Raw genomic sequence first — 56,120 nt, 5'->3', positions numbered from 1 at the left:
TGGAGTAACGCCATGAACATCATGACCTACAACGGATATCACGCTCGCATCGAATTCGACGCTGAGGACGATGTGTTTTTCGGCAGGATTGCAGGTATCTCGGATATAATCGGCTTTCACGGTGACAGTGTCGCTGAACTCAAGAAAGCCTTCCATGAGGCAGTCGATGACTACCTGGAGACCTGTAGGAAAATCGGCAAAGAGCCTCAGCGACCCTATTCTGGGAAGATGATGTTTCGTGTCGCTCCCGAAGTCCATCGCCGAGCAGCTCTTGCTGCTGAGCTTTCGGGAAAGAGTCTAAACCAGTGGGCAGAAGAGGTGCTGGAAGAGGCCGCCGACCATTATGCCGAGGCGCGCCTGCCGGCGTAGTTCCCTTCACCGTACCGCCCATCGGCGTGTCCGATGAATTGGTGTTCCCTTCGATCCATTATGCGATCTTCGCCGCCCAAAGAGTGAAATCATAGCAACAAGGCTTGCAGGCCTCGTGGGAAGCACAGTTCTGTCCGGCCCAGCGCAACCTGCATGCGAAGAAGCGTTGTCATGGGGCCTGCCTTTTCAAGCGGGCCTAACTTTTATCTCTTGAGAATGCCAACCATTCGATTGATAGCGCCCCAATATTCCTGGTGCATGGTTTCGGCTGCTTCCGAGATCGCCAGCTTCCACGCAGGCCCGCGATCCCATGCCTCTTCCAGGGCGTCAACTAGTGAAGGCCCATGGCCCGTGACCGGCAGGGCGTCGAATAGCATTCCTGCCTGTCTGAGGTCTTTATCCCGTTTGGCCCGGCCGCCGGCGTCATTCTGGCGGCGACCGGCAATAATAAGCTTGTGCACCGCGTACCTGCAAGGATCAGGGATGACAACTGAGATACCGGCACCATGTAGCAAGATCGAACGAACGGGATCGCGGATCAAGAAATCCATGAATCTTAGAGGTTCGGCTGACGCACCACCGAGAGCGGGCATGTTGGCGGGTTTGTCCGAATATTCTTCGGCTCCCCTGTTTGTCGTCATGAACTCGACCCTGTAACCGATTTGATTCCGGAAGGCATGAGGTCGAGAGCTGCCGCTGATATGCGGCACGGCGCGGAACGTTGGATCAAGCCCTTTTAGGAGATCGAGGATCGGCGGCAGCGAATCCGCCACCTCGGCGGAGATCGCGAAATCCTGGGCTATGTCTGCATCACCTGTTAGGATCGCTGCCGAGGGCAGACGGATGCCAAGGTATGCCGAGTAGCATTGAAAAGCGACGGTGCCGATGAGAACACCGCGCAACCGGAAGAGACCGGCTTTGGCAAGCGCCTGTACGATATCGCCGGTAAAGCGATCAGCGGCAATCAAACCGGCTTCGCGCGTTAGCGTGGAAACGAACTTGCGACGAGCCTTATAATCTAACTTCTGACCCTTGAAGGTTTCGACCCGTTCCGAAATCAAGGGATCGTCGGCAGGTCCGACATACCGGCGCTTCTGCCCACCCTCACCGTCGGGTTGGTCGAAATACCAATAACGCCGACCATCGACTGCCACCGGCACGAATCTACCCGATGGGGGGAAATCTTCCGCCCAATCATCATCAAATGCCCGTTGCTGGAGTTCCGCGACCATGGTGCGGAACATGAGATCAATCTGCTTAATCACAGTGGCCTCTATATCGTTTTCACAAACCTAGTATAGTCCCAACCCGCATGCAAGCTCGGCGACTTATCCAGTGGACATTGCCCGCCTCCTCTCCTCCAGGCAGTCATCGCCACCTCACTCTGAATATACTAGGTGAACAAATCTAGTATAGCGCCTTTGTCGAGATGCTCGCCTTGAAGGGATCCGAACCGGCGACCTTGCGAAAGCCCGGTGCTCGCAAAAGGCTGAGCCGCAAGTCGACGAATGACGAGAACTCTCGATCTCGATGGGTGTTCCTATCGATCCATTTCCCAAGTCTGAGAAATCTGCCTCTAGGCATTAGCTACGGCCGGCGGCGATCAGCGCGTGCGCCGCATCGCGAAGCAAACCGGTCGCCTCGCCGGGTTCGAAGACCTGCATGCTGACAAAAGCGCCGTTGATCAGCACCGCGAGTTGCCCGGCAAGCCGGTCGGGTGCCGTAACCGCCAGTCTCCCGGCAATCGTCTTCAGGCGCCGCCGCATTTCACGCATGTGGGTTTCGGCAACTTTGCGGGCGGGGTGACCGGCTTCCGGAAACTCGGCCGCCGTGTTGATCTGCGGGCAGCCCCGGTAATTATCCCGCCCGACTCGTTCGCCGATCCACTCGAAATGGGCGTCGAGTTCAGCTCCGGCGTCATCAGCGTGTTGTTCGGCTACCTGGTCCCAGGTGTTCCAGAAGTCCAGATCCTCGCGCTTCAGGAAGGCCGCGATCAAATCGTCCTTTGTGCCGAAGTGGCGGTAAAGGCTGGTTTTGGCGACACCGGATTTTTCAACCACCAGATCGACGCCGACGGCACGCACGCCGCGCCGGTAGAAGAGTTCCGATGCCGTCTCGAGAATTCTGTCCCGGACATCGTTCACGGCCGGCGCAGGTGCGTTCACTGTGCTTTTTGTCATTTGTGTATCTCCAATTCAGTCACCCTAGCAGAAAGTCGGTTGACACGCTACAGACCTGTATGTTTTATTAAGTACAGACAGGTCTGTAGCGATGGAGAGAGCAGTGACCACTCAACAAGCCGACATTATCAGAACATCACCCCACGCCGTGGCGGTCCTTGGCGCAAATGGCCATACCGGCCGTTTCGTCGTCGCCGAACTCTTACGGCGCGGGCTGAAGCCGATCGCGATCGGACGGAGCGCCGAACGATTGGCAGAGGCGGGCTTTGCCGAACGCGGCGTCGAATGCCGCGAAGCAGCGACAGAGGATGACGCGGCGCTGGACAGGGCACTCACTGGTGCGGCAGCGGTCATCAACTGCGCCGGCCCGTTCATGGACACAGCTGACGCAGTCGTGCGTGCCGCGTTGCGGGCGCGCATCCATTATCTCGACGTAACGGCTGAACAGCCAAGCGTACAAGCGACGTTCGACCGGCATGAGGCTGCGGCCCGGAATGCCGGCGTAGCCGTCATCCCGGCCATGGGATTTTACGGCGGGCTGGCAGACCTGCTGGTGGCGGCCCTGATGGACGAATGGCAGCATGCCGACACTGTCGAAATCCGGATTGCACTAGACAGCTGGCTGCCGACGAAAGGCACGCGCGTGACCGGGGAAAAGAATACCGCAAAGCGCCTGGCGGTCAGCGGCGGGCAGCTTGGGCCTGTGCAGCAGCCGCCGGCCGAGAAAATATCCGTTTTGCCGGCGCCGTTCGGCCAGCAGACATTCGTCGAGCTTCCATTTTCGGAAGTGCCGTTGATCGCCCGCCACGTCCGGACCAAGGAATTGCACACCTTTCTCAGCACGATAGCTCTGCGGGATGTTCGGGATCCATCAACGCCCCCGCCTCAGGCCATCGATGAAACCGGACGATCGGCGCAGCGCTTTGCCGTTGAGGTGATCGTCACGCAAGGCGAGCTGCGCCGCCGGAGTCTCGCCCAGGGACAGGATATCTATGCCGTTACCGCGCCGATCATCTGCGAAGCGGTCCAGCGTATCCTGTCCGGTGAGATCCGTGATACCGGGGCAAAGCCACCGGCTGCCATTTTCCACGCCGCGAGCTTCCTGGGCGCACTCGGCCCCAATCTGTCGGTTGAGACATCGGAAACCTCAGATCTTCAGAAGGTCAGTCCATTGATGGCGTGAGGGACCTCCAGTCTCCAGCCTAATCAGGGAGCCTGTTGCTGCACAAATCCCCCGCGAAATCACTCACCCTCGCAAAAGTCGGGCATTTTTTGCGAGGGATCTCTGCGACACTCACATCGGCACGCCGCTCAGAGCGACCCACAGGGCATCAATCTCAATTTAGGCGATTACCGCCTGTTCCAAACAAATGCACCTTCGACAGGTCAGGGGCGATCGAGATTTGTTGTCCCGGTTCCAATTCGACCCGTTCTCGTAGAAGCAGGCTGATATCGACGTTCCCGAGCCTCGCGTTGATGTGGGTTTCTGATCCGGTCGGCTCGACAACGACGATGGTGGCCGGCACGCCGTCCTCGCGGATCGCCATATGCTCGGGGCGGATGCCATAAGTGACGGCGTCGGCGTTTTGCCGGCCGGGCGGCAGAGGCAGGCTGGTCCCGTCCAAAACGAAGCTGCCGCCGCTGACCTTGCCTTCGAACAGGTTCATGGCGGGCGAACCGATGAAAGAGGCGACGAAGGTGTTTGCCGGCCGGTCGAAGAGTTCGAGCGGCTTGCCGATCTGTTCGACGCGGCCGCTGCGCATCACGACGATTTTGTCGGCCATGGTCATGGCTTCGATCTGATCATGGGTGACATAGACGGTAGTGGTCTTCAGCCGCTGGTGAAGCTCCTTGATTTCGGCCCGCATCGTCACACGCAGCTTGGCGTCGAGGTTGGAGAGCGGCTCGTCGAAGAGAAAGACCTGCGGATGGCGGACGATCGCCCGGCCCATGGCGACGCGCTGGCGCTGGCCGCCCGACAATTGCTTGGGCAATCTGTCGAGGAGAGGTCCGAGCGCCAAGATGTCGGCAGCCTCCCTCACCTGCTTTTCGATCGTCGACTTGTTCCGCCCCTGGAGCTTCAGAGCGAAGCCCATATTCTCCGCGACGGTCATGTGCGGATAGAGCGCGTAGCTCTGGAACACCATGGCGATATCCCGCTCCTTCGGCGCCACGTCGTTGACCACCCGGCCGCCGATGCGGATTTCGCCGTCGCTGATCTCCTCGAGCCCTGCGAGCATTCTGAGCAGCGTAGACTTGCCGCAGCCCGAGGGGCCGACGAGCGTGACGAATTCGCCGTCCTCGATATCGATGGAGACGCCGTGGATCACCGGCACGGCACCATAATGCTTGCGGGCTTCATCTATCGTCACCGACGCCATGTCGTTTATCCTCCAGAAATTAAAGACCGAGCTGCCAGATTTCGGCGGCGAGCATATTGCCCTCGGGCGCGGTCAGGCGTACCGCGCGTACACCCTTGAAGCCGGGCAGCCGTTTGGTTCCCGTCCATCGGCCATCGTCGGCGAAGACCTCGAGCGAGCCCGCATCGAGGAATATCCGGATAGTCGACGGGCGTGCGCCCGCAGCGATATAGCGGGGCGATGTCTTGGCATTCGCCACCGAAAAGGGAATGCTCAGCCCATCATCGTTCAGCTGAACAACAACCGTTGCTTCGGAATGTTCGAATTCCAAACGGAACGCGTTGCCGGCTTCCTTCAGCGTCAGCAGGATTTCGATGGAGCCGTTGGCGAGATCGACGGCCTGGCCTTCCAAAAGACCTCCGACATCCAGTCGGTGCCGCCGCAGGCTTTCCGCACCTGACACCGGTGGTGTGATCAGCGCCCCGTTTCGCAATGCCAGCCGGCGCGGCAGGGTCATCGCCGTCGGCATGTCGATCTCTCTGGAAATATCCGTCCAGTTCGCAAGCCACGCAATGCCGACCGGGCCGTCCTCGTCGACGAAGGCCTGAAAGGCATAGGCATCGGTGCCGAAATCCAATTCCTGTTCAAATTCCATGGAGAACTGTTGGCCATCGAAGCGGCCGACGGTCGCAGTCGTCATGTTGCGCCGGCCCGTTGCCGGGTCGCGGCTTGTGAGAAGACCGAAGATCAATGCCCAGCGCGTCGACGGGTCGCCTGCCGGACCGTCGAGCGGCACCATGCAGGGGCACTCCGCCGCCGTCATCCCGAAGCGGTTTTCGCGGTGAAGCATGCCGAGGAACGTCCAACCCGTCGCCGCAGCCGGATCATCTGTTTCGTAGAGCAGGATGACGCCGCCCTCGCGGTCCCGCGTGCCCAGCAACATCTTCCATTTGCCGTCGGGGCCTGAAAAGACGTAAGGGTCGCGGAAGTCAGTGGTCAGGCCGAGCCCGGTGGGACGCGCCGGCAGGATCAGGCTTGCCGGCTCGACATTGACAAGATCGCGGCTGGTGGCCGTGAACTGAACCTGTTCCTCCGGTTCCCGATCCTTCATATGCTCGGTGAAAAAGATGCGAATTCCGCTGCCATCAAGCGCGATCGCCGAGCCGGAAAATGCCCCGCCCCGCCCATCGGCCTGCGCGGCGAGTTCATCCGAAGGCGGAAGAAAGATCGGGAGATGCGTCCAGCGAAGATAGTCGTCCGAGACCGCATGACCCCAATGCATGTTGTTCCAGCGAAGGCTGTGGGGATAGTGCTGGTAGAAGAGGTGCAGCTTGCCGCCGAACCTTCCGAACCCGTTGGGATCGTTCATCCAGCCGAAAGGCGGGCGGAAGTGATAGCCGCCCGGTACGTCGGGGGTAGCATTGGAAGGGCGGACGTGCAGTAGCCGGATGCCTTCTTCGAGAACGCGGGACTGACGGAAGGCATAGAGCACCGAGACCTCGGTCGTCGTGGGATCATAGGAAAAGACCGTCTCTCCGCCTCTTTCCAGCGTCAGTAACCGGAACTCGAATTCATGCGGATTTGAAGTTTCGACAGTACCGGCCGCATTTCCTTCGGCGTGTGCCGTCAGCCTTCCCGGGGCGGCGCCGTGCGACGCCTTGATCCAGGCATGGATCGTGGCCCCCTCGGGCAGGATGGCGCTGATCGTCTCCAGTTCCCTTTCATCGGATGGAGAAATCGCTTGGCTTGTCATCAATTCAACCTTTCACGGCAGAGCCGATAAAGGAACTCACGAACCAGCGCTGGAATGCGAGGTAGAGCCCCAGGATCGGGATCATCATCAAAACGGAGGCTGCCATCGCACGATCCCAGTAGATGCTGTCCTGCCCGAAGAAGGTGGCGATGGCCACCGCGATCGGCCGGGCATAGTCGGTCTGCGTTACGAGGATTGGCCAAAGATACTGGTTCCACGTCTCGATACCCATGAGGATCGACACGGTGGCGAGTGCGGGCAGGCTGAGCGGCAGGAAGATCGAGTGATAGACCCGGAAAAAGGATGCGCCATCGATCTCGGCGGCCTCCAGCAATTCCTTCGGCAGCTGCGCGAAGAACTGGTAGAACAGGAAGATGTAGAGGGGGCTGGCGACCCAGGGCACGATCTGCACCGCGAAGGTATCGGACATTCCCGCCCGGGAAACCATGATCACCAGCGGCATGATGATGCTTTCCTGCGGGATCACGTAGAGCGCGATCACGATCGACAGGATGACGGCGCGACCCTTGAACGATCCCCAGGCCAGGACAAACGCGGCCATCGAATTCACAATCAGGCCGGAACAGACCGTCGTGACCAGGATGATCAGCGAGTTGATGAGGTAGCGTCCGAAGGCGAGTTCGCCCGAGAGGTGGCCGACCTCTGCATAGTTGGAAAGCGTCGGGTTCGACACCCAGAAGGCCCGGAAGCTGCCCATATCGGCCAGAATCTGGAACCGGTCATCCTTGAGGCTTGCCACGACCAGCAGCAGCAATGGGGAGACGATCACCAGGGCGATGATGAAGATGCAGATCGTCTGGATGATGCGAAGCACCGCTGCGGCGGAACGGGGCCGTGCTGTGCGGGCCTGCGGGATCGAGAGAGCGATATCAGACATCGAAGCGCCTCAGGAGCTGGCGCTGGATCAGCGCGATGATGAGAACGATCACGAACAGGATGACGGAGACGGCCGAGGCATAGCCCATCTTCTGTTCTTCGAAACCGGCCCGGACCATGTAATGGACCACCGTTTCGGTGCTGCTTTTCGGTCCGCCCTGCGTGAGAATGGCGACCTGGGTATAGAGCTTGAACGCTTGGATGGTCGTTATCACCAGGACGAAGACATGGGTCGGCCGCAGGCCGGGCATGGTCACATGCCAGAAGCGCCGGAAGGCGTTCGCACCGTCGATCTTGGCGGCATCGTAGAGTTCGTCCGGAATGCCCTGAAGGCCGGCGAGGTAGACGATCATCTGAAAGCCGTAGGCCTGCCAGGCCGAGAGCAGGACGAGCGAGAACATCGCCCACTCGGGATCGCCGAGCCAATCGATCGGCTGGATCGCTCCCCCTGAGACAAAGCTGAGGATCTGGTTGAAGGGACCCGTCGGATACTGGAACAGGGTGCCCCAGATGACGCAGACCACGACCATCGAGGTGATCGCCGGCAGGAAGAACATGCCGCGCAGCAGATTGCGGAACGGCAGCTTCTGATGCAGCAGCAGCGCCGTTGCGAAAGCCAGGCCGCACTGCGCTGGAATGATCCAGAAAGTGAAGCGTGAGACGTTCCAAAGGGCGGTCCAGAAAAGATCGTCCTGGAAGATGCGAATGAAATTGTTGAACCAGACGAACCGGACGGGCGTTGGCCGCGGCACCAGAGGCTGGTTGGTCATCGCCGTCCAGAAGGACAAGAGGAACGGCAGGATAAGAAAGAGGGTCAACAGGATCACGGCCGGCGCGAGCATGGCGGCTTCCTGCATCAGCCGTCCCTTGTCATGCCGGCGCGCCGGAGCCTTTCGGACGGATGTCGAAGATGTCGATTGTTGCATGACCATGCAGTTCGTCCTTTCCAAGCCTAAAGCATGCCGCGCAAAAGTGGGCAGCGGCTTTGCCAGGCAAAGCGCTGAGCGCTTTTGCGGCAATGACATGCGCAAAAACAAAGAGCCAAAGCGCGCGAGGAGCGGATCTGAAAGATCTCGACGCGCTTTCGATGCCGGTCCCGCCCTGCGATGTCTGACGGAGACATCGCAGGGGTCGACCTTCCGGCAGCGATGCGCTTATTGCGCGTCGCCGAACGGCGGATATCCGTCATTGTCCGCGATATCCTCATCGATCTTCTTGGCGGCTGACGTCAGCGCCTCCTTCGGATCGCCACCATTGAACACCTCGTCGGCGGCTTGCATGAAGGCCGAGGTGATTGTGGGATAGGCGGGATGCGGCGGGCGCGAGACGGCCGTCTTCGACGCCTGTTCGAAGGCGATCGCCATCGGGCCGCCATTTGCATAGAGCGGAGATTCGGCCGCGAAACTCTTCAGGCCGGGATAACCCGACTGGCTCGCGACGTAGGCTCGATATTCCTTGTCCTTCAGCAGGAAGCTGATGAACTTGGCCGCTATATCGGGATGTTTCGACGTCTTGGTGATCGCCCAGATCCAGGTGCCATTGGGGCTCGCGCCCTTTGTGCCGAACTTCGGAAGCGGCAGCACGACAATATTGTCCTTCATGGTCGCTGCGGCCTCCGCATAGACCCAGTGTCCGCCGAGCGCCAGCGCGGCCGGATTTCCTTCGGCGAAGAACTGATTGGTGCCGGCCGATTGCGGCACGACCCAGCCGTTCTTGACCCATTTCTGCATCATGGCGAGAGCATCGACGCAGGCGTCGCTGTCGAGCGTGCCCTCTGATTTCCAGGCCTTGCGGTCGATCAGGTCGCAGCCGGCCGATTGCAGGATCGGGCCATAGGCATAGGTGATCCACTCGGTCTTGATGCCGTAGCCGCGGAAGGTGTCGATCGGCCACTTCACCCCATCGAGCTTGGAGAGCTTCTCGAGATAGGTTTCGAATTCCTCTCGGGTCCAGGCATCGTCGACGGATTTCGGGATGCGGGCGCCGATCGCTTCGAGATATTTCTTGTTGCCGTAAAGAACCACTGACGAGTCGGTCAGGCCGATCGCATAGAGGTCCTTGTCGATCGGGTATGTGCCTTGAGCGATGTTGGACTCCGTCATGTCGTCGAGGAGGTCCTTGTCGATCAGCGGCTTGATCGGCTGAAGATAGCCCGACCAGACGTAATTGGCGAGGAACGGTGCATCGAGCTCCATGACATCGGGCAGCTGCTTGGCCATGACGGCGGCGCTGAACTTCTCGTTATAGGCGTCGTGCGGCGCATAGATGAACTGCACGTCGACATCGGGATTGGCCGCCTCGAACCGTTCGGCGACCTTGCCATAGGCGGCGACAAAACCGGGATCGCCCTGATGCATGATCTGGATCGCGGTCTTTTCGGCGGCAGCAGCCCACGGGGCAAAGAGCGCCGATGTCAGGACCAGAGACCAAAGTAAACGATTACCCATTAGAATTCCTCCTCAATTGAATGGGTCGAGTTCAAATTATACGGATGCCCGCTCCACCAGTTGGAACGGCAGTTTCTGCACTCCGACCGGGGGCCGGTCATCGGCAAGCAGGATGTGCGCGGCTTGGCGGCCCATGGCACGGTGCGGCAGCGCCATGGTCGTCAGCGGCGGATCGAGACGCGAGGCGATCTCGACCTGGTTGTCGAAACTCGCGACCGCGACATCATCGGGGATACTTGCGCCGCATCGGCGCAACGCGGCATAGACCTCCATCGCCACGCGATCGTTGCCGCACAGGATGGCATCGGGGCGGCGGGGACCCGTCATGAGATCATGCACATGCGTCGGCACGAGGCTGTGGGCCCGGTCGCTATAGATCGCCTTGCTGACGGCGGGCAAGACGATGGCCCCTGGCCCGTCGATGGCGGCGTGATCGAGCGCTTGGCGGAAGCCGAGTTCGCGCAGTTCACCGGCGAGCAGTCCTGGCAGATTGATGAAAGCGATATTGCGACGGCCCGCCTCGATGAGATAGGTCGTAATCTCGATCGCCGCTCCCGCTTCATCTGGCACCAGAGACGTCACGCGGTCGTTGGCATCCCGGCAATTGATCATGACGCCCACGGTGTCGGCAAACTCGGGCGGCAGGTCGACGCTTTTATGATACATAGCGGCATAGGCAATCGCTCGCGGGCGAAATTGCCGCATTTCATCGAGGATCGACGCTACGCTGCGATGGCCGCCGAGCGTCATCGCGAACACGGCCATGTCGGCCCCACGCACGGCGCCGTCGAGCCCCCTGATGATCTCGGTTGCGAAAGGTGAGGTGATCAGGTCATCGGCAACGAGGCCCACGAGCGGCATCCAGCCCTGGCGCATGCTGCGGGCGGCGAAATTGGTGACATAGCCAATCTCCTCGGCTATCTCCTTGATCCGCTGGCGGGTTTCCTCCGACATGCGCGCCGAGCCGCCATGCAGTGCACCTGACACCGTCTTGACGGAAACACCGGCGCGGGCGGCTATGTCGTTGAGTGAGGCAGTCATGGGTTCTCATGGGTTATCGATTACCCAAGGTGATATCAGTCGCGTTCCATCGAGTCAAGAATGTCAATCCTCGACGCTGACCGATGAAAAAAACCCGCCGAAGCGGGTTTTTTTGGGCGAAGAGGCCACTCAGTTGTTGTGGGCTGCGCAGGCCTCGTCCATTGGCGTGGCGTTGCTGGTGCCGCCCTGCGTCTGAAGATTGGCGGAGTTGTTGACCGGGTTGGGGCACTTGGTCTTGTCCATCTTCATCGTGCCGCCGGTCGTGGAGCCCGTCGTGGTGCTATCCATCGCCATCGGTTTCTTGGCCTTCGTGTCGGTCGTGGCACCGCCGCCCTGATCGGCCTGGTTCTTGTCGATCGTGGCGCCGGCCGGAGCCGGATTGGACTGGGCGAAAGCCGACGTGGCCATGCCGAGGGCGAAAAGCGAAGCTGCTACGAGTTTCATACGCATCTGATGTCCTCCTTGGGATCTTTGCGTGCTTGGCCTATCCACAACCTCGCCGCCACATCATTGTTCCGCTGATGCTGATAAATGCGGACATGCAGAGTTGAGCTTATTTTGCGTAAAGCGCCCGTGATCGTTCGAGGTGTTTGAGCAGCGCCATTTCGGAGCCGTCGACATCGTTGGCTTCGAGGCGGTCGACGATTTCGTCGTGTTCGGCCAGCGTAAACTTTTCCTTGCCGGTCCAGATTAGCATCTCGGTATGATATTCCTTCAGCCAGGCGAGCATCGCTTCGCTGACGGCGACGTAAATCGGATTGCCGGAGATCTGGGCGATGCGGGTGTGGAATTCCATATCGGCGTCGATGAATTCTTCGGCCTGCCCGAGCGACAGGCGCTGGCGCTCGATGATGGCTCTGAGGTCGCTGATATCGTTTGCCGAGGCGCGTTGGGCGGCCTCGCGGGCCATGCCGCGTTCGAAGAAGATGCGCGCGCTTTTCAGGTGCTCCAGTGAATCGGCCGATTGTGACAGCATGATCTTGGCGGTGAGGTCGACCTGGCGGAAAATCGACTTTGCCGTCAGCCTCAGCACCTTGGCCCGTTCGCCGTGCGAAATGCTGACGAGGCCCTTGTTGGCGAGCGACTGCATGGCCTCGCGGATCGCCGGGCGGCCGACGCCGAAGCGCTCCATCAGCACCCGCTCGGAGGGCATTTCGTCACTAGGCAAAAGCTCGCCCGAGGTTATCATTCGCTCAAGTGAAACAGCGGTGAAGCTTTCCTTTCGAAACATCGAAAGTCCATTTCTTCGGCCAGCGGACCCAGCAGCGTTTGCACGCCTGAGACTCGTCGCGCGCAGGCCCCAAACGCGACATCGGGATTGATGCTGTCAGGCGCGCTTGACGATGCCTCATCTTGGCAGAAGAAATGCGACGTGTAATCTAATCTCCGAAGATCGCCGATAGGTTGTCGGCTGACGATGAGGGAGCCAAGACATGCACGTTCGAAAAGCCGTCTCCTCGGACGCCGGGGAGTTGAGCGCACTGCTGAACGAGATCATCCGCGTCGGCGGAACGACAGCACTCGAGACCCGGCTTTCGGCCGCCGAGTTCGCCGATTGGTTCATCGACGGCGAGTTTCCTGTTGTCTGCCATGTTGCAGAACACGGTCAGTGGCTGATGGGCTTTCAATCGCTGAGCCTATACGGCGACCCGCCAAAAGGCGTTGCCGACATTGCGACCTTTGCCCGTGTGAACCCGAAGACCGCAGGCGTCGGCAGCGCGCTTTTTCCCGCGACCCGCGCGGCTGCGAAAGAACTCGGGCTCGAATTCATCAATGCGACCATCCGCGCCGACAATGTCAGCGGACTTGGCTATTATGCGAAGATGGGCTTTGAGACCTATGACAGGCTGCTCCAGGTTCCACTTCAGGATGGGACGCCTGTCGACAGGATCAAGAAGCGTTTCCGCCTAGACGCCCGGCATCACGCGACGCCTGACGCCTAAGGAGCCGAAGGCGTTATCGGAAGACGTTGACGCGGCAGGCCGGTGCGACCTGCTCGCATCTCATCGATGTGCGGCGAGTACGTGGGGCAGTATCGGTGGAAGCGTTTCAGTGAACGAGCATAGAAGCGTGCATAAGGTAGTTCACCAACGCTGCCGAGCACATGTCGCTCGTCGCGAAACGGAAGGCGACGCTGGGACGGCGGAAGCCCCCTTCCGACAGCCGGATTGATGATGCGGAACGAACTGGCAGCGGATCGAACATCCGCTGCCAGAGATGGTTCAACGAGTGGACTGCTTATTTCGCCGGGGCCTTGTAGGCAGATGCGATTTTGCCCGCCTTTTCTTGGGCGGCCTTGAATTCCGCACCCGTGTATGCGCGCACGGTTTTGATATTCGATACTGCGCCTGATGCGCCTACGACAAGAAGTGCGGGGATCAGGTCAACACCGTCAGGAAATTCAGCGATTACCATCCAGTCAGTTTCACCGGTCGTGACGTAGAAAGAACGCTGTTTCCCACCTGCTGCTTCCATGATGGCACGGGCCGCCGCTTCCCGGTCCGATGGATCGGCGATCATTCCCTTCGCTGCCGTGGCTGAATAGCACCCTGTGATTATGAACAGTGGCATAGGACATCCTCCCTCAACAAGCGGGCAGATCGGGGTGATCTGCCGCATATTCAATATCTCACATCCACGCGGTCGCCGCGATTAGATAAACCGGATTAAAAGCCGGCGTAGGTCGCCGTGTCGTCAAGAAGCCCAGCGCCACCTCTCCTCCGTCGAAACATCGACGGACGAAGATGCCGCAGCTCCCGGCGACCATTCTCGCTCGGGCTTGAACGCTGGAACCGGTAAAGCTCACCGGCACGTAGCGCCTTTGCCTACCAAACCGGCAACGCCACCGAATGTGCCCCACTTACTGCGGCGACGGTTCGGGTTTGGTAGCCCAGCTACTGTAAGTCTATGACGTGACAGCGTAGTTTTCTACAATGGAAGCAAAAATGCATTTTACTTCCGCCATTGGTGTCGGCTATTGTAAGACGCTGTCGCGTCCAACGATCCCTGATCAAGCATCGATGGACGGATGTGGAGACGCAAAGCCGCGGGAAACGGAACAGACGAAGACATATCCGGAGAATGCCCATGCCTGATGCCATGTTCACCGCCGAGGAACTTGCTTTGATCCGCCGGGCTTACGCCCATCAGGTGGCGGCAACTGCGGCAACGACCAACCCACGGATCGAGGCTGCCTTTGCCGTCGTCCCTCGCGAAGAGTTCCTCGGGGCGCCGCCATGGCAGATTGCCGGTCTGGGCGGAGGATATCGCCCCCTGGGCTCCTCTGATCTGGTTCTTGCCTATCAGGATGTGCTGTTTGCCCTGCAGCCCGACAGGGGCGTTAACAATGGCAGTCCGTCGCTGCATGCCCGCCTCCTGGCGGAACTGGACGTCCGGATCGGTGATCGCGTCGCCCATATCGGTGCCGGCACCGGCTATTATAGCGCCATTCTCGCGGAGCTGGTCGGCACCACCGGTCATGTCTATGCGGTCGAAATGGATTCCGGTCTGGCCGGCCACGCGCAAGCAGCGCTTGCCGATCGGACCAATGTCACCGTCATCACCGCCGACGGCAATCAATGGCCGCAACAAGATGTGGATGCGATCTACGTGAATTTCGCCGTCGGGCGGCCGGCGGCGCCGTGGATCGAAAGGCTGCGACCTGGAGGGCGCCTGGTGTTGCCACTCGGCGTACCGCGCCAGGGCCGACCATCGAATGGCGGTCGTCATGCCTCCCATGGTGCCGCACTTCGTATTGAGCGCGGCGCGACCGGATTTGCCGCGCGTTGGATCGGCAATGCCTATTTCGTCTGCGCCGAAGGCGGATTGGCGATCGACGAGAACGAGGTGGAGAAGCTCACGGCCGCCTTCAAGCGCGGCGGCATCGAATTCATTAAAAGCCTTCTCTGGAAGATCGAACCGCGGGTGGGACGCTGCTGGTATATCGGCGACCAATGGGCGCTTTGCTACGACGACGCCTGAGACATTTATCGCGCAAGGGGCGGGCGCTCCGTCTCATGGGGAATGGAGGGCGACGCAGCCCACCTCCGATGTCGATGTCTCCGCCCTTCGGCCGGTTTGGTCAGTTGAGGACAATCGAGACCGCGACGGCGCTAGACATCCAGTGCAGACGGCACGGGCGACAAGACGCTCAAGTCGATCTCGCTCCGATTATCTTGAGGGAAGATATTTCTAGTTTCGCGATGAGGGTGCCTGGCCAGAATAGCGAGAGCCCGGCGCGGGAGAGGTGCGCCGGGCTTCGATAGTGACCGACAGCCTGGGAGGAGGACGCTGTCCGTCGGATCGAAGCGGCTCGGAGGGGGGGAGCGCTTCGGTCCGCCATGAGGTAGTGCTGCGCCGCGGCAAATTCAAGCCTCGTAGGCGACCTCATCCCGGTGATGATGGACGAAGGGCGGGCGAGGCGCTTCACCGTGATTGCCTGCGGCTGGATTGGTATGGCGTTGTCCGCGGACAACTTGCGCTGCGCCGTTGATCGTTTCTGAAGCGCCGGCCGCGCCTCGTAATACTCCGGTTCCCTCCCGCCCTTCTGGCCCTGTGCGGAGCGCGCGCCTGATGACCCCCTGGATGGGCGGACATCGACCTCCGTAGCCGAGCTGAACCCGGAGTGCGATGCATCGGAGTTCTGATACTTGGCGCTCCTACCGAGGGCCGCCAGTGTTCCTTGTTGAGCGCGTCATCCTCGAGCCTCCATCTTGTTGGGACGCGTGAGCCGTCGTGCTCCAAGTTGCGCCCCTGTTTCATTTGGCGTCGCTGCGGCCACCCCGTCCCTCGAGGCTCATGCGGAGCGCCTGAAGTCGGGTCTCTTTGGGGGGGGCGGCCAGTTGTCCGCGGACAACTGGCCGGTGACCTTCTGCGCGACCCAATCCTTCGAGATCTTTGGCGGGGTCCCTCGTCCTGGGGATGCGGTCGGAGGTCTGGGCCGGGGAGCGCGCACCAACCCTGCGTCTGGGTCATTCGGCGCCGGCATTCCGCGTTGACGATTGAGTGCTACAAGGTGCTGAGGAGGCCATCTTGGGCCGGGACACGGCCTTCGTCAGCGCCTATACTCGAGGTGCGGTATCCCAATGCCCGCTGCTGAGCGGCAGGGTCCTCCGAAGTTCCATGTCGAAGGCGCCATCCTTCGGCACTCATCTTTCGGAGTTGCGCGCCCAAAAGCGGGAGCTGGAAGGGCTCACTCCAAGGTCTTCCGTTGCAGTCCATTTGGCGCGGTGCGGCCCTCTCGCCCTTAGGCTCCCAGCGAGGCGCTCAGGATAAGATGTGGCGTGACCCAAAGAGTCGTGCGCGGTTGTCAGGCGACAATCGGCATCAACTTCCGGCGTGCTAGGTGCGTCTCGATGTTGTCGGTGGCGCCTCTCAGGGGGAGGCTCGTAGACCGGCGCGGCTTCCTCATCGTCCGCAACAGAATCCCAACGCCTTCTGTCGCGGCCGGCATCCTCCGGCGCCTACATTCAGAGGCGTGCAGGTCACGCCGGAGCCCCGACGGGCGCGCGCCAACGCTGTCTGCATTCATTTGGCGTAGGCGCGTCTCAGGGCGAAGGCACTGTTTGTGGGCGCCGGCCTCCGCTTCCATGTCGAGCCAAACCTGCGGCGCGGCGCATCGAGACCCAGATCGCTGTTGTGCCAGTGAAACGGCGGAATCGTCCGCATTTCCTATTGAGGCGGCATCGCCAACGTTTCTCGTCCTGGGGGTGTAGTCGCAGGTGGCGGCCAAAGGACCTGCTCCATCGTTGCGCCTTGCATTCGTGCGGTGTCGTCACCCCGCCGCACCTTGGGAACCCCTCCGGGACCCACGATTGGTTGGCCGCGGACAAAGCCGCATCGCCAACATCACTAGCCGTGGTGCGCAGAAGATGGTGCGGGGCCCCGAAGGACTCGGCCCAAGCGGCTTCTCGTATCTGGCCGCGGCGGGGCGGCCGCTTGGTCCTTCTGCGCGCGGTACCGTCCAATGTTCCCCTTCCTGAGGTGAGTGAAGCTCTCGCCTCGTCCTTCAAGGCATCTACGGGGCATCTAAGGATCGGGGTCCTCTTGGAGGTAATCCTCTGTGCCAGTTGTTGGATAAGAGGCGGGTTGTCCGCGGACAACGGGATGTCGTTCGGGGCTCTCCTTCTTCCCGTTCTCCCGGCCGCTGCCGTCTTCCAAGTCGTTCACGCCGGGCGATCAGTGGCATCGTCGAGGTTGGGCGCAGGACTGTTCCAGGCTTTGGAAGGAGCCGCCGGTTCGCCGAGGTGGGCGCGCTGTTCGGTCGCGGATAAGGGGATCTGGCGCTGCTAAGCGTTGCCGCCATCACTGTTGTTGAGGCCGAGTGCTGGTTGGTTGCTGTTGTCCGTTCAACGGCTGCTCGGATGTCAGGCGCCAGTGTTGAGCGGGCGAAAAAGCCGGATCGACTGGCGGCATCTTGGGCCCCGGGAAGTCGCGCGATAGGCGATTTCCGACCGTCTGGAGCTGCAATTCGCGGCGCCGCCCCCCGTGAGGTGGAGAATTACACGTGCGGTAGTAACAAAAGTAAACTCCACGTTTGGTTCCGTGACGAGAAGAAAAATGATTAATATCAGATGGTTGTGATCTGAGGCGTATCCGGGATCCACGGGCCGTTTATGGCGCTGACGGCCCCATTGCCCTCCCCTGCGTCAGAAGGCAGATGAGAAAGCACGGCTTGCATCCTTTTGCGGTACCCCGCGTTATCCACCCAGAAAATCAGACGATGGCAAATCAGGGGGCAGGGTAATGGCAGATGCGCTTCCACTCAAGAGGTTCACCATCGCCGCTGCGATGACGGCCGCGGCCGTCGGCGCATTCATGTTGATGCAGGCAAGGCAGGGCGGTCCGCTGGGCCCGCCCACAGAACCCCACCGCGCGATTGACGATCATGGTCGTAGCGCCACCGTGCCCGAGGCTATTCCGCTCAGCGGTCTTCGGGATGTGTTCTGGCGGGTTTACCATGAAGTCCTGAACGACCGGGTGACGCTCATTGCCGCGGGTGTGACCTTCTATCTGCTGCTGGCGCTGTTTCCCGCCATGGCCGCTTTGGTCTCTCTCTATGGGCTGGTTGCCGATCCGATCACCATATCCGAGCATCTTCGCGAACTGGCCGGTCTGTTGCCGCCGGGGGCCTTCGACCTCCTGGCCGATCAGATCAAGCAACTCGTCAGCAAGCGCGACAGCGCGCTCGGCATCACCTTCTTCGTCGGTCTCGGCATTGCGCTGTGGAGCACGCATAGCGGCACGCTGGCGATCTTCGATGCGATGAACGTGGCCTATGAGGAGGACGAAAAGCGCGGTCTTATCCGGCTGAACCTCGTCGGCCTCTGCTTCACCTTCAGCGCCATGCTTCTGATGGTGGTCATGGTGGCGCTTGTCGGCGTCATGCCGGTCGTCCTCTCCTATCTCTGGCTCGATCACTTCAAGGAACACATGGCCCTTCTGCTACGGTGGCCGCTGTTGCTGCTGGTCGTTGCGGTGGCGGTGACCTCAGTCTACCGCTTCGGCCCGAGCCGGGAGCCTGCCAAGCTCCGGTGGATGACGTGGGGTGCTGCTCTAACGACCCTCGCCTGGGCGGCCATGTCGCTTGCCTTCTCCTTCTATCTCGATCATTTCGCCAATTATAACGCCACCTACGGCACGCTCGGTGCGCTGATCGGCTTCCTCATCTGGATCTGGCTTTCAGTCGTCATTCTCGTCATCGGCGCAGAGCTCAACGCCGAACTGGAACATCAGACCGCCAGGGATACGACGACGGGCACACCACTGCCGATGGGTACACGCGGCGCCTATGTCGCAGACACTTTGGGCGAGGCCGTCAACTGATCATTGAGGAGCATCATCGATGACTGCTCCTCAGACGTGGTTTTGATGTATTTTGTCCCTGGGCAATCCCGACAGAGGAGACGATCATGACGGCCCCGCATCCTTCCAAAACCCATATCGGCAACCATGCACTGCATCCCGAAACGCAGATGCTGAATTACGGCTACGATCCCGAACTCTCGGAAGGGGCGGTCAAGCCGCCGGTATTCCTCACCTCCACCTTCGTTTTCAATTCGGCCGAAGATGGCCGCGACTTCTTCGACTACGTCTCGGGCCGCCGCGAGCCGCCGGCCGGGAAGGGCGCCGGTCTCGTCTATTCGCGCTTCAACCATCCCAATAGCGAGATCGTCGAGGACAGGCTTGCCGTCTACGAACGGACGGAAAGCGGCGCACTGTTTTCCTCCGGCATGGCGGCGATCGCCACCACCCTGCTGGCTTTCGTGCGGCCGGGCGATGCGGTCCTGCATTCGCAGCCGCTCTACGGCGGAACGGAGACATTGCTGGCCAAGACGTTCCTCAACCTCGGCGTCGCCGCCATCGGGTTTGCCGATGGCGTCAGCGAAAGCTCGGTGCAGAAGGCGGCGGACGAGGCGATGGCCAAGGGCCGGGTCTCCGTCATCCTGATCGAGACGCCGGCCAATCCGACCAACAGCCTGGTCGATGTCGCGATGATCCGGCGCGTGGCCGACGCGGTCGGCGCAAAGCAGGGGCATACGCCGATCATCGTCTGCGACAACACCCTGCTCGGCCCGGTCTTCCAGCGGCCGATCGAACACGGCGCCGATATCTCGCTTTATTCGCTGACCAAATATGTCGGCGGCCATTCCGACCTGATTGCCGGCGCCGTTCTCGGCCGCAAGGCCGTCATCAAGCAGGTCAAAGCGTTGCGCGGCGCGATCGGCACGCAGCTCGATCCGCATTCCTGCTGGATGCTCGGCCGCTCGCTGGAAACGCTGCAACTGCGCATGGAGCGGGCAAACAGCAATGCGCGGGCCGTCGCCGATTTTCTGCGCGAACATCCGAAAGTCGAGAAGGTTCACTACCTGCCCTATCACGATCCGGATTCGCCGGCCGGCCGGACCTTCGCCGCGCAATGCACCGGCGCTGGCTCCACCTTCTCCTTCGACATTCGCGGGGGTCAGGCCGCCTCGTTCAAATTCCTGAATGGGCTGCAGGTCTTCAAACTGGCGGTCAGTCTCGGGGGCACGGAATCGCTGGCGAGCCACCCGGCCGCGATGACGCATTCCGGCGTGCCGGCCGATGTCCGCCAGCGCATCGGGGTGCTGGAATCGACGATCCGGCTGTCGATCGGCATCGAGCATCCGGACGATCTGATCGCAGACCTGGAGATGGCGCTGCAGGCGGCCTGAGGCGGTTTCTGTCGTGTCAATGCCCGGCGGCGCCGGGCATTGACACGACGACATTACTTGTCGTCGGTCGTCAGTTCTTTCTCGTCGGTATCCAGCACGAAGACGGCAAGCAGCCGTGCCGGCTTGGTCTTGCTGCCGTTTTTGCTGACGCTGTGATGATCGCCGGGAAATTCGGAAAAACTCTCACCGGCCTTATAGGTCTTCTCCGGCCCGTCATTCACCTTACTAGTGATCGACCCTTCGAGAACGGTGGCATAGATGAAGGCCGACTTGGGATGAGTATGGCCGGGCGAGGTACCGCCAGGCGCATATTCAACGAGCACGCCTTTCATGCTTTTGCCGGGAACATTGGGAAGCTTCTGGTCATAGACGACGGTGACCTTCGCTTTGCCGCCCGATGCAGCGTAAGCCTGCGCACCGGCTGCGAGGGCAACGGCAAACGCGGCCGTCGAAACAATCTGTCTAAACATGTGGGTCTCCTGCATTGATGGGAATAGTCGCGACAGTCGGCCGCCTCGCCTCAAGCGCTCTTTTTCTGCGGCGGTTGTCGGCTGAGCCAGTCGTCGAAGCGGATCCGGCCGAGCCGCGCCTTGGGTCCGGTTACCAGCGAATTGTCTTCGAGCTCGACGCCAAAATAGCGGGCATGCGGATCAGCCATCACCTGGCGCGGATCGTTCGTCGCTTTCAGCAGGCGCGTGACGATGTCGGTGAGGCGGATTTTCTCCGGTCCACCGATCTCGATCGTGCCATTGACAGGCGCGGCCAGCGCCACCTCGGCCATGACGTCGGCGACATCGTCCGAGGCGATCGGCTGCACGTAGGCGGGCGACAGATGCACCATCTGCCCGACCGTGCCGGACTGGGCGATGCCGGCCATGAATTCGTGGAACTGCGTGGAATGGACGATGGTGTAGGGGATGCCGGAGCCCTTGATCAGCTCTTCCTGTGCCATCTTGGCGCGCATATAGCCGCTGCCCTGCAATCGCTCCATACCGACGATCGACAGCGCGATGTGGTGCTTCACGCCGGCGGCAGCCCCTGCCTTGAGCAGATTGCGGCCCGACGTCTGGAAGAATTCCAAGACGGCCTTGTCCTCGAAGGAGGGCGAGTTGGCAAGATCGAGCACCACCTGCGCTCCGACAAGCGCTTCCGCCAGGCCTTTGCCGGTGATCGTGTCGACGCCTGAATTCGGCGACGCCGCCAACACCTCGTGTCCCTTGCTGCGCAATCTTTCCACGGTCTTCGAGCCGATGAGCCCGGTACCGCCGATAATGACGATCTTCATGGGTTAGTCTCCTTGTCGTTGCGAGGTTTTCCTCTGTTGACTTGCCTTTGCTGAAGGAAGGCGGGCAGGAACTGCTCTGCGTGCCGAAACCGCGTGCCACGAGGCAAGCGGCTTCATCGGACGGAACCGATCGCCAGGAGAATGCGCCGGATCGTGGGCCTGAACTATTCTCTCTCGGTCGCTGTCGACCTATGCCAAGGCAGTAGGAAGGCTAGTCCTGCGGTCGAAGGTTCGTGCGGAAACGGAGAAGACCTGCGTCATCCGGCGTCACCGGGGGATGGGGCGGAAGGAGATGCTGCGGCCTCTCGATGCCCTTCGGATACTCGGGGACAAGAAGATATGTTGCGCGGATCTCCGATCCCGGCTCTCGCCTCTTCAGGAGAGCCTGACTGCCTCGAACAGCGCCGTCAGCCCGATGCCACCGCCGATCCCGATCATGGCAAGGCCGGTCGCGGCTGGCGACCAACCATCCCCGCGGATCAGTTGACTATATAGCCGGGTAACGAGAATCGCTCCTGATGCCCCGAACGGATGGCCGAGCGCCAGGGCGCCCCCATTGCCGTTGACCGCGTCGGCGGCGATGCCGAGTTGATCCAGCGATGCCAGAACCTGAGCCGCGAAGGCTTCGTTGAACTCGAAGGCGTCGATTTCGGAAAGCGAGAGGCCGGGCTGGCGCTGCATGAGCTTTTTAGTCGAAGCGACCGGCCCGATGCCGAGCAGGTTGGGGTCAACGCCGGCGGCGGCGCTGTCGATGAAGGCGAGGCCTTTTTCGATGCCGAGGCTTTTTGCCATGGCGCGGCTCATGACGAGCACCAGGCAGGCGCCGTCATTGAGCGGGCAGGCATTGCCTGCCGTCACCGAGCCATCGGCCAGGAAGACGGGCCGGAGGTTTGCGAGCGCCTGAAGTGACGTGCCCGGGCGCGGGCACTCGTCGCATTCGATCAGCCCGTCGCGGGTGGAGATATCGACGATTTCGGGACGAAAGAGGCCCGCCTCGGCCGCCGCAACAGCGAGCCGGTGGCTGCGCAGGGCGAATTCATCCTGCCTCTGGCGCGAGATGCCGAAGGCACGCGCGACGTTTTCGGCGGCAACGCCCATCTCAGGGTCGCCGACCGCTTCGGGAGAAAACCGGGCGCGGCCGTAAAAGCGCGGCACTGCGCCATTGGCTTTCGGCCGTTCGACGCGCCATGGCGCGGTGCTGACGCTCTCGACGCCGCCGGCAAGAAAACACGCGCCGGCTTTCGCCTGGATCAGCCGGGCGGCGAGGATGATCGCTTCCAGGCCCGAGCCGCATTGCCGGTCGATAGCCACACCGGGCACCGCCATCGGCAGGTCTGCATGGAGGGCCGCGAGCCGGCCGATATTGCCGCCACCGCCCGCGGCGTTGCCGACGAGCACGTCGTCTATGTCATTCGGCGCAATGCCTGTTTCGGCAATGATCCGGCGGATGATCGGCGCAAGCAGGTCTTCGGCGGCGACTGTCGCAAGCGATCCGAAGGCCCGGCCGATCGGCGTGCGGTAAGCGGCAACCACGACCGGCTGCCAATCCTCGTCAGGCTGATAGGCGTAGGACAAGACCGTCTCCCGAAATGACCGATGCCTCTACCTCACCCCTCGCGATCTTGCCGCTGCTCGTCATCGGCCAAGAGGCGATATGGTAGAATTGCCTGGGGATCTTGAACCTCGCAAGCTTGGTCGCGCAATGCTCCGCCAGAATTTTCGGGTTCGTGGCCTCCCCCGAGACGACCGCGACGATCCGCTGGCCGTAATAGACATCCGGCAGCCCGAAGACGACGGCCTCCTCGAGCCCCGGGCAGGTTTTGAGCGCACTCTCGACTTCGGCGGGATAGACGTTGTTGCCGCCTGAAATCATCATGCCGCCTGCCCGGCCGATCACCCGCAGCATTCCCTTGGCATCGATCTCGCCGAGATCGCCGACCGTCGCGCCTGCCGGGGTGACCCGAAACGCCTGGCCGTCGTCGCCCCAGAGATAACCGTCGGCGATCAGATCGCTTCTGACGAAGATGGTGCCCGGCACGTCGGTGCCGACATCCTTTTCATCAGGACCCCGAATGGAAATCTCGACGCCGGGATAGGCCTGCCCCACCCGCTCGATCGGAAAATCGAGCGCGCCGCCGACAAGGGTGGAGACGGTCATGAAACCGATTTCGGATGCGCCGTAATATTCGCGGATGCGCGCATTCGGAAAAAGGCGGCGCATGGAGTCGACGCCGTTCACGTCAAGCTTGGCGCCGGCAGTCAGGACATCACGCAATGAGGTCAGAGCAGGTTCGGCGGCGCAGGCTCGGGCAATGCCCGCAATGTGGGTCGGCACGGCGACCAGCCGTTCGATCTTTTCGGCGGAGAGAATGTGCGCGACGGCGGCGGCATCCCATTTCCTGACCGAATGGAAGGTGCCGCCGGCATCCAAAGCTTCGACCATGGCGTAAAGGGCCAGACCATGCGCCAGGGCGCCCGGGCACATGGTCGATGGGGCGTCTTCGAGCTCGAAAACCACGCGGCCGCGATCGAGACTGCGGCGCCACTGTTGGCGCGAGCGATAATAGGCCTTCGGCTCTGCCGTTGTGCCCGAGGTAAAGCCGATCAGGAAGATGCCCTCGGCATCATCAGGCAGATCGCCTTCCGTCTCCGTGAGATCGAAGGGCTCGGCCCCGGCGACGACGACAGCAATGCCGAGCCTGCGGCCGATTTCGGCGCTTGGGCTTGCATCGTCGTCGACGACAAGCACGTCAGGCGCCAGCCGCTCGACGATGCGCTCGATCCTTTCCGGCGGCATCATCGGGTCGATCACCGCGCAGGCATTCGGCAAGGCAGTGGCGGCAACGAAATATTCGGCGAAGCCGATATGGTTGCCGAGGCTGAGGGCGACAAGTTTCTCGACGCCGGGCAGATCGAGCGTGCGGCGGGTGGAGTGCGGCAATTCCTGGAAAAAGCGGTAGATCGCCTTGGCGCGCAGACAGAGTTCGCCATGGCTCAGGCAGCGGCCGTCGATCACCAGGGCCGGCTTGTCCGGCCTTTCCGTTGCATGTCGAAGAAGCTGCGCATGGATCGGCATGGACACCCGCTGGTTTGAAGATCGGCCGTCAGCCTAAGGCGGCTCTGGTGACGTCGGGAATGGGCGTCGGGCGGCTGTCGGAAAGGCCGACACAGACCCAGACGAGCCCCGCCGAGGCGCAATGGGCGCCGTCACGCTGGCGAAAGAGTTCGATCCCAAAGGAGAGGCTCGTGCGCCCGATTTTTTCGACCGTCACCTTGGCTTCGACGATATCGTCGATGTCGATCGGGTTGTGAAAGGTGAGCTCCGCCTTCTTCACGTGATAGGCAACACCCGACGAGGTGTGGCGGAATTGGCTCAGAATTTCCCGGTGCCGCAGGAACTCGACGACGGCATCCTCGCAATAGTCGAGGTAAACCGAGTTATGGACATGACCATAGATGTCGATGTCTCGCATCGAGACCCGGAAGGATGCTAAAGGCCTGTCGTCAACACTCATGCGGTCACCGAAAATTGGTGGGCTGTTCTAACCGCTGTTGTCTGGGGGATGCAATGCAATATCAGGCGGTCGTGCGAAAATTCGGGCCAGCCGAGGAGGTCGTCGAGATCGAGCGGGCTGCGCTGCCGGTGCTGCGCCGCGACCAGGTGCGGGTGCGTCTCTTGGCTCGGTCGATCAATCCATCCGATATCATCACCATATCGGGCGCCTATAGCGGACGCACGACCCTGCCCTTCATTCCGGGGTTCGAAGCCTTCGGCGTGGTCGAGGCGTGCGGTGAAGAGGTTCATGGACTTTCCCCTGGCACGCGCGTGCTGCCGGTGCGTAGCGCCGGCGGATGGCAGGAATTCAAGGATGCCGATGCCAGCTGGTGCCTTCGTGTTCCCGACACACTCTCCGACTTCGAAGCGGCGACCAGCTATGTCAACCCGATGACCGCCTGGCTGATGCTGCATAAGAAGATCGGCCTCAAACCGGGCATGCGCATCGCCATCAATGCGGCCGCCTCTTCGATCGGATCGATATTGACCGGCATGGCGAACGCGGTTGGCGTGGAGCCGGTGGCGATCGTCCGCAGTGAGGAATCCCTCCAGCGCCTGCGCGGCCGGCTCGAGACCATAATCGTCGACAAAGCGGACGGCGATCTCGCAGCGGGACTTGTCGGCAGGTCCGGGCTCGACGCAGTGCTCGACTGCGTCGGCGGCGCGCGCGCCTCGATCCTCGCAGATGCGCTCAAACCCGGCGGGCATTTCCTGCATTACGGCCTGCTTTCAGGAGAAAGCATCCCGCCGTCATTCTGGGCCGCCCATTCCGACATTGCCTTTTCCTATTGTCACCTCAGGGAATGGGTTCATGCCGAAGCGATGGGCGACGTGCAGCACGCCTATTCCCAGGTCGCCGCGCAGATCGCCTCGAAGGTCATCGCGACCGAAGTGCGGGAGGTCTTTCCGCTGGAAGAGATCGGCGAGGCGCTGCGCACCGCCCTTCCCTTCCGGGCGGGTGGCAAGGTGCTGCTCGCCTGATCGGGCAAGCACCAGCGGCGGTCGAATACCGAACGAGCAGCCAGGCGCCCGCCTCGTCCTTCGAAGGCCGCCTATAGCTGCGATCCGACAGGAAGATCCGTGTCCACCCCACACGGGATCTTTTCGTCGTATAAGGAAAGGACACGCCGTGTGGCACGCCCCTCTGCCTGCGGGGCCTGGGCTCGCGCCATGTCGACCCGTCCTTCGGACCCCCACAGGTGGGGAGATCGCTGGGGACCGGTTTGCCCAACCAACTCACCTCCCAATCACTTTGAGACGGTAGAGAGAGCGATGGTACGACCACTTGCGGATCTCCCCTTGTAAGGGAGATGCCCGCAGGGCAAAGGGGGTCGCACGCGGCAAAATGCCATTGCACTCGATCGCCAAGTTTTCTGTGGTTCCTGCCGCTTACGCAAGAGCTGAATATTTCTCTATATTGCCGGTCAGCAACTCTATGAAAAGATCCCTGGCAGGTTCGCGAACTGCTTTCATCCAGGCGACAGCGAGAGGCAATTTATGCATTGGTGCGTCGTGTTCGCGCGATAGCGGCAGATATTTCACGCCGCTTGCCGCAAGCTTTGAGGTCCATTTCGGAACGATCGCCGACCCTATTCCAGCAGCAACGAGATTGATAATCGTCTGCTTTTCATCAGCGATCTGAGCAATCCTGGGACGCAATCCAATTTCGGAGAAGAGCTCCATCGTCAGATCATAGCTATGGGGACGAGATCGTCGCTCAGGCACGATCATCGGCTCGTCTTGCAATTCCCGGACCGAAACCTCGCATTGGCTGGCGAGTGCGCTACGCTCAGGAACTGCCACCACCGCAGTTTCATAAAACAATGGTTTCACCACGAGCGAAGCGCTCATTCCCTCTCTCGGCCGGATCAAGATCAGATCCAGCCGCCCCGCCAGCAGCTTGGGGATCAATCGGATCGACTTGTCTTCGACCAATTGCGTCGTCGTTTGAGGCGCTATTTCGCGAAAATCATGCAAAAGCATCGGAACGAGACCGGCTGCGGCGCTATCGATTGCACCGATACGCAGTATCGGCCCCGCAGAGTGCTTTCTCGATCTGATTTGGTCCGCGACCTCATCGAGGCGAGCAAGGACTGGCCTCACCTCTTTCAGTAACGCTACGCCGTCTTCTGTCAGGGTTACGCTTCTGGTCGTCCGGGTCAGCAGGCTCGTTCCTAACGATTCCTCAAGCAATCGCACATGGCGACCCAACGAGGCGGGCAGCAATCCAACGCTCTGGGCGGCTCGCCCGAAGTGTAGTTGTTCGGCGACGGCCGCAAAGCATCGCAGCTGCTCAAGTTCCATTCCAGCATCCAGATTATATCAGATAATTATATAATTATACGGTTGTTAAACTAACGGCAAGCCGCTTCTATAGTGTTTTCGGCGCGCTGAGGACGCGTCAATCGTTCCGCTGGGAGGAGTTTTCATATGTTCGAAACGCGCGTAATGCGCAAAGTTACCTGGCGCATCGTGCCATTCATTATGGTCTTGTATTTGATCGCGTTCGTTGATCGCGTCAACATTGGTTTCGCCTCTCTGACGATGAACGCAGGCGTCGAAACGACCAACTCGATTGGCAATGTCGCGCCCTCGATGATCGGCTGGATCAAGGACACAACCGGACGCTTCGAGGGAGATCTTTAGTTCGTTGCTGAGCTGTTGGTGGTCTCTGCTGCCGTCACACTGATCCTTTCGCGCACCGGACGCCGAGGTGCACATGCCAAGACATCGGCCCAACACTAAAATACCGAATGGAAAATGACGATGCGTGAATACAAGATTGCGGCCGTCCCCGCCGACGGTATTGGCCCGGAAGTGATAGCCGCCGGCCTGCAGGTTCTCGAAGCGCTCGAAAAGCGCAGCGGCGACTTCAAGATCCGTGCCGAGACCTTCGACTGGGGGTCGGACTATTACAAAAGGCACGGCGTGATGATGCCGGCCGACGGCCTTGAGACCCTGAAAAAGTTTGATGCGATCTATTTTGGGGCGGTCGGCGCACCTGACGTGCCGGACCATATCACGCTCTGGGGGCTGCGCCTGCCGATCTGCCAGGGTTTCGACCAGTATGCCAACGTACGGCCGACCAAAATCCTGCCTGGCATTACACCGCCGCTGCGCAACTGCGGTCCCGGTGATCTCGACTGGGTTATCGTCCGCGAAAACTCTGAAGGCGAATATTCCGGCCACGGCGGCCGCGCCCATAAGGGATTGCCGGAGGAAGTCGGCACGGAAGTAGCGATCTTCACCCGCGTCGGCGTTACGCGCATCATGCGCTATGCCTTCAAGCTGGCCCAATCCCGGCCGCGCAAGCTGCTCACCGTTGTGACCAAATCGAACGCGCAGCGCCACGGTATGGTGATGTGGGACGAGATCGCCGCCGAAGTGTCCAAGGAGTTTGCCGATGTTGCCTGGGACAAGATGCTGGTCGATGCAATGACCGTGCGCATGACCCTGAAACCGGAAAGCCTCGATACGATCGTCGCAACAAATCTCCATGCGGATATCCTCTCCGATCTGGCTGGTGCTCTGGCCGGTTCGCTCGGCGTTGCGCCGACTGCCAACATTGATCCGGAACGACGCTTTCCGTCCATGTTCGAGCCGATCCATGGATCAGCGTTCGACATTACCGGAAAGGGGATTGCCAATCCGATTGCCACCTTCTGGACTGCAGCGCAGATGCTGGAGCATCTGGGGGAGAAGGACGCGGCCGCGCGCCTCATGGCTGCTGTCGAACGGGTCACCGAGGCTGGCATCCTAACGCCGGATGTGGGTGGCAAGGCCACTACCCAGCAGGTCACCGACGCCGTCTGCGAAGCAATCGCCGGCTCCAACATTCTCGTGGCGGCCCAATGACGTGAAATGACGCGTCCGCCCGGGATGTGCTCGCCGGATATTCGATGTAGCGGTTGCGAGCGCCGACCCTGCGAACGTTGTCACGCAGCATTTTCCGATCGCCCTAAGGGCAGATGCATCGTCGTCGGCGCGGGAAAAGGCGTCTGCCGCCATGGCCGCAGCGCTCGATGCGGTATGGAGCGACGTCGATCTCACCAGTGTCGGATAAAAAACCCGGGCGCAGCCGTAGCTGCGCCCGGGCAAAAATGCGGCCGATCAGACGAGGTCGAAGCGGTCGGCGTTCATGACCTTGTTCCAGGCGGCGACGAAGTCCTTGACGAACTTCTGCTTGGCGTCAGCCTGGCCGTAGACTTCGGCGAAGGCACGAAGCTGCGAATGCGAGCCGAAGATCAGATCGACGCGGGTGCCGGTCCATTTGGCAGCACCCGTCTTGCGGTCGCGGCCTTCATAGACGCCGTCCTTGCCGGCGGCCGGAACCCACTGCGTGGCCATGTCGAGCAGGTTGACGAAGAAGTCGTTCGTCAGCGTCTCGGGGCGCGAGGTGAAGACGCCGTGCTCCGGGTTGCCTGCCTTCAGCACGCGCAGGCCGCCGACGAGGACAGTCATTTCGGGACCGGTCAGCGTCAGGAGCTGCGCGCGGTCGACGAGTGCTTCTTCCGGCTTCATGAACTGATGGCGCTTGCCGTTCACATAGTTGCGGAAGCCATCGATACGCGGCTCGAGTGCTGCGAAGGAATGCGCGTCAGTCTGGGCTTCGGAAGCATCCGCACGGCCCGGCGTGAAAGGCACGCTGATGGCGTTGCCGCCGGCAGCTGCCGCCTTTTCGACGCCGGCAGCGCCGGCAAGCACGATCAGGTCGGCAAGCGAGATCCTTTTGCCGCCAGTCTGGGCGGCGTTGAAGTCCTTCTGGAGGCCTTCGAGAACACCGAGAACCTTAGCGAGCTGGGCTGGCTGGTTGGCGTCCCAATCCTTCTGCGGAGCGAGGCGAATGCGCGCGCCGTTGGCGCCACCGCGCTTGTCGGAACCGCGGAAGGTCGAGGCCGACGCCCAGGCGGTCGAAACCAGTTCCTGGACGCTGAGGCCCGTCGCCAGAACCTTTGCCTTCAGCTCGGCAATGTCTTTGTCGTCGATCAGCGGATGGTCGACGGCCGGGATCACGTCCTGCCAGATCAGGTCTTCGGCCGGAACCTCGGGGCCGAGGTAGCGCACCTTCGGGCCCATGTCGCGGTGGGTCAGCTTGAACCAGGCGCGGGCGAAAGCGTCGGCGAACTCGCCGGGATTTTCAAGGAAGCGGCGCGAGATCTTCTCGTAGATCGGATCGAAACGCAGCGCCAGATCGCTGGTCAGCATGGTCGGCAGATGTTTCTTGCCGGCGTCAAAGGCATCCGGAATGGAGGCTTCGGCGTTCTTGGCCTGCCACTGCTTGGCTCCGGCCGGGCTCGTCGTCAGCTCCCATTCGAAGGCGAAGAGGTTTTCGAAGAAGTGGTTGCTCCACTTGGTTGGCGTCTGCGACCAGGTGACTTCGAGGCCAGCGGTAATGGCATCCTTGCCGACGCCGGTGCCGAAGGAGCTTTTCCAGCCAAGGCCCTGGTCCTCGATCGCGCCGCCTTCCGGCTCGGCGCCGATCAGGGACGGATCGCCGGCCCCATGCGTCTTGCCGAAGGTGTGGCCGCCGGCGATCAGCGCCACGGTCTCTTCGTCGTTCATCGCCATGCGGGCGAAGGTTTCGCGGATGTCGCGGGCCGAAGAGAGCGGATCGGAATTGCCGTTCGGGCCCTCGGGGTTGACGTAGATGAGCCCCATCTGCACGGCGCCGAGCGGTTCCGCCAGCTGGCGTTCGCCGCTGTAGCGCTCGTCGCCGAGCCAGGTGCCTTCAGGACCCCAGTAGAGTTCTTCCGGCTCCCAGACGTCGGCGCGGCCGCCGGCGAAACCAAAGGTCTTGAAGCCCATGGATTCGAGCGCGACGTTGCCGGTGAGGATCAGGAGGTCGGCCCAGGAGATGCGGTTGCCGTATTTCTGCTTGATTGGCCAGAGCAGGCGACGGGCCTTGTCGAGGTTGGCATTGTCAGGCCAGCTGTTCAGCGGCGCAAACCGCTGCTGACCCTGACCGGCGCCGCCGCGCCCGTCGGTGATGCGGTAGGTTCCGGCGCTGTGCCAGGCCATGCGGATGAACAGACCGCCGTAATGACCGAAGTCGGCCGGCCACCAATCCTGCGAATCCGTCATCAGCGCGTGAAGATCCTGCTTCAGCGCATCGAGATCGAGCTTCTTGAACTCTTCGGGATAGTCGAAGGCCTGGCCGAGCGGATCTGCGCGGCCGGAATTGTGATGAAGAATCTGCACGTTCAGCTGGTTCGGCCACCAATCGCGGTTCGTCCGCGCGGTCGGAGCCTTGTGATGGGCAACAGGACATTTGCCTGCGCTGTCAGTGGGATTGTCCATGATCGTCTCCTTCATTGCTTGATCTGTCTGCCGTTTAAAAAGATGAGCCGGGCCGGCGCCCTACTCTCTCCCCTGAAGTCTTCATATCGGAAGCGTTCAATAATTTTAAGTTGGATTTACTGATTGCTGCGATAAGCTGAGCTTATGAAGAATCTTACCCTGAAACAGCTACGCTATTTTGAAGCCCTGGCAAGGGACGGCCGCTTCCGCCGCGCCGCCGATGCCTGCGCCATCTCCCAGCCGGCGCTCTCCATGCAGATCAAGGAACTCGAGCAGGAGTTGGGCAGCGAGCTCTTCGAGCGCAGCGCACGCCAGGTGAAGCTCACCCCGTTCGGCCAGACCTTTGCGCTCAGGGTCCGCGACATCCTGCGAGCGGTGGACGAATTGGGAGAATTTGCCCGTGCCTCGCGCGATTCCTTCCTCATGCGGCTGCGCATCGGCATCATCCCGACGATCGCGCCCTATCTGCTGCCGGCGATTATAAACGATCTCAACAAAAGCTTCGCCGGAATTCAGATCGATGTGCGCGAGACGCAGACGGGCAAGCTGGTTCACGAACTGGCGCAGGGCCAGCTCGACATGGCGATCGTCGCGCTGCCGGTGTCGGAACCCTCGCTGACCGAACTCGAGCTTTTCCGGGAAGAATTCGTGCTGGTGAGGCGGCAGGAGGATGGAGACAAACCGGTGCCCGAGCGCGAGGCGCTGCGCGAAATGCGGCTGCTGCTGCTCGAAGAGGGCCACTGCTTCCGCGACCAGGCACTGTCCTTCTGCAAGGTCGGGCCCGCCCGTCCTCGGGAGATCATGGAAGGCAGCTCGCTCTCCACCCTCGTCCAGATGGTCGGCGCCGGCATCGGCGTCACGTTGATCCCGGAAATGGCCGTTCCCGTCGAAACGCGCTCGGCCCAGGTTTCGATCTCCCGCTTCCCGTCGCCGCAGCCGTCGCGAACGATCGGAATGGTCTGGCGCAATTCAACGCCGATGGCCAAACAGCTGCAGGAGGTGGCCGAGGCGGTGCGCCGCTCGGCCGAAGCGATGCGGGAACAGTATGCGGGTGCGTGACGTACGATAGTACGGTTGGCGCCTAAGACCTCTCTCACAAAGCGAGGGCTGGCCGCATCGCTTCACACGATCGCCATCGTATCAATCCGTCGACGGTACAGCCCCCAGACTGTACCTTTGACAACAAGGACCAAAGCGTTGGAACGCATCTGAAAGATGCGACCGCTTCAGGAGCGGCGCTTGAACGTATGCTCCGCAGCCGGAAATTTTCGCGACCTGACTTCGTCGGCATAGGCGGAGGCGGCTGCGGCGATCCTCTTGCCGAGTTCGTCGTAGCGCTTGACGAAACGGGGGGTGAAATCGTTGAACAGCCCCAGAATGTCGTCTGACACCAGAACCTGGCCGTCGCAGGCGGAGGACGCGCCGATACCGATGGACGGTATGTGGATGGCCGAAGTCACCTCCCGGGCGAGCGGTTCCACCGTGCCTTCGACGACGACGGCAAAGGCGCCCGAGCCGCCGATCGCGTGCGCGTCACGCCTGATCTTCGACGTCTCGTGTTCGGTATGGCCGACGGAGCGATAGCCGCCTGCAGTTTGCACCTGCTGCGGCATCAGGCCGATATGCCCCATGACCGGGATGCCCCGCTTCGTCAGAAAGGCGATCGTCTCGGCCATCTCCTCGCCGCCTTCCAGTTTGACCGCATCGCAGCCGGTTTCCTGCAGGATGCGGACGGCATTGCGGAAGGCTGCCTCTTTCGATTCCTGATAGGTTCCGAACGGCATGTCGACGACGACGCAGGCCTTGGCGACGCCGCGCATCACCGCCTTGCCATGGGCGATCATCATCTCGAGCGTGACGCCGATGGTGGTCTCCATGCCGTAGAGCACCATGCCGAGCGAATCCCCGACCAGCAGAAGGTCGCAATGCTCATCCAGCAACCGCGCCATCGGCGTCGTATAGGCGGTCAGGCAAACGATCGGTTTGCTGCCCTTCATGGCTGAGATGCGGGTCGGCGTCAGACGCTTTTGAGATCCGGTGGCGCTCATTTCGTCGCTCCCCTTCCCGGCTGGCCCCTTCCCTGCAGGCCCTTCCCGCCGGTAATCCCGGCAATTCGGTTGTTGCGGACGACCCGGTTGTCGAGGAGCCGCGTCGAGCCGAACCGGACGAAGAGCGCCACGACGACAGGCTCGTCGATCGAGCTGACCTGCTCAAGCGTCGAAGCGTCCCTGACGGCGACGACTTCAGGCTTTGCCAGCGGCTCGCGGCCGAGAAATTCCGTGAGCTTCACTTCCAATCCCTTGGCATCCGTCAGGCCATTGGCAACCAGGCGCTCGGCCTCGTCGAGGGTCTGCGGGACGATCACCGCGGCGCGCCGCTCCTCCGGGCTGAGATAGACGTTGCGCGACGACAGGGCGAGGCCGTCGCCGTCCCTGACGGTCGGCACCGATATCACCCGCACCGGCACCGCAAGATCTTCCACCATGCGTTTGATGATGACGACCTGCTGATAGTCCTTCTGGCCGAAATAGGCGGTCTGGGGTTGCACGATGTTGAGGAGCTTGCAGACGACGGTGGCCACACCGGCAAAATGCCCGGGCCTGACCGCGCCCTCGAGCTCGCGGCCGAGATCGGGAACATCGACGACGGTCTGCATCGGACGCGGATACATGTCTTCGACATCGGGCGCGAAAAGGAAATTGACCCCGGCCTGCTTGAGCATGCCTGAATCGCGTTCGAGATCGCGCGGATATTTGCTGAGGTCTTCGGCTGGGCCGAACTGCAGCGGATTGACGAAGATCGACACAACGACGAGGTCGTTCTCGGCCCGGGCGCGCGATACGAGCTCCATATGGCCGGGATGGAGGTAGCCCATCGTCGGCACCAGGCCGACGGTACGCCCCTGGCGCTTCAGCGCATCGAGCGTGTGGCGCAGCTCGTCGATACTCGAGAAAACCCGCATATATCCTCCCCGCGGCCGGTCACTCATCTTGGGCGCGGATAAGAAGTGTAATCGATGCTTGAGGTCAATGCACATTCGGCGATAAAAACGATTAGATGGAATGGCAGGCCGATCAGACCAGCCTATATCTGCGCGAAAATGGCGGCTTGCGGCAGGACCGGCAATGTGCGAACTGCGCCGATATTGGCCCTGTCCGTCAATTTACCATCACAGTCGGTCGCTATGGAGGATGCATGGACAAACCCTGGAAGATCAGCCGCGGGCCGATTGCGGCAGCCGAGCTCGACGTGGAGAAGGCAAACGCGATCAACATGCTGTTGATCCGGCCAGTCGGCGTACTTCCCGCCAAGCCGGGAGACCCTGTCCTCCCCTTTGCCGTCGGCCTCTTCAACGAGCTGCGCCCGCTGCTGAAACCCGACGCCGGCGTGACGACGCTGAGGCGCGCGACGGCTGCCTATGTCCATTGCCGGCGCTATTATTTCGCCAGCGCCCAGTCCGATTCCATGCGTCATGACCTGGACGGCAAGCCGGTCGAACCACTGTCGCCAGACGATCGGCTGGTCGCGCAAAAACGCTTTCTGAACCTTAAGCGGAATGCGGGCACGGCCGAGGCGCCCGAGGACACGGCTCCGGCTCCCTCTCCCCTGTTGAGCAAGAACGAACAGATTCGCGCAGTCCTCCTCAGCAGGAAGAACTCGTCAGTCCAAGCGGAATGAGATTGGGTTTGCCATATCCCCTTTCTCGTTTATGCATTTTTCGGCAAGACTGAGAGATTTGGTTCGCCATAAATGTTTGGTGGGTTCGGGCTTGGCTCTTGCATCCTCAGCAATGTCGATCGGCTAGGTCATCTTCAAAATCGCGGCGAGGAGAAACGCAGCATGACGAAAACCACCTTGACGATTGCCGACCTGAATGGGCGGGTCGAAGCCATCTTCCGCAAGGCCGGCCTCAATGCCGTGCAGGCCGGGGCGCTTGCCCGCGTCATCGTCGCCGGTGAGCGCGACGCCTGCAAATCGCATGGCATTTACCGCATCGAGGGCGCGCTGCGCACCGTCAAATCAGGCAAGGTGAAGCCGGACGCGGTGCCCGAACTGGACCTCAACGAAGGGTCCGCCATCGTCAAGGTCAATGCCAAGGGGGGCTTTGCCAATGCGGCCTTCGAACTCGGCGTGCCGGCGCTGGCCGAACGCACACGCAAGCTCGGCATTGCCGCCCTCGTCATCAATGATTGCAGCCATTTCTCCGCGCTCTGGCCGGAAGTCGAGGCAGTGACCAACGAGGGTCTTGCCGGTCTCGTCATGTGCCCCAGTTATGCGACCGTCGCGCCAGCCGGTGGCACCAAACCGCTGCTCGGCACAAACCCTTTCGCCTTCGGTTGGCCGCGCAAGGACATGTCGCCCTACGTATTCGACTTTGCGACCTCGGTTGCCGCCCGCGGAGAAATCGAGTTGCACCGCCGCGCCGGAAAGCAGCTTCCCGAGGGCTGGGCGATCGATGCCAACGGCAATCCGACGACCGATCCGGAAGCCGCCCTTGCCGGCGCCATGCTGCCCTTCGGCGGGCACAAGGGATCGGCGATCGGCACGATGATCGAGCTCCTCGCCGGCATCATGATCGGTGATCTCACCAGCCCGGAGGTGCTCGACTATCTCGGCACGACGACACTTGCCCCCTTCCATGGCGAACTCATCATCGCCATGTCGCCGCAAGCCTTCGCCGCCGGCCGGCCCGGCGATCCCTTCGCCCGCGCCGAGCTGCTCTTCGAGGCGATCGTCGGAAGCGGCGCCCGCCTGCCTTCGCAGCGCCGCTTCGCCGCCCGCCAGAAATCCGAGACGGAAGGCGTCGCGCTGACGGCCGCCGAGTTGGAGCTGCTTGACCGTCTTTTCGAAAAAGGTCTCGAAGCGGTCTCCTGAGGGCCTCTTCCTTATACTGGTGACAAAAGAGAAGGCCCCCTCCGCGAGGAGGGCCTTCTGCTTGAGGGGGATCGTGAAATTATCCCTTGTATTTCTGCACGGCGCCCGGCAGCTTGCTCCACTCGGCGTACCACGTATCAAACAGCTTCAGCTGGGCTTCGACATAGCCGCGCTGGCTTTCGGAGAGCACGTCCGTCTCGTTGAAGTGCAGCGTGTATTCCGTGTCGCCCTTCAGCACCATCATATGCTTGAAGTAGAGAACGAGGTCCGGGCCTTCGTCGAAGGAGGAGAGCACGGCCAGCGCCGATTCCAGTTCCAGCGCGCGCTGGCGGGCATCCGGATCGCCGGCGGCCGCGGCCTGGGCGAGGTTGCACATGTGGATGACTTCCTTCGGCAGCACGCAGCCAATGCCGGTGATCGCGCCGACGGCGCCGCAATTGACGAAGCCATGGAAGACGCAGGTGTCGACGCCGATCATCAGCGAGACGTCATCGTCGCGGCTGGTGATGTTTTCGGCCGCATAGCGCATATCGGCCGCACCGCCGAATTCCTTGAAACCGACGAGGTTCTTGTGGTCCTGGCGCAGCGCGAAGAACAGCTCGGCGCGGGTGGCAAAGCCGTAATAGGGGCTGTTGTAGATGACGGCCGGCAGGTTCGGGGCGGCCGAAAGGATCGCCTTGAAATGGTTCTTCTGGGCGGCGACGACCGTGCCGCGCGACAGGACGCGCGGGATCACCATCAGGCCCTGGGCGCCGACCTTCTGGGCGTGCGCAGCATGCGCAACAGCCGAAGCGGTATTGACGGCGCCCGTGCCGACGATCACCGGAATGCCGGCCTTCACCAGACGCTCAACGCCCTGCATGCGCTGTTCGTCCGTCAGTAGCGGCCAGTCACCCATTGAGCCACAATAGACGACGGCGGACATGCCTTTTTCGATCAGCTCCTTGCCCTTGCGCACCAGTGCGTCGAAATCCGGCGTGCGGTCGTCCTTGCAGGGCGTCATCAAAGCGGGAATGACGCCGGAAAAAATTGTAGCCTTCATGTCGATTTCCTCCGCGGCTTGGTGGGAAGGTCGGCCGCTAAGGTCGCCGACCCGTTCGACGGTGGGATAGCATCTTGTGTTCTATTTGTCGACAAGAAAAATACAAGACCTATAGCGCTATGTCGAGCTTGCCGTTGCGACTGAAAAGTTTCTGCACCTGGGCGACAATCTGTTCGGCGTGCACCTTGCCCAGTCGATCGGCCTCGTCGACATTCCGCGCTTCGATCGCGGCAATCATCTCGGCATGTTCGTCGACGAACTGCTGGGGAAAATGTTCGTCGTAGGACTGGTAGTAAAGGCGGAGAATGCGACGGCCTTCATCAAGCAGCCGGCGAAAAAGCCCGGTGAAATACGGATTGCGCCCGGCTTCGGCAATGGCGGCGTGGAAAGCGGCGTTGGTCGCGATCATCGCCAGCGTGTCGCGTGCTTCGATTGCCGCCGCGTAGTCCTCATGGAAGCGGCGGATAGAGGGCAGGTCCTCGAGACGATGGTTCTGCGCCGCCAACCGCGTCGTTACCCGATACATGAGAACAAGGGCGTCGAAGAACGTACTGAGATTGAGAAAATCGATATTCGACACCATGGTCGAGCGGTTCGGCAGCGTTTCGATCAGCCCGTCACCGGCCAGGCGGACCAGCGCTTCGCGGATCGGTGTCCGCGACATCTTGAACCGCTCCGCCAACTGCACTTCGTCGATCGGGCTGCCGGGGCCGAGTTTCAGGTCGAGTATCTCATCGCGCAGCAGGTCGTAGACCATTTTCACGCCGGAGCCGCGCTTGCGTTCGGGAAGAGAACCGGGGTCGATGTCGGGCATAAAAACTCCTCTTGTCGACACGACAAATACAATGAGTTTCAAGCTGCATCAAACCTTCAAATGCGTTTACATCCCCGGAGCATCGCCACCCGCGATTATGCCGCATATTCTCAGCCTCGGCGCTCTTTCGTAGGGCTCGAGAAGTACTAAGCGATGTGCCCGCGTATAAGCGAATCTGGCGTAACGCATGTTGTGGAAACATAAAATATATATTTATTATAAGTGGTTAGGTTACGTTGTGCCCCGGCAGCAGCAAAAGCCGACCCAGTCGATAGGATTGCGACATCGTCCGGTTCGACCGGTCCTGCAGAGCGTGCTATCTGAAGTCACCGATGACCAACGGCATCGATCGAGGATACGACCGTCCTTAGCTATCGAGCAGTCGCCCCATCATGTGCCGGATGTGATTTTGAGCGCCGAAAAAGATGGCGGCAACGATGAGTGTCTTGCGGTCCACCACCGGCAGAAACCAAATTGCCGCCTTGTCGCGCCGCACAAACCGGATGCCCGCATAAATATCGGATCGTAAAGTTCCGATGAAGGGTGTTTCGGAAAGCCGTTGTATGGACGAGCGCAATTCGCGAACGCGGCCCGCCGCACGCTCCAAGGCCTCGTCCTCACTATCGCCGAGATCGCTGTAAGCGGCGAAGAGATGGTCGAATATAAGTTCAAAATCCTGTTCCGCTTCGCGGGAATATTTAAGGCTCCACACGAAGAGCTCGCCGTTTCCGCTCGATCATGTCGTCGACGGCGGCCCCCATTGCATCGTCCGATAGCATAGGTCCGTTCAACCGCCGTTGGATCAGTTCCCGAAGGGCTTCCGTTTCCGCCATTTCAGTCTCGGTTTTTTGCCTGAGAAGCTCCAAACCTTGCTGTAAAACCGAACTCAGACTTGAGTACCGCCCATTCTCGACAAGCGATCGGGCAAACGCATCCTGCTGCTCGGTCAGCGAGATCGATGATTTCACGCTCATGATGATCTCCTTTGCTTCAAAGATTGCTACTCAGTCGCATATGTCAAGAGGTTTTGTGATCTGCGGCTATCGATAGAAAGCCATCTCACTTGTTTTCCACGCAGATCGCCAATGAGATGCCACTTGGAGCCACCGCGAGCCCATCGGCCCCGGCATTGCGGCTGACTGGAATTTCGAGTGATGCTGCCGATATTGGCATTGCAGACAATCTCTGATCTAGTCTCGGCCTCTAGGCCCGGCAGTTCAGCCGCAGGCCTCATGGCATTCGAAACGAGCGAGAGCCGTATCTCATGACCACGCACCGCTTCATTCCAACGATCTTTCACAATGTCATTGGCTCGCTCCCGCCGGCCCTGCGCATCGCCGACGGCGATACCGTTGTCACTGAGACGCTCGATGCTGCCGGCCATGACAAGAACGGCGTCAAGCAGACATCCGGGCCCAATCCGATGAACGGCCCGATCTTTGTGGAAGGCGCCGAGCCCGGGGATGCGCTGAAAGTCGAGATCGTCAGCATGATCCCGACCAGGGACACGGGGTTTACCCGCAGCGTCATCGCCGCCAATGTTGTCGATCCCGAAGTTGTCCGCGAACTGCCGCCGCGTGATATCGCCATCTGGACGATCGATCGTGAGGCATTGACCGCCAGGCTTTCCGAGCCGGTTGCCGGTCTTGAAAATCTCATTCTGCCTCTCGCCCCGATGATCGGCTGCTTCGGCGTGGCGCCCAGCCTCGGCCAGGCGATCTCGACTGCGACCAGCGGCGAATATGGCGGCAACATGGATTATCGCCGGTTCGGTCCCGGCACCACGGTTCGTTTTCCGGTATCGGCTGCCGGCGCCTTGTTTTTTCTCGGCGACTGCCATGCCGTGCAGGGGGATGGCGAGATTGTCGGGACCGGCATCGAGACCACCTTCGAAGTCACCGTGCGGCTGACGGTGGAAAAGAAGGCCGGGCTGGTCTGGCCGCGCGGAGAAACCGCCGAAGACATCTTCACCATCGGCAACGCCCGGCCGCTTGATCAGGCACTTCAGCATGCCACCAGCGAAATGTTGACCTGGCTGGCGTCGGATTATGGCCTGGACAGGACGGCGGCCAGCCACCTGCTCGGCCAGGTCGTGCGTTACGACGTCGGCAACGTCTTTGATCCGGCCTATACCATGGCCTGCCGCGTTGCCAAGAAATGGCTGGTTCGCCGATAGGCGATCGCTAGCGCGCGGTTCTCAATCGTGCCGTGACAGGAAAGTGGAAACAGTCGCCAGACAAAGCTGCTTTTCCTCGACATGCGGCATATGGCTGGAATTTTCGAACAGCACCCATTCGCAGCCGGGAACACGTTCGAGGTAGGGCCTGACTACCAGCGGGGTCGCCTCGTCGTATTTTCCCGAGATCAGCAGTGTCGGGGCTTCGATGCGATCGAGCCTGTTCTCGATCGTCCAGTCCTTCATCGTGCCGATGACGTGAAATTCGGTGGGGCCGTTCATGTTGCGGTATACGGTGTTGTCCTCGTCCATGATCGCGAAGGTCCGCGACACTTCGGGCGGCCACGGCACGACACGGCAGACATGGCGGTCATAAAAGACGCGCGAGGCGGCGATATAGTCCGGGTCGGACAGGCTTCCTGCCAGCTCGTGCTTCAGCAGCGTGTCCTGCACCTCCTTCGGCAGTTCCTGCCGCAGCCGGTTGGCCTCCGAAACCCAGGTGTGCATGTTGGCCGGCGAATTGGCTATGACAAGCGCCTTCAGGCCCTGTGGCCGGCGCACCGCATGTTCGGCGCCGAGCATGCCCCCCCAGGATTGGCCGAGGAAGGCATAACGATGCTGGATGCCGAGATGGGCAAGCAGCGCGTCCAGCTCTTCGAGAAACAGGCCGACCGTCCAGAAATCCGGGCCCTTTTCCGGAAGCCGGGTGGAATTGCCGTTGCCGAGCTGGTCGTAGTGGATGACCGGGCGGCCGTCGAGCGCGGCGATATCCTTGAAGGAATCGACATAGTCATGCGTGCAGCCGGGCCCGCCATGGGCGACGATGAGGGGCAGTTTGCCGCTCGTCAGCGAACCGGTGATGCGATACCAGGTGCGATAGTCGCGAAAGGGAAAATAGGCTTCGTTGGTCACGATTTCGGCCACCGGCGTCTCCATCTCTTGGCATCTCGAAGACCAATAGCGTGGCGGCAGCGGCGAAGGCAGCTATCACAAGTTATAGGGTGGCCAGTTCTGGCTCGGCCGGTCTTCGAGCAGGCGGTAATGGGTGGCGCGCACCACGGCCTGGGTGCGGTTGCGGGCGCCGAGTTTTTTTGCCGCGGCGTTCAGATGCATGACGACGGTCGGCACTGAACGGCCGATAATGCGGGAAATTTCCTTGGCGGAATACCCTTCTGCGGAGTGGCGCAGGCACTCGCGTTCGCGTTCGGTCAGGCGAACCGTGCCGACGCTCTTCGCCGTCTTGTCGAAAAGCGAATAAGCGGTCTCGTGGAAGACATGAGCGAGCAGGTTGAAGTCGGCGATATAACGCAGCGCATGCCGCTCGAAATCGTCGTTTCGGCCGAAGCGGATGCCGGTGACGGTTGCATAGTCACCGCGCGGCATATGCACCGGCACGGTGACGCCTGTGGACATGTCGCGTTCGTTCAGGTAGCGCGCCACGGGCGCCGTATCGTCGCTCATGAAGCGCTTGATCAGCGTGTCGGCGTCGGTGTCGTAATTCCAGAAGAACGGCGCGGAGGTGCGCAGCGCCACCTGCTGCACCGGATCGATGCGGAAATAGCCGCGATCGAACCAGTAGTCGTGCATGTCGTCGGAGATGTTCCTGAGCTTCAGCAGCGACGGTATCATGATCGCGCCGTCGAGATCGTAGGGCACCGGCGTATAGTCGTAGATCAGTGCCTCGAAGCCGAGCTGCTTCATCGCTTCGAAGGCCTGGTCGATCCGGCCGTCCAGCGTTTCATGCGCCGTGAACTGCCGTCTGATCGTTCCGATGTCGTCAAGCATGAGCAGCTCCCCGGTTCGAAATGCGCCCTACCCTATCACTTCTTATAGCTGGCACGGCACGCGATTTACGATAAAAATTTAACCATGCCCAAATATTGAGCAAGCGAAATTTTCTGCCGGAGCAATCAATGTGGCGTGAAATACAGCCGGACGCGCGGTTCGACATCGATGTCGATGGCCATCGCGTCGTTGCCTATAGCTTCGGGACCGGCGACGAGACGGTGTTCTGCCTGAACGGCGGTCCCGGCCTGCCTTGCGATTACCTGCGCGAGGCGCACTCCTGCCTCATCGACAAGGGTTACCGCGTCGTCGCCTTCGACCAGCTCGGCACGGGCGCCTCCGACAGGCCTGACGATCTCTCGCTCTGGACGATCGGCCGTTATGTCCAGGAGACGGAGACGGTGCGCAAGGCGCTGGGGCTCGGCAGGGTTCACATGCTCGGCCATTCCTGGGGCGGGTGGCTGGCGATCGACTATGCGCTCACCTATCCCGAGAACCTGAAGACGTTGATCCTCGAGGATACCGTCGCCGACATGCCGCATCTGATCTCGGAACTGGAACGGCTGCGGGCCGCGCTCGGTCCCGAAACCGTCTCGATGATGCAGAAACACGAGGCGCAGGGTACCTACAATCATCCGGAATATCTGGCCGCCGTCACCATCCTCAACTACCGCCATGTTTGCCGCCTGCCGGAATGGCCGGCACCGGTGCGCCGCTCGCTCGACGATTGGAATATGGGGCCCTACGCGACGATGCAGGGACCGAACGAGTTTCTTTATATCGGCAACCTCAAGGACTGGAACCGCATCGCCGATCTGCCGCGGCTGACGCTACCGGTGCTGATCACCACAGGAGAGCATGACGAACTGACGCCGGCCTGCGCGCTCAGGATGAAGCTTGCGCTGCCGAATGCCGAACTCAAGCTGTTTGCCAATGCCAGCCACATGCCGTTCTATGAAAACCCGCAGGACTATTATCCGGCACTTCTCGATTTTCTCGCTCGGAACAAGGCACACTGATGCAAGAGGAAGCGGACCGAAGCCGACGAAGACAGAGGGGCGATCGCCGTCATGCATCGCTATAAATTCGTTCTGACGCGACCGCTGCAGTTCCTGCCCGTCATTTTCGGTATCAGCGTCATCACCTTCATTCTCGTCCGGTTGATCCCCGGTGATCCGGCGCGCAACATCCTCGGCACGCGCGCCACACCGGCTGCCCTTGCCAGCATCCGTGCCCAATACGGTCTCGATCAGCCGATGTGGCTGCAATATGTCTATTTCCTCAAGAACCTCGCCAATGGCGAGATGGGCAAGTCGATCCTCTACAAGATCGACGTGTTGAAGCTGATCGTCACCCGCATCGAGCCGACGCTTGCGCTCGTCGTCTCCAGCGTCGTGCTGTCGGTGCTGATCGCGGTGCCGATGGCGGCGATCGCCGCGCGCAATGCTGGCCGGGCGCCCGATCATGCGGTGCGCATCGTCTCGACCTTCGGCATCGGCTTTCCGCCCTTCTGGCTGGGGCTGATGCTGATCATCCTCTTCAGCGTCGAACTCGGCGTGCTGCCGGTTTCGGGCTATGGCGCCACGCTCGGCGAAAAACTGTCGCATCTCGTGCTGCCGAGCCTGACGGTGGCGCTGTCACTGTCGACCGTGCTGACGCGCAGCCTGCGGGCGGCGATGATCGAGCAGCTGAAATCGGATGTCGCGACCGCGGCGCGCGCCCGCGGCATGCCGGAAGGCATCGTCTTCTGGCGGCATGTCTTGCCGAATTCGCTGGTGCCGACGATCAACCTGCTTGCCGTCAACATCGGCTGGCTGATCGGTGGCACGGTGGTGGTCGAGAGCGTCTTTGCGCTGCCCGGCATGGGGCAGCTTCTCGTCAGGGCGATCTTCTCGCGCGACTACATGGTGGTCCAGGGCGTCGCCATGGTCTTTGCCTGCGCCACCGTGCTCATCAACTTCATCGCCGACATCGTCACCGTCGCCGTCGATCCGAGGGTGAAGCTATGAGCATCGAGGCGATCGCCCCCGCATCCTCAGGCTGGCGCCGGTACTTCGTCCGGCGGCCGATGCTTGTGCTCGGTGCCGGCCTGCTGCTGTTCTTCGTGCTGGTGGCGATCGGCGCGCCTCTTATCGCGCCCTACGATCCGATCATGCAGAATGCCGAGGTGCGCCTGCAGGCGCCTTCGTTGTTGCACCCGTTCGGCACCGACAATTTCGGCCGCGACATCCTCTCCCGCGTCATCTCAGGTGCGCGCCTCGACCTGCAGATGGCGCTGATCGGCGTCATCTTCCCCTTCCTGATCGGAACGACGGTCGGCACCATTGCCGGCTTCTTCGGCGGCATCGTCGATGCGCTGTTCATGCGCCTCGTCGATATCATTCTCGCCTTCCCCTTCCTCGTGCTGATGCTATCGATCATCGCGATCCTCGGCCCGGGCCTCGGCAGTTTCTATATCGCCATGGCGCTGGTCGGCTGGGTGTCCTACGCACGGCTGATCCGGGCGCAGATGCTGGTGCTGAAGGGCAGCGACTACGCCGTGGCCGCCGTCAGTCTCGGCTTCAGCCGCCCGCGCATCATGTTCCGCCATTTGCTGCCGAACGCGATCGCCGGCTCGATCGTCTTTTCGATGTCCGACGCGACGCTGGTGCTGCTCAGTGGTGCGGCCGTCAGCTATCTCGGCCTCGGCGTCCAGCCGCCGATCGCCGAATGGGGCGTGATGGTCGCCGAAGGCCAGAGCTTCATCACTACGGCCTGGTGGATCACCGTGTTTCCCGGCCTCTCCATCGTTTGCCTCGCCTTCGGCTTCAGCATGCTGGGCGATGCGCTCGGCGAATTGCTCGGGGTGCATGAATGAACGGCTCCGTGCTCTCCGTCCGCGATCTCACAGTCAGAGCGCATGCCGATTCCGGCCCGCGCACGCTCATCGATGCGGTGTCGCTCGATCTCGGCAAGGGCGAGATCCTCGGTCTCGTCGGCGAAAGCGGCTCGGGCAAGAGTCTGTTCTGCCGTTCTCTGGTGCGCCTGCTGCCCTCCTCGCTGCTGACGATCGAAAGCGGTAGCGTGCTGCTCGAAGGGCGCGATCTCATGCGGGTCGACGATAGCGAGATGCTGAAGGTGCGCGGCGGCGAGATCGGTATGATCTTCCAGAACCCAACCAGCCATCTCGATCCGGTGATGCGCATCGGCGACCAGATCGCCGAGGGCATCCGCTATCATCAGGGTTTCGGCGCCCGCGAGGCCCGCGCGGCAGCGACGGAAATCCTGGCGCAGGTCGGCTTCCCCGATCCCAAGCGCCAGTACGACAGCTATCCGCACGAATTTTCCGGCGGCATGCGGCAGCGCGCGATGATCGGCGTGGCCCTTTCCTGCAATCCGAAAATCCTGATCGCCGACGAGCCGACCACGGCGCTCGACGTGACCATCCAGGCGCAGATCCTGCGGCTGTTGATCGACATTCGCGACCAGCGCGGCCTGTCGATCATTCTGATCACCCATGATCTCGGCATCGTCGCCCAGACCTGCGACCGCATCGCCGTGCTGCGCGGCGGCAAGCTCATCGAAGAAGGGCCGAAGCGGGCAATCCTGGCGCGGCCGCAGCATCCCTATACGATCAACCTGATCAACAGCCACCCTTCCCTGCCGGGCGGGATCGCAGCGCCGCCGCTCGAAATTGCCGAGCTCAGCCGGCGGGCGAGACCCTTGCTGGAAATCGACGATCTGCACGTGCGCTTCAGAGCCGGCGGCAGCCTGCTCAAGGGTGGCGCCAAGACGGTCAGCGCCGTTGCCGGCGTCAGCCTGCAGATCATGCCGGGCGAGATGGTCGGCATCGTCGGCGAATCCGGCAGCGGCAAGAGCACGCTTGCCCGCGCCGTGCTCGGTCTCACGCCGCTTTCCTCGGGTCATGTCACCTTCGACGGGATCGATCTCGCCCTGCAAAAAAGCGCCGGCCTCGCAAAGCTTAGGCGCGAGACGGCGATGGTCTTTCAGGACCCCTATAATGCCCTCAATCCACGGCTGACGATCGGGCAGATGCTGGCCGAGGTGCTGAAGGTGCAGGGCAAGGTCGCCAAGGCCGATATCCCAGCGCGGGTCGGCGAACTGCTTGATCTCGTCGGCCTCGAACGCGAATTCGCCGGCCGCAAACCGCGCAGCATGAGCGGCGGCCAGTGCCAGCGCGCCGGCATCGCCCGGGCGCTCGCCGTCGATCCGAAGATGATCATCGCCGACGAATGCGTTGCCGCCCTCGACGTCACCATCCAGGCGCAGATCATCGAACTCTTTCGTGAGCTCACGGCGAAGATGAACCTCACGCTGATCTTCATCGCCCATGATCTCGCGATCGTCCGCAATCTCTGCGAACGCGTCGTTGTGATGTATCGCGGCGAAATCGTCGAGGAGGGCCGCTCAGAAGAGGTCTTCGCGCGGCCGAAACATGCCTATACGGCGGCGCTGATCGCAGCCATTCCCGACATCGATCCTGACAAGCGGCTGCTTCAAGACGCCGGCGGCAAGGACGATCCGCAATCGATGCCGATTCAATCCATCAAACGCATGCCATAACAACGAAGGGAACGAATTCATGACAAACAGGTGGAAATCAATCGGGCTTGCAGCCTTGCTCGCCGGCCTGACGCTCAGCGCAAGCTATGCCGAGGCGTCCGGCGTGCTCACCATCGGCCGACGCGAGGATTCGACGACATTCGACCCGATCAAGACCGCCCAGAACATCGACAATTGGGTATTCTCCAACGTCTACGACGTGCTGATCCGCGTCGACAAGACCGGCACCAAACTGGAGCCGGGCCTTGCCGAAAGCTGGACTGCCTCGGATGACGGAATGATCTACACCTTCAAGATCCGCGATGCGAAATTCTCCGACGGTTCGCCGCTGACGGCGGAAGACGCGGCCTACAGCCTGCTGCGCATCCGCGACGACCCTGCCTCGCTGTGGAGCGATTCCTACAAGGTGATCGACACCGCGGTAGCGACCGACGCGCATACGCTGACGGTCAAGCTCAAAAACCCGTCCGCGCCGTTCCTTTCGACGCTGGCGCTGCCGAATGCCTCGGTCATCTCCAAGAAGGGCATGGAATCGCTGGGCCCCGACGCCTATGGCGAAAAGCCGATCGCATCCGGCGCCTTCACAGTCGAGGAATGGCGGCGCGGCGACCGGGTCATCCTGAAGAAGAACCCCAATTTCTGGCAGGCCGACCGCGTCAAGCTCGACGGTGTCGAGTGGATCTCGGTGCCGGACGACAATACCCGCATGCTGAACGTCCAGGCCGGCGAACTGGATACGGCAATCTTCGTGCCTTTTTCTCGCGTCGAGGAGCTGAAAAAGGACCCGAATCTCAACGTCGATATCGACGCTTCGACCCGTGAGGATCATCTGCTGATCAACCATGCGCATGGGGCGCTCGGCAAGAAGGAAGTCCGCCAGGCGCTGGATCTGGCGATCGACAAGAAGGCGATCGTCGATACCGTCACCTTCGGCCAGGGTACCGTGGCCAATTCTTATATTCCGAAGGGCGCGCTCTACTATTACGCCGACAATCTGCAGCGGGCTTACGATCCGGCGAAGGCAAAGCAGCTGCTCGCGGCCGCCGGTGCCGCCGACCTGACGCTGAATTACCTGGTCCGTGCCGGCGACGAAGTCGATGAACAGACGGCGGTGCTGGTCCAGCAGCAGTTGCAGAAGGCCGGCATTACGGCCAATCTGCAGAAGGTCGATCCGAGCCAGGAATGGGACATGACTGTTGCCGGCGATTACGACATCTCGGTCAACTACTGGACCAACGACATTCTCGATCCGGACCAGAAGACCACCTTCGTCCTCGGCCACGATTCCAATAATAATTATCTGACCAACTACAAGAACGAGGCGGTGAAGGAACTGGTCGCCAAGGCGCGTCTCGAACTCGACCCGAAGAAGCGCGAAGGGATGTATGTCGAGCTGCAGAAGATGGCCAAGGACGACGTCAACTGGATCGATCTCTATTACAGCCCCTATATCAACGTCTCGCGCAAGAATATCGAGAATTTCCACCAGAACCCGCTCGGCCGTTTCTTCCTGGAAGACACCGTCAAGAACTGAGTTCGGGCAGCTCGCAAAGCTCCGTCGCCGCAAAGGCGGCGGAGCCTGATTTATTGCAAGGAACTGATGCGGCTTGCTTATTCGGCAGCCGCCAGCTTGTCCTGCGTCCTTGTTTCGAAGTCGCTGGCGTCGTGGCGCTCGTGCAATTGCGTCGAGGGCTCGCCGGAGAGGCGGTTGACCATCCGGCCGCGCTGCACGGCCGGCCTGCTGTGGATGGTGTCGGCCCAGCGCAGAACGTTCTTATAGTCCTCGACCTGCAGGAATTCGGCCGCGCCGTAGGTCCAGCCCTTCACCAGGCCGCCATACCAGGGCCAGACGGCAATATCGGCGATCGTGTATTCATCGCCTGCCAGATATTCGCTTTCGGCCAGGCGGCGATCGAGCACGTCGAGCTGACGCTTCACCTCCATGGCGAAGCGGTCGATCGCATATTCGATTTTGACAGGCGCATAGGCGTAGAAATGGCCGAAGCCGCCGCCGAGGTAGGGTGCGCTTCCCATCTGCCAGAACAGCCATGACAGGCATTCGGCGCGCTCAGCCGGCTCGGTCGGCAGCAAGGCGCCGAATTTCTCGGCGAGATAGGTGAGGATGGCGCCGGACTCGAAGACACGGATCGGCTTTGCGCCGCTGCGGTCCATCAGCGCTGGGATCTTCGAGTTGGGATTGACGGCGACGAAGCCGCTGCCGAACTGGTCGCCATCGCCGATCCTGATCAGCCAGGCGTCGTATTCCGCACCGCTATGGCCGAGCGCCAATAGCTCCTCGAGCATGATCGTGACCTTCTGGCCGTTCGGCGTGCCGAGCGAATAGAGCTGCAGCGGATGGCGGCCGATCGGAAGCTCCTTCTCATGCGTCGGACCTGCGATCGGCCGGTTGATGCTGGCGAATTGACCGCCATTCGCCTTGTTCCACGTCCAGACCTTCGGGGGCGTATAATCGGAAGAACCGCTCATCTTTCAAACTCCTGCTATGGTCAGATAGGATCGCGGCGCCATCGTCTGGCCACCGCATTTTTCCTGACATAGCAGAGGCGACGCGCTTTGTCAGAGGTGTAGGAGCGACCTCACACAATCGTCAGAATATTAGCAAGTGTGGGGAGGATGCGGTTTCAAGGATCCGTTTCAGGTCAGGCGCCGGCCTGTCGCGGCCGAAAACAGATGGTCGCTGGCCGCCCGCAAGGTGAAGCGGATCGTGTCGCCAGGCCTTACGGCGATGCGCTCGCGAAACAGCATATTGACGTTTTCTTCGCCGATCCGGGCGACGACCTGCGTCTCTGCCCCCGTCGGCTCGACGACGACGATCTTCGCTGGTGCTCCCTCGTCGGCGACGACGAACTGTTCTGGCCTGATGCCGTAGATGAGTTCCTCGCCGGGATCGGCCGTACCGGGGCGCAATGACAGCGGCATGGCGATGCCGCTCTCGGTGCGGAAGATCGAAGGCGCGTCGGCCTGGATGCGACCCTTGAGCAGGTTCATCGCCGGCATGCCGATGAAGCCGGCGACGAAGGTGGTCGCCGGGCGATCGTAGATATCAAGTGGCGTGCCGATTTGCTCGACGATGCCGTCGCGCATCACGACGATTCGGTCAGCCATGGTCATCGCCTCGGTCTGGTCATGGGTGACATAGACGGTGGTGATCTTCAGCCGCTGGTGCAGCTCCTTGATCTCGGCGCGCATCGCCACGCGCAGCTTGGCGTCGAGATTGGAAAGCGGTTCGTCGAAGAGGAACACCTTCGGATCGCGCACGATCGCCCGGCCCATGGCGACGCGCTGGCGCTGGCCGCCCGAGAGATGACGGGGATGGCGGTCGAGATAGGGTTCGAGCGCCAGGATCTTTGCGGCGGACTGCACCCGGCGGCCGATCTCCTCCTGGGCGGTGCCGCGCAGCTTCAGGGAAAAGCCCATATTCTCGGCCACCGTCAGATGCGGATAGAGCGCATAGCTCTGGAACACCATGGCGATATCCCGGTCCTTCGACGGCAGGTCGTTGACCATGCGCCCGCCGATCGAAAGCTGACCGTCCGAAATCGTCTCCAGACCGGCGATCATGCGCAGCAGGGTGGACTTGCCGCAGCCGGACGGCCCGACCAGCACGATGAATTCGCCATCCTCGATATCGACGTCGACGCCGTGGATAACAGGCAGGCTGCCGTAGGACTTGCGGATATTGTGAAGTGCGATCGACGCCATGATGTTTTCCCTTTCAAACGGCGCTCAGGCCGCCCCCTCGCCTTCATGATTGACCGCCGTCCGGGTGCCGGAGGAGAACATGATCAGGGCGAAGAGCGGTTCGGCGCCGAGCGCGCGCGCCCAGTGGCGGATATTGCGGGGGATGCGGATCGCGTCGCCAGGTTCGAGCCGATAAAGCGCATCGCCGAGCTTGTGCTCGCAAACGCCGGAGACGACGTAGAGAATCTCCTCGCAATCGGGATGCGAGTGCAGCTGATTGCGTTCCCCGGGATTGATGCGGCAGGTGCCGAAGGTCATCTCGGCGCCGGGCGTGCCGTCGCCGGTGATCTTCCAGTTCAGCTCGCCCCAGCTGGTCGGCATGAATTCGCCGCCGGCTTTCCTGAAAATCACATCGGTATCGCTCAAGGCGGTCCCTCCCCTGTCAGAGATTGGTGCTGACGCCGGCATCCGTGCGTCTGTAGAATTCGAAGAGCTTCATGATCTCGCGGGCGATTTCGAGCGTGCCCCTTGTGATCGGCATGCCGGCGAGGATCGCATCCGTCAGATGCAGGATCTCGGGCACATAGCCGAGATAGAAGAGGTTGTTGTTGTAGAGCTGGCCGAGCGAATGCTCCGGCTCGTAGAGGAGCGCCGCATTCTCGTCCGGCTGGATGAAGCTTGTGGCGCGGCCGTAGGACGGCAGGTCCGCCTTGCGGAAATAGATCAGCCGGCTGCCGTTTTCGACGATGGCGTTGGCGCCCTCGCCAATGATCTCCACCCGCTCGAAGATGCTGCCGCCCGATTGGCCGGCAGCAAGATGCAGCGTGCCGATCGCGCCGGAGCGGAAGCGCAGGCTGGTGACCGTCGCCCCGGTCAACGTTTCCCATTCATAGGCGGCGCGTTCGATTTCGCCGCCGAGGAAGTTGAGGATCGCGCCGGGATGGTAGATATGGTCGAGGAAGCTCTGCATCTTGACGAGATCGGCGCGGTCTTCCGGTCTCGGCAGGCTCTGGGGATAGCGGACATTGATCGAGGTCAGCCTGCCGAAACCCGGCGAGCCGATCAAGTCCTTGAGCTTCTCGATCGTCGGAAAGAAAGTTTTCTTGAGGCCGGTCATCACCATACGGCCGGCCGCCGCACTTGCCGCCTGCAGCCTTTCGATATCCTCGATGCTTGCTGCTGTCGGCTTTTCCATCCAGACGTGAGCGCCTGCCGCCAGCGCGTCGAGCGCCAGGTCGGTCGCCTGGACCCGGCCATCGGGATGATAGGCGGTGACGAGAAACACCAATTCGGGCTTTTCCCGCTCCAGCATCTCGCGATGATCCGTATAGGCCTTGCCGGCGCCGAAGAGCTTGGCGAATTTCTCGGCCCGGTCGAGATCGAGATCGCAGATGCCGGCGAGTTCGACCGGCGCATAACGCAGCGCCGGATAGATATTGCGGTAGGCATGGCCGCCGGCGCCGATGAAGCAGGCCTTGATGCGATGATCGAATTCAAAGTTGTAGCGGATTTCCCGATGGACGTGATGCGACATGGTCAGCCCTTGATTGCTCCCTGCGTCAGCCCCTCGGTGAATCGGCGCTGCATCAGGATGTAGAGAAGTATGATCGGCAGGAACGAAATGACGGTCCCGGAAAAGACCAGGCGATAATCGGAGGCATAGGTGCTGGCAAAACGGACCAGTCCGAGCGGCAGCGTCTGTACCTCGGGGCTGATCAGCACGATCAGCGGCAGGAAGAAGTCGTTCCAGGTGGAGAGCGCGCTGATGATGACGAGCGCCTGCACCGCCGGCGTCGAGATCGGCAGAAAGACCTTGGTGAGGATCTGGAAATGCGAGGCCCCGTCGATCTTGGCGGCTTCGATCAGATCATCCGGCACGCCGATGAAGAAGCTCCGCATCAGGAATATACCGAAGGGAATGCCGTTGCTGACCTGCACCAGCACGATACCAGCAAGCGTGTTGACGAGGTTCAGCCCGAAGAGCACCTGGTACAGCGGGATGACGATCGCCTGTACGGGCACGGTGAGGCCGAGGATGAAAGCGTAGAACAGCCACTCCCGGCCGGGAAAACGGATCTTGGCAAGGGCATAACCGGCCGGCGCACAGGTGACGAGCGACAGGACGACGACGCCGACGAGGTTGATGAGGCTGTTGCCGACCAGGTCGCCGAAGCCGCCGATCTGCCAGGCGTCGAGATAATTCCGCCACATCAGGTCGGCGGGCCAGGTGAAGGGGTCGGCCCGGCCGATCTCTGCCTCGGTCTTGAAGCTCGAGACCACCAGCCAGAGGAAGGGGGCGAGGATCAGGATCAGGGCGGGAGTCAGCGCCAGCGCCACCGGCCATTCGCGGTTGCGCACACTCATTGGGAAAGCCTCGCGCGCCAGCGGTTGAAGACGATGGTGATGGCGATCGCGAGCAGGCTGAGCAGGATGCAGAGCACCGCCGCAAGCCCGTGATCCTGGGACTGGAAGGCAAGCCGGTAAATATAGGTGGTGATCAGTTCGCTCTGATAGAACGGCCCGCCATTGGTCATGACGAAGACCGTGGCGAAGCCCTTCAGGCCGTTGATCATCGCCAGCGAGACGACGAAGGTTGTCACTTCGCGAAGCCCCGGCAGCGTGACATAGATCAGCTTCTGGAAAGCGTTGGCGCCGTCCACTTCCGCAGCATCGTAAAGCGAGTGGTCGATATTCTGCAGGCCGGCGATGAAGAGCAGCATGTAAAGGCCGAAACCCTGCCACGAGCTTGCGATGTTGACGGAGAACAGCACAAGGGCGGGATCGGAAAGCCAGCCTTGCGTGAAGGCGCCGAGGCCGATCCGCGTCAGCGCCGTATTCATGAGGCCGAAAAACGGATCGTAGATATTGGCCCAGATGATGCCGACCACGGCGAGCGACACCAGATGCGGCAGGAAGAAAGCGGTGCGGAAGAACACCTGGGTGATCCTGAGCCTGCTGACGGCAAGCGCCAGCAGCAGGCCGAGGCCGCCGGCCATGACCACATGATAGGCCAGCCAGAGGAAAGTATGGGCGAGGCTCTTCCAGACGATCGGATCCTGCGCCGCCTTGGCGTAATTGTCGAAGCCGACGAAGCTTGCGGAGGTATTGAAGCCGGCCGAACCGTTGAAGCTCAGCCAGAAGGTGGCGGCTATCGGCAGCAGGGTGAAGACGGCATAGAACGCGAGCGCTGGCGCCATCAGCCAGAATGCGGTGCCGGCATCGCCGTCGGATGAGCCGGACCCGGCCACCCCGCGTTTGGACATACGGGCGAATGTGCCACCCGTATGCCCCGCTACGGCGGGTGCAGTGCTGAGAGGAGCCACGACCTTGCCGGGTGTTTCCGGGATCACCACTATTTCGCCTCTGCCATCTTCGCCTGGATCTGCTTCATGCCGTCCTCGCCACCGATTTGGCCGGAGATCAGGCCCTGGATGACCTGGAAGTAGGTGTCGAGCACCGGCCCGGGCAGGTAGACGCTCGGATTGTAGCCGACGCCGCCGGCGGCAGCCGCGAAGATCTCTTTCAAGACAGGGGTCGGCGGTTCGACGCCGGGGATCTCGCGCGGATAGATCATCGTGCTTGCCGGATCCTGCGCGCGCTTCTTCATCACCGCATCCGACAGCGTGAAGTCGATCCACTTCATCGCCAGTTCCGGCTGCTTTGAATTGACCGGCACCAGCCAGCTCCAGCCGACACCGCCGGTCGGTATCGCCGCACCCTTGATATCGGAGGGCATGGGCGCATAACCGGCATTGGTGAGATCATAGCCGGCTTTGCGGGCATTGGCGGTGAACCATGGGCCGGCGACGAACATCGCGGCGCGCTTGTTGAACCAGAGGCGTGAAGCGCCGTCGAGGTCGAGCCCCGCCATCTCCTTCTTGATGTCGCCCGCTTCGACCAGCTTTTGCAGCCGCACGGCGCCAGCGGCGACGGAGGGATCGTCCCAGGCGATCTCGCGGCGCAGCGCCTTGCCGATCACCTCCTTACCGCTTGCCGATTGCAACAGGTTGCCGAAGAGATGACCGGCGCTGCCGGTCGTGCGTGGACCGATGGCGATCGGCTGCAGGCCGGTCGCCTCGATCGACTTCATCAGTGCTTCGAACTCGGCCCACGTCGCGGGGATCTTCCAGCCGGCCTGGTCAAAAACGTCCTTGTGATACCAGATGCCCAGCGCATCGAGACCATCGGGAACTTCGTAGATTTCCCCGCCGAACTGGCTCTTCAGCTCGGTGTAGAGCCAGGGATAGATCTGATCCTTCCAACCGCGCTTTTCATATTGCTCGGTGAGCGGCATGACCTGTTTGGCGTTCTTGACGACGCTGATGCGGCCGATGCCGGAATTGGTGAGGATGACATCCGGGCCGGCATCCGACTGGATCGCCGCCTGCACCGCGCCGTTGCTGATCGTCCCGGTCGGCGGCATGAACTCGATTGTTACACCGGGATTGGCTTTTTCGAAATCGGCCTTGATGCCGTTCCACAGCTGCGCCACCAGCGGTTCGGTGATCTGCTCCGGACCCCACATCTTCAGAGTTTCGGCATGCGCCGGCAAGGTTACGGCGATCATCGCCGCCAGCGCCGTTGTACGGGCAAGAAATTTCAGCATTGCTCCCTCCTCCGGGCCGCTCCTCGGCCACGTTTTTTGACAGTCGAAAAGGAGACCTCCCTCTCCTTCACTTCATCCGGCTAACCCTTCTGAAACCGCGCCATGACGGCCTGCTGGACGTCGCTGATATGCGCGTGCATCAGCGCCTTGGCCCGGGCAATGTCGCGAGCCCGAAAAGCCTGCAGGATCTGATCGCGTTCCTCGGCGGCCCTCTCGGCGAGATCGCGGCTCTCATTGGCGATCGAGCGGCAGATCTGGACCTGCAGCGCAAGCCGCGCCAGCGTTTCGATCAGCGGCGCGCTTCCCGAAAGCTCGGCAATGGTCTCGTGAAACTCCTTGTCGCGGATGCCGTAAGTCTGCATGTCGCCGCGGCGCAGTGCGGCAACCGCCTCGTCCAGGATGCGCTCGAAACCGGCGATATGCCGGTCGCTCATCTGCGGCACGGCGAGCTCGACCGCGAAGCATTCGAGCGTCTTGCGCAGCTCGTAGAGATCGTCGATCTCCTTCGGCGCGAAACTGCGCACGAAGAAGCCGCGATAAGGTTTGATCTCGATCAGCCCTTCCTTGGCAAGTGTGCCGATCGCCTCGCGGAATGGCGTGCGGCTGACCTGCAGGCGCTCCGTCAGTTCCTTTTCGTCGATCGAGACGCCGCTCGGCAGCTCGCCGGAGACGATCAGGCGAACGATTTCCTCGTAGATCCGCTCGCGAAGAGTGAGGTGACGCGGTGCGTTCATGGTCTCCATTTCCGTCTGGTCTTCATGTTGTAAGTATGCAATATACGAAAGAATATACAATATGGAAAATACAAAAACTGAGATTTTATCCGGAATCAGTTGGGGTAAGCTTTAAAAGAGGAGGAAAACCAATGGGGAAGGTCTATATTGTCGGCACCTGCGACACCAAGGGCGCTGAATTGAACTATGCCAAGGGGGTGGCTCTTTCGGCGGGCGCTGACGTTGTCCTGGTCGATGTCGGCACGCTCGGGGAAGGCGCCGGCGCCGATATCATGGCGCGCGAAGTCGCCCAATTTCACCCCGCGGGTGAGGAGGCCGTGCTCGGCCAGATCGACCGGGGAACGGCGGTTTCGGCCATGGCCAAGGCGCTGACCGCTTTTCTGACTTCCCGCAACGACATCGGTGCCGTGCTCGGCCTTGGCGGAACCGGCAATACTGCGCTGG

54 protein-coding genes (2 of these 54 running past the window's edge) are annotated in these 56,120 nt (G+C 61.4%); 20 read left to right on the top strand and 34 right to left on the bottom strand.

Going from position 1 to position 56,120, the window contains the following annotated elements; genetic code table 11:
• Positions 1-16, top strand: the final stretch of a protein-coding gene (locus FFM81_RS21790) for a type II toxin-antitoxin system HicA family toxin (protein ID WP_003572077.1). 239 nt of this gene lie to the left of the window's left edge; the window shows 16 of its 255 coding nt (coding positions 240-255); the start codon falls outside the window, past its left edge; it ends in the stop codon at positions 14-16.
• Positions 13-369, top strand: a complete 357-nt coding sequence (locus FFM81_RS21785) for a type II toxin-antitoxin system HicB family antitoxin (RefSeq protein ID WP_138384597.1) — start codon at positions 13-15, stop codon at positions 367-369. Before FFM81_RS21790 ends, FFM81_RS21785 begins: the two co-directional genes overlap by 4 nt.
• Positions 370-572: 203 nt before the next feature.
• On the opposite strand, the gene FFM81_RS21780 is transcribed toward FFM81_RS21785, so the two are convergent.
• Positions 573-1,631, bottom strand: a complete 1,059-nt coding sequence (locus FFM81_RS21780; RefSeq protein WP_246401378.1) for a nucleotidyltransferase family protein — start codon at positions 1,629-1,631, stop codon at positions 573-575.
• A 321-nt stretch (positions 1,632-1,952) separates the two neighbouring features.
• Entirely contained in the window at positions 1,953-2,549 is a 597-nt protein-coding gene (locus FFM81_RS21775; RefSeq protein WP_003572073.1) for a TetR/AcrR family transcriptional regulator, read from the bottom strand.
• A gap of 91 nt (positions 2,550-2,640) precedes the next feature.
• Between FFM81_RS21775 and FFM81_RS21770 the strand changes: the two genes are divergently transcribed.
• On the top strand, positions 2,641-3,732 hold the full coding sequence (locus FFM81_RS21770; RefSeq protein WP_138384599.1) for a saccharopine dehydrogenase family protein: 1,092 nt from the start codon (positions 2,641-2,643) through the stop codon (positions 3,730-3,732).
• 154 nt (positions 3,733-3,886) lie between these two features.
• On the opposite strand, the gene FFM81_RS21765 is transcribed toward FFM81_RS21770, so the two are convergent.
• The 8 genes from FFM81_RS21765 to FFM81_RS21730 form a co-directional block, all read right to left on the bottom strand.
• A complete protein-coding gene (locus FFM81_RS21765; RefSeq protein ID WP_003572068.1) occupies positions 3,887-4,930 on the bottom strand; it encodes an ABC transporter ATP-binding protein in 1,044 nt (347 codons plus the stop codon).
• 19 nt (positions 4,931-4,949) lie between these two features.
• The gene (locus tag FFM81_RS21760; protein ID WP_138384600.1) at positions 4,950-6,662 is read right to left on the bottom strand and encodes a GH32 C-terminal domain-containing protein; all 1,713 of its coding nucleotides are present in this window, start codon (positions 6,660-6,662) and stop codon (positions 4,950-4,952) included.
• A gap of 4 nt (positions 6,663-6,666) precedes the next feature.
• A complete protein-coding gene (locus FFM81_RS21755) occupies positions 6,667-7,560 on the bottom strand; it encodes a carbohydrate ABC transporter permease (RefSeq protein ID WP_138384601.1) in 894 nt (297 codons plus the stop codon).
• Complete coding sequence (locus tag FFM81_RS21750) at positions 7,553-8,491, bottom strand: carbohydrate ABC transporter permease (RefSeq protein WP_025417964.1); 939 nt, start codon at positions 8,489-8,491, stop codon at positions 7,553-7,555. Before FFM81_RS21750 ends, FFM81_RS21755 begins: the two co-directional genes overlap by 8 nt.
• Positions 8,492-8,713: 222 nt before the next feature.
• Complete coding sequence (locus FFM81_RS21745; RefSeq protein ID WP_025417965.1) at positions 8,714-10,006, bottom strand: ABC transporter substrate-binding protein; 1,293 nt, start codon at positions 10,004-10,006, stop codon at positions 8,714-8,716.
• 36 nt (positions 10,007-10,042) lie between these two features.
• A complete protein-coding gene (locus FFM81_RS21740) occupies positions 10,043-11,047 on the bottom strand; it encodes a LacI family DNA-binding transcriptional regulator (RefSeq protein WP_138384602.1) in 1,005 nt (334 codons plus the stop codon).
• 129 nt (positions 11,048-11,176) lie between these two features.
• A complete protein-coding gene (locus FFM81_RS21735; RefSeq protein ID WP_003572057.1) occupies positions 11,177-11,497 on the bottom strand; it encodes a hypothetical protein in 321 nt (106 codons plus the stop codon).
• Between the two features lie 103 nt (positions 11,498-11,600).
• Positions 11,601-12,278 carry a transcriptional regulator NanR gene (locus FFM81_RS21730; protein WP_128397856.1) on the bottom strand — a complete coding sequence of 226 codons (678 nt, stop codon included), beginning with the start codon at positions 12,276-12,278 and terminating at the stop codon, positions 11,601-11,603.
• Between the two features lie 202 nt (positions 12,279-12,480).
• Here FFM81_RS21730 and FFM81_RS21725 point away from each other — a divergent pair, with 202 nt between their 5' ends.
• Entirely contained in the window at positions 12,481-12,990 is a 510-nt protein-coding gene (locus FFM81_RS21725; RefSeq protein ID WP_138384603.1) for a GNAT family N-acetyltransferase, read from the top strand.
• Positions 12,991-13,285: 295 nt separating this feature from the next.
• On the opposite strand, the gene FFM81_RS21720 is transcribed toward FFM81_RS21725, so the two are convergent.
• Positions 13,286-13,618 (bottom strand): GYD domain-containing protein, encoded by a 333-nt coding sequence (locus tag FFM81_RS21720; RefSeq protein WP_003572051.1) that lies wholly within the window; start codon positions 13,616-13,618, stop codon positions 13,286-13,288.
• 516 nt (positions 13,619-14,134) lie between these two features.
• Between FFM81_RS21720 and FFM81_RS21715 the strand changes: the two genes are divergently transcribed.
• The 3 genes from FFM81_RS21715 to FFM81_RS21705 all read left to right on the top strand — a co-directional run bounded on the left by FFM81_RS21715 (position 14,135) and on the right by FFM81_RS21705 (position 20,241).
• Entirely contained in the window at positions 14,135-15,028 is an 894-nt protein-coding gene (locus FFM81_RS21715) for a protein-L-isoaspartate O-methyltransferase family protein (protein ID WP_003572049.1), read from the top strand.
• A 2,763-nt stretch (positions 15,029-17,791) separates the two neighbouring features.
• Positions 17,792-18,871, top strand: a complete 1,080-nt coding sequence (locus FFM81_RS21710) for a YihY/virulence factor BrkB family protein (protein WP_138384604.1) — start codon at positions 17,792-17,794, stop codon at positions 18,869-18,871.
• Between the two features lie 86 nt (positions 18,872-18,957).
• Positions 18,958-20,241 carry a cystathionine gamma-synthase family protein gene (locus tag FFM81_RS21705; protein WP_138384605.1) on the top strand — a complete coding sequence of 428 codons (1,284 nt, stop codon included), beginning with the start codon at positions 18,958-18,960 and terminating at the stop codon, positions 20,239-20,241.
• A 53-nt stretch (positions 20,242-20,294) separates the two neighbouring features.
• Here FFM81_RS21705 and FFM81_RS21700 read toward each other — a convergent pair whose 3' ends face one another.
• The 5 genes from FFM81_RS21700 to FFM81_RS21680 form a co-directional block, all read right to left on the bottom strand.
• Entirely contained in the window at positions 20,295-20,711 is a 417-nt protein-coding gene (locus FFM81_RS21700) for a cupin domain-containing protein (protein WP_138384606.1), read from the bottom strand.
• A 50-nt stretch (positions 20,712-20,761) separates the two neighbouring features.
• Positions 20,762-21,526, bottom strand: a complete 765-nt coding sequence (locus tag FFM81_RS21695; RefSeq protein WP_003572042.1) for an SDR family oxidoreductase — start codon at positions 21,524-21,526, stop codon at positions 20,762-20,764.
• A 375-nt stretch (positions 21,527-21,901) separates the two neighbouring features.
• On the bottom strand, positions 21,902-23,101 hold the full coding sequence (locus tag FFM81_RS21690; protein WP_138384607.1) for a thiolase family protein: 1,200 nt from the start codon (positions 23,099-23,101) through the stop codon (positions 21,902-21,904).
• Entirely contained in the window at positions 23,079-24,602 is a 1,524-nt protein-coding gene (locus FFM81_RS21685) for a class I adenylate-forming enzyme family protein (RefSeq protein ID WP_003572040.1), read from the bottom strand. Before FFM81_RS21685 ends, FFM81_RS21690 begins: the two co-directional genes overlap by 23 nt.
• A 28-nt stretch (positions 24,603-24,630) precedes the next feature.
• Positions 24,631-25,041, bottom strand: a complete 411-nt coding sequence (locus FFM81_RS21680) for an acyl-CoA thioesterase (protein ID WP_138384608.1) — start codon at positions 25,039-25,041, stop codon at positions 24,631-24,633.
• 53 nt (positions 25,042-25,094) lie between these two features.
• Between FFM81_RS21680 and FFM81_RS21675 the strand changes: the two genes are divergently transcribed.
• A complete protein-coding gene (locus FFM81_RS21675) occupies positions 25,095-26,063 on the top strand; it encodes a zinc-dependent alcohol dehydrogenase family protein (RefSeq protein ID WP_128399963.1) in 969 nt (322 codons plus the stop codon).
• A gap of 408 nt (positions 26,064-26,471) precedes the next feature.
• Here the strand turns inward: FFM81_RS21675 and FFM81_RS21670 are convergent, their stop codons facing one another.
• Positions 26,472-27,386, bottom strand: a complete 915-nt coding sequence (locus tag FFM81_RS21670) for a LysR family transcriptional regulator (RefSeq protein ID WP_128399964.1) — start codon at positions 27,384-27,386, stop codon at positions 26,472-26,474.
• Between the two features lie 126 nt (positions 27,387-27,512).
• Here FFM81_RS21670 and FFM81_RS21665 point away from each other — a divergent pair, with 126 nt between their 5' ends.
• A complete protein-coding gene (locus tag FFM81_RS21665; RefSeq protein ID WP_173883828.1) occupies positions 27,513-27,728 on the top strand; it encodes a hypothetical protein in 216 nt (71 codons plus the stop codon).
• 120 nt (positions 27,729-27,848) lie between these two features.
• Positions 27,849-28,937 carry a tartrate dehydrogenase gene (locus FFM81_RS21660; RefSeq protein WP_138384609.1) on the top strand — a complete coding sequence of 363 codons (1,089 nt, stop codon included), beginning with the start codon at positions 27,849-27,851 and terminating at the stop codon, positions 28,935-28,937.
• 255 nt (positions 28,938-29,192) lie between these two features.
• On the opposite strand, the gene katG is transcribed toward FFM81_RS21660, so the two are convergent.
• Positions 29,193-31,379 (bottom strand): catalase/peroxidase HPI, encoded by a 2,187-nt coding sequence (gene katG / locus FFM81_RS21655; protein ID WP_138384610.1) that lies wholly within the window; start codon positions 31,377-31,379, stop codon positions 29,193-29,195.
• Positions 31,380-31,523: 144 nt separating this feature from the next.
• On the opposite strand from katG, the gene FFM81_RS21650 reads away from it, so the two are divergent.
• Positions 31,524-32,438: a hydrogen peroxide-inducible genes activator gene (locus FFM81_RS21650; RefSeq protein WP_003572029.1), complete on the top strand. Its 915-nt coding sequence runs from the start codon at positions 31,524-31,526 to the stop codon at positions 32,436-32,438.
• A 167-nt stretch (positions 32,439-32,605) separates the two neighbouring features.
• Here FFM81_RS21650 and panB read toward each other — a convergent pair whose 3' ends face one another.
• A complete protein-coding gene (panB, locus tag FFM81_RS21645; protein WP_138384611.1) occupies positions 32,606-33,427 on the bottom strand; it encodes a 3-methyl-2-oxobutanoate hydroxymethyltransferase in 822 nt (273 codons plus the stop codon).
• Complete coding sequence (panC, locus tag FFM81_RS21640) at positions 33,424-34,341, bottom strand: pantoate--beta-alanine ligase (RefSeq protein WP_138384612.1); 918 nt, start codon at positions 34,339-34,341, stop codon at positions 33,424-33,426. The genes panB and panC overlap by 4 nt, the downstream gene beginning before the upstream one ends.
• Before the next feature lie 233 nt (positions 34,342-34,574).
• Between panC and FFM81_RS21635 the strand changes: the two genes are divergently transcribed.
• Positions 34,575-35,057: a ProQ/FINO family protein gene (locus FFM81_RS21635; RefSeq protein ID WP_138384706.1), complete on the top strand. Its 483-nt coding sequence runs from the start codon at positions 34,575-34,577 to the stop codon at positions 35,055-35,057.
• A 162-nt stretch (positions 35,058-35,219) separates the two neighbouring features.
• Positions 35,220-36,254, top strand: coding sequence for an Ldh family oxidoreductase (locus FFM81_RS21630; RefSeq protein ID WP_138384613.1), 1,035 nt, complete (start codon positions 35,220-35,222; stop codon positions 36,252-36,254).
• Positions 36,255-36,333: 79 nt separating this feature from the next.
• Here FFM81_RS21630 and FFM81_RS21625 read toward each other — a convergent pair whose 3' ends face one another.
• The 4 genes from FFM81_RS21625 to FFM81_RS21610 form a co-directional block, all read right to left on the bottom strand.
• A complete protein-coding gene (locus FFM81_RS21625; protein ID WP_003572024.1) occupies positions 36,334-37,296 on the bottom strand; it encodes a dihydrodipicolinate synthase family protein in 963 nt (320 codons plus the stop codon).
• A gap of 109 nt (positions 37,297-37,405) precedes the next feature.
• Positions 37,406-38,110: a GntR family transcriptional regulator gene (locus FFM81_RS21620; protein WP_138384614.1), complete on the bottom strand. Its 705-nt coding sequence runs from the start codon at positions 38,108-38,110 to the stop codon at positions 37,406-37,408.
• Between the two features lie 367 nt (positions 38,111-38,477).
• On the bottom strand, positions 38,478-38,822 hold the full coding sequence (locus tag FFM81_RS21615; protein ID WP_138384615.1) for a type II toxin-antitoxin system RelE/ParE family toxin: 345 nt from the start codon (positions 38,820-38,822) through the stop codon (positions 38,478-38,480).
• Positions 38,809-39,084, bottom strand: coding sequence for a type II toxin-antitoxin system ParD family antitoxin (locus tag FFM81_RS21610; protein ID WP_003572021.1), 276 nt, complete (start codon positions 39,082-39,084; stop codon positions 38,809-38,811). The genes FFM81_RS21615 and FFM81_RS21610 overlap by 14 nt, the downstream gene beginning before the upstream one ends.
• A gap of 290 nt (positions 39,085-39,374) precedes the next feature.
• Here FFM81_RS21610 and FFM81_RS21605 point away from each other — a divergent pair, with 290 nt between their 5' ends.
• On the top strand, positions 39,375-40,286 hold the full coding sequence (locus tag FFM81_RS21605) for an acetamidase/formamidase family protein (RefSeq protein WP_138384616.1): 912 nt from the start codon (positions 39,375-39,377) through the stop codon (positions 40,284-40,286).
• A gap of 21 nt (positions 40,287-40,307) precedes the next feature.
• Here FFM81_RS21605 and FFM81_RS21600 read toward each other — a convergent pair whose 3' ends face one another.
• The gene (locus tag FFM81_RS21600) at positions 40,308-41,210 is read right to left on the bottom strand and encodes a proline iminopeptidase-family hydrolase (protein WP_037092858.1); all 903 of its coding nucleotides are present in this window, start codon (positions 41,208-41,210) and stop codon (positions 40,308-40,310) included.
• 63 nt (positions 41,211-41,273) lie between these two features.
• The gene (locus FFM81_RS21595) at positions 41,274-42,071 is read right to left on the bottom strand and encodes a helix-turn-helix transcriptional regulator (protein WP_025417988.1); all 798 of its coding nucleotides are present in this window, start codon (positions 42,069-42,071) and stop codon (positions 41,274-41,276) included.
• A 128-nt stretch (positions 42,072-42,199) separates the two neighbouring features.
• Between FFM81_RS21595 and FFM81_RS21590 the strand changes: the two genes are divergently transcribed.
• The 5 genes from FFM81_RS21590 to FFM81_RS21570 are packed head-to-tail and all read left to right on the top strand — an operon-like array spanning position 42,200 to position 48,168.
• Positions 42,200-43,090 (top strand): proline iminopeptidase-family hydrolase, encoded by an 891-nt coding sequence (locus FFM81_RS21590; protein WP_003572014.1) that lies wholly within the window; start codon positions 42,200-42,202, stop codon positions 43,088-43,090.
• A 51-nt stretch (positions 43,091-43,141) separates the two neighbouring features.
• Positions 43,142-44,080 (top strand): ABC transporter permease, encoded by a 939-nt coding sequence (locus tag FFM81_RS21585; RefSeq protein ID WP_097533057.1) that lies wholly within the window; start codon positions 43,142-43,144, stop codon positions 44,078-44,080.
• Positions 44,077-44,928, top strand: a complete 852-nt coding sequence (locus FFM81_RS21580; protein ID WP_025417991.1) for an ABC transporter permease — start codon at positions 44,077-44,079, stop codon at positions 44,926-44,928. The genes FFM81_RS21585 and FFM81_RS21580 overlap by 4 nt, the downstream gene beginning before the upstream one ends.
• Complete coding sequence (locus tag FFM81_RS21575) at positions 44,925-46,634, top strand: dipeptide ABC transporter ATP-binding protein (protein WP_138384617.1); 1,710 nt, start codon at positions 44,925-44,927, stop codon at positions 46,632-46,634. The genes FFM81_RS21580 and FFM81_RS21575 overlap by 4 nt, the downstream gene beginning before the upstream one ends.
• A 19-nt stretch (positions 46,635-46,653) precedes the next feature.
• Positions 46,654-48,168: an ABC transporter substrate-binding protein gene (locus FFM81_RS21570; RefSeq protein ID WP_138384618.1), complete on the top strand. Its 1,515-nt coding sequence runs from the start codon at positions 46,654-46,656 to the stop codon at positions 48,166-48,168.
• A gap of 77 nt (positions 48,169-48,245) precedes the next feature.
• Here FFM81_RS21570 and yghU read toward each other — a convergent pair whose 3' ends face one another.
• The 8 genes from yghU to FFM81_RS21530 form a co-directional block, all read right to left on the bottom strand.
• The gene (gene yghU, locus FFM81_RS21565) at positions 48,246-49,121 is read right to left on the bottom strand and encodes a glutathione-dependent disulfide-bond oxidoreductase (RefSeq protein ID WP_138384619.1); all 876 of its coding nucleotides are present in this window, start codon (positions 49,119-49,121) and stop codon (positions 48,246-48,248) included.
• A gap of 168 nt (positions 49,122-49,289) precedes the next feature.
• Complete coding sequence (locus FFM81_RS21560) at positions 49,290-50,357, bottom strand: ABC transporter ATP-binding protein (RefSeq protein WP_025417995.1); 1,068 nt, start codon at positions 50,355-50,357, stop codon at positions 49,290-49,292.
• A gap of 24 nt (positions 50,358-50,381) precedes the next feature.
• Positions 50,382-50,762 carry a cupin domain-containing protein gene (locus tag FFM81_RS21555; protein ID WP_138384620.1) on the bottom strand — a complete coding sequence of 127 codons (381 nt, stop codon included), beginning with the start codon at positions 50,760-50,762 and terminating at the stop codon, positions 50,382-50,384.
• A gap of 16 nt (positions 50,763-50,778) precedes the next feature.
• A complete protein-coding gene (locus FFM81_RS21550) occupies positions 50,779-51,870 on the bottom strand; it encodes a Gfo/Idh/MocA family protein (RefSeq protein ID WP_025417996.1) in 1,092 nt (363 codons plus the stop codon).
• A gap of 2 nt (positions 51,871-51,872) precedes the next feature.
• Positions 51,873-52,700: a carbohydrate ABC transporter permease gene (locus FFM81_RS21545; RefSeq protein ID WP_138384621.1), complete on the bottom strand. Its 828-nt coding sequence runs from the start codon at positions 52,698-52,700 to the stop codon at positions 51,873-51,875.
• Positions 52,697-53,689 carry a carbohydrate ABC transporter permease gene (locus tag FFM81_RS21540; protein ID WP_138384622.1) on the bottom strand — a complete coding sequence of 331 codons (993 nt, stop codon included), beginning with the start codon at positions 53,687-53,689 and terminating at the stop codon, positions 52,697-52,699. Before FFM81_RS21540 ends, FFM81_RS21545 begins: the two co-directional genes overlap by 4 nt.
• Positions 53,689-54,942, bottom strand: a complete 1,254-nt coding sequence (locus tag FFM81_RS21535; RefSeq protein ID WP_003571996.1) for an ABC transporter substrate-binding protein — start codon at positions 54,940-54,942, stop codon at positions 53,689-53,691. Before FFM81_RS21535 ends, FFM81_RS21540 begins: the two co-directional genes overlap by 1 nt.
• Before the next feature lie 80 nt (positions 54,943-55,022).
• Positions 55,023-55,676 (bottom strand): GntR family transcriptional regulator, encoded by a 654-nt coding sequence (locus FFM81_RS21530; protein ID WP_025417999.1) that lies wholly within the window; start codon positions 55,674-55,676, stop codon positions 55,023-55,025.
• A gap of 131 nt (positions 55,677-55,807) precedes the next feature.
• Here FFM81_RS21530 and FFM81_RS21525 point away from each other — a divergent pair, with 131 nt between their 5' ends.
• Positions 55,808-56,120, top strand: the start of a protein-coding gene (locus FFM81_RS21525; protein ID WP_138384623.1) for a Tm-1-like ATP-binding domain-containing protein. Its footprint extends 884 nt past the window's final position; 313 of the gene's 1,197 nt are visible here — the first part of the coding sequence; the start codon lies at positions 55,808-55,810; the stop codon falls past the right edge of the window.

Origin of the sequence: Rhizobium hidalgonense, from assembly GCF_005862185.2 — a bacterium.
In the GTDB taxonomy this organism is placed as follows: domain Bacteria; phylum Pseudomonadota; class Alphaproteobacteria; order Rhizobiales; family Rhizobiaceae; genus Rhizobium; species Rhizobium hidalgonense.
Note: the sequence above shows the minus strand (reverse complement) of the source record. Positions and strands in the feature narration are given on the sequence as shown.

What these genes read in the sequence shown, in the direction of transcription:
- FFM81_RS21785 (WP_138384597.1), top strand. Translation starts at nt 13, where the DNA reads ATGAACATCATGACCTACAACGGATATCACGCTCGCATCGAATTCGAC.
- FFM81_RS21775 (WP_003572073.1), bottom strand. Translation starts at nt 2,549, where the DNA reads ATGACAAAAAGCACAGTGAACGCACCTGCGCCGGCCGTGAACGATGTC.
- FFM81_RS21770 (WP_138384599.1), top strand. Translation starts at nt 2,641, where the DNA reads ATGGAGAGAGCAGTGACCACTCAACAAGCCGACATTATCAGAACATCA.
- FFM81_RS21765 (WP_003572068.1), bottom strand. Translation starts at nt 4,930, where the DNA reads ATGGCGTCGGTGACGATAGATGAAGCCCGCAAGCATTATGGTGCCGTG.
- FFM81_RS21760 (WP_138384600.1), bottom strand. Translation starts at nt 6,662, where the DNA reads ATGACAAGCCAAGCGATTTCTCCATCCGATGAAAGGGAACTGGAGACG.
- FFM81_RS21755 (WP_138384601.1), bottom strand. Translation starts at nt 7,560, where the DNA reads ATGTCTGATATCGCTCTCTCGATCCCGCAGGCCCGCACAGCACGGCCC.
- FFM81_RS21750 (WP_025417964.1), bottom strand. Translation starts at nt 8,491, where the DNA reads ATGGTCATGCAACAATCGACATCTTCGACATCCGTCCGAAAGGCTCCG.
- FFM81_RS21745 (WP_025417965.1), bottom strand. Translation starts at nt 10,006, where the DNA reads ATGGGTAATCGTTTACTTTGGTCTCTGGTCCTGACATCGGCGCTCTTT.
- FFM81_RS21740 (WP_138384602.1), bottom strand. Translation starts at nt 11,047, where the DNA reads ATGACTGCCTCACTCAACGACATAGCCGCCCGCGCCGGTGTTTCCGTC.
- FFM81_RS21735 (WP_003572057.1), bottom strand. Translation starts at nt 11,497, where the DNA reads ATGCGTATGAAACTCGTAGCAGCTTCGCTTTTCGCCCTCGGCATGGCC.
- FFM81_RS21730 (WP_128397856.1), bottom strand. Translation starts at nt 12,278, where the DNA reads ATGTTTCGAAAGGAAAGCTTCACCGCTGTTTCACTTGAGCGAATGATA.
- FFM81_RS21725 (WP_138384603.1), top strand. Translation starts at nt 12,481, where the DNA reads ATGCACGTTCGAAAAGCCGTCTCCTCGGACGCCGGGGAGTTGAGCGCA.
- FFM81_RS21720 (WP_003572051.1), bottom strand. Translation starts at nt 13,618, where the DNA reads ATGCCACTGTTCATAATCACAGGGTGCTATTCAGCCACGGCAGCGAAG.
- FFM81_RS21715 (WP_003572049.1), top strand. Translation starts at nt 14,135, where the DNA reads ATGCCTGATGCCATGTTCACCGCCGAGGAACTTGCTTTGATCCGCCGG.
- FFM81_RS21710 (WP_138384604.1), top strand. Translation starts at nt 17,792, where the DNA reads ATGGCAGATGCGCTTCCACTCAAGAGGTTCACCATCGCCGCTGCGATG.
- FFM81_RS21705 (WP_138384605.1), top strand. Translation starts at nt 18,958, where the DNA reads ATGACGGCCCCGCATCCTTCCAAAACCCATATCGGCAACCATGCACTG.
- FFM81_RS21700 (WP_138384606.1), bottom strand. Translation starts at nt 20,711, where the DNA reads ATGTTTAGACAGATTGTTTCGACGGCCGCGTTTGCCGTTGCCCTCGCA.
- FFM81_RS21695 (WP_003572042.1), bottom strand. Translation starts at nt 21,526, where the DNA reads ATGAAGATCGTCATTATCGGCGGTACCGGGCTCATCGGCTCGAAGACC.
- FFM81_RS21685 (WP_003572040.1), bottom strand. Translation starts at nt 24,602, where the DNA reads ATGCCGATCCATGCGCAGCTTCTTCGACATGCAACGGAAAGGCCGGAC.
- FFM81_RS21680 (WP_138384608.1), bottom strand. Translation starts at nt 25,041, where the DNA reads ATGAGTGTTGACGACAGGCCTTTAGCATCCTTCCGGGTCTCGATGCGA.
- FFM81_RS21675 (WP_128399963.1), top strand. Translation starts at nt 25,095, where the DNA reads ATGCAATATCAGGCGGTCGTGCGAAAATTCGGGCCAGCCGAGGAGGTC.
- FFM81_RS21670 (WP_128399964.1), bottom strand. Translation starts at nt 27,386, where the DNA reads ATGGAACTTGAGCAGCTGCGATGCTTTGCGGCCGTCGCCGAACAACTA.
- FFM81_RS21665 (WP_173883828.1), top strand. Translation starts at nt 27,513, where the DNA reads ATGTTCGAAACGCGCGTAATGCGCAAAGTTACCTGGCGCATCGTGCCA.
- FFM81_RS21660 (WP_138384609.1), top strand. Translation starts at nt 27,849, where the DNA reads ATGCGTGAATACAAGATTGCGGCCGTCCCCGCCGACGGTATTGGCCCG.
- katG (WP_138384610.1), bottom strand. Translation starts at nt 31,379, where the DNA reads ATGGACAATCCCACTGACAGCGCAGGCAAATGTCCTGTTGCCCATCAC.
- FFM81_RS21650 (WP_003572029.1), top strand. Translation starts at nt 31,524, where the DNA reads ATGAAGAATCTTACCCTGAAACAGCTACGCTATTTTGAAGCCCTGGCA.
- panB (WP_138384611.1), bottom strand. Translation starts at nt 33,427, where the DNA reads ATGAGCGCCACCGGATCTCAAAAGCGTCTGACGCCGACCCGCATCTCA.
- panC (WP_138384612.1), bottom strand. Translation starts at nt 34,341, where the DNA reads ATGCGGGTTTTCTCGAGTATCGACGAGCTGCGCCACACGCTCGATGCG.
- FFM81_RS21635 (WP_138384706.1), top strand. Translation starts at nt 34,575, where the DNA reads ATGGACAAACCCTGGAAGATCAGCCGCGGGCCGATTGCGGCAGCCGAG.
- FFM81_RS21630 (WP_138384613.1), top strand. Translation starts at nt 35,220, where the DNA reads ATGACGAAAACCACCTTGACGATTGCCGACCTGAATGGGCGGGTCGAA.
- FFM81_RS21625 (WP_003572024.1), bottom strand. Translation starts at nt 37,296, where the DNA reads ATGAAGGCTACAATTTTTTCCGGCGTCATTCCCGCTTTGATGACGCCC.
- FFM81_RS21620 (WP_138384614.1), bottom strand. Translation starts at nt 38,110, where the DNA reads ATGCCCGACATCGACCCCGGTTCTCTTCCCGAACGCAAGCGCGGCTCC.
- FFM81_RS21610 (WP_003572021.1), bottom strand. Translation starts at nt 39,084, where the DNA reads ATGAGCGTGAAATCATCGATCTCGCTGACCGAGCAGCAGGATGCGTTT.
- FFM81_RS21605 (WP_138384616.1), top strand. Translation starts at nt 39,375, where the DNA reads ATGACCACGCACCGCTTCATTCCAACGATCTTTCACAATGTCATTGGC.
- FFM81_RS21595 (WP_025417988.1), bottom strand. Translation starts at nt 42,071, where the DNA reads ATGCTTGACGACATCGGAACGATCAGACGGCAGTTCACGGCGCATGAA.
- FFM81_RS21590 (WP_003572014.1), top strand. Translation starts at nt 42,200, where the DNA reads ATGTGGCGTGAAATACAGCCGGACGCGCGGTTCGACATCGATGTCGAT.
- FFM81_RS21585 (WP_097533057.1), top strand. Translation starts at nt 43,142, where the DNA reads ATGCATCGCTATAAATTCGTTCTGACGCGACCGCTGCAGTTCCTGCCC.
- FFM81_RS21580 (WP_025417991.1), top strand. Translation starts at nt 44,077, where the DNA reads ATGAGCATCGAGGCGATCGCCCCCGCATCCTCAGGCTGGCGCCGGTAC.
- FFM81_RS21575 (WP_138384617.1), top strand. Translation starts at nt 44,925, where the DNA reads ATGAACGGCTCCGTGCTCTCCGTCCGCGATCTCACAGTCAGAGCGCAT.
- FFM81_RS21570 (WP_138384618.1), top strand. Translation starts at nt 46,654, where the DNA reads ATGACAAACAGGTGGAAATCAATCGGGCTTGCAGCCTTGCTCGCCGGC.
- yghU (WP_138384619.1), bottom strand. Translation starts at nt 49,121, where the DNA reads ATGAGCGGTTCTTCCGATTATACGCCCCCGAAGGTCTGGACGTGGAAC.
- FFM81_RS21560 (WP_025417995.1), bottom strand. Translation starts at nt 50,357, where the DNA reads ATGGCGTCGATCGCACTTCACAATATCCGCAAGTCCTACGGCAGCCTG.
- FFM81_RS21550 (WP_025417996.1), bottom strand. Translation starts at nt 51,870, where the DNA reads ATGTCGCATCACGTCCATCGGGAAATCCGCTACAACTTTGAATTCGAT.
- FFM81_RS21545 (WP_138384621.1), bottom strand. Translation starts at nt 52,700, where the DNA reads ATGAGTGTGCGCAACCGCGAATGGCCGGTGGCGCTGGCGCTGACTCCC.
- FFM81_RS21535 (WP_003571996.1), bottom strand. Translation starts at nt 54,942, where the DNA reads ATGCTGAAATTTCTTGCCCGTACAACGGCGCTGGCGGCGATGATCGCC.
- FFM81_RS21530 (WP_025417999.1), bottom strand. Translation starts at nt 55,676, where the DNA reads ATGAACGCACCGCGTCACCTCACTCTTCGCGAGCGGATCTACGAGGAA.